The sequence below is a fragment of the Amycolatopsis sp. WQ 127309 genome (assembly GCF_023023025.1).
Classification (GTDB): domain Bacteria; phylum Actinomycetota; class Actinomycetes; order Mycobacteriales; family Pseudonocardiaceae; genus Amycolatopsis.
In genome coordinates this window covers 228528-285049 of the sequence record NZ_CP095481.1, presented here as the reverse complement: position 1 = coordinate 285049, position 56522 = coordinate 228528, and the positions used below count along the sequence as shown (strand labels likewise).

At 70.0% G+C, this 56522-nt stretch carries 50 protein-coding genes (1 of these 50 only partly in view); 34 read left to right on the top strand and 16 right to left on the bottom strand.

The annotated features are described in order from the left end of the window. From MUY22_RS01255 to MUY22_RS01245, 3 genes are all read left to right on the top strand, one after another. Positions 1 to 719, top strand: the 3' portion of a protein-coding gene (locus tag MUY22_RS01255; protein WP_247056098.1) for a DUF4241 domain-containing protein. 391 nt of this gene lie to the left of the window's left edge; the window shows 719 of its 1110 coding nt (coding positions 392-1110); its start codon lies off the left edge, out of view; the stop codon is at positions 717 to 719. Positions 720 to 826: 107 nt separating this feature from the next. Next, complete coding sequence (locus tag MUY22_RS01250) at positions 827 to 1471, top strand: response regulator transcription factor (RefSeq protein ID WP_247056096.1); 645 nt, start codon at positions 827 to 829, stop codon at positions 1469 to 1471. Positions 1472 to 1552: 81 nt separating this feature from the next. Beyond that, positions 1553 to 2176 carry a response regulator transcription factor gene (locus MUY22_RS01245; RefSeq protein WP_247056094.1) on the top strand — a complete coding sequence of 208 codons (624 nt, stop codon included), beginning with the start codon at positions 1553 to 1555 and terminating at the stop codon, positions 2174 to 2176. A gap of 110 nt (positions 2177 to 2286) precedes the next feature. On the opposite strand, the gene MUY22_RS01240 is transcribed toward MUY22_RS01245, so the two are convergent. Both MUY22_RS01240 and MUY22_RS01235 read right to left on the bottom strand, forming a co-directional pair. After that, on the bottom strand, positions 2287 to 4215 hold the full coding sequence (locus tag MUY22_RS01240) for a BTAD domain-containing putative transcriptional regulator (protein WP_247056092.1): 1929 nt from the start codon (positions 4213 to 4215) through the stop codon (positions 2287 to 2289). Beyond that, positions 4212 to 7286 (bottom strand): BTAD domain-containing putative transcriptional regulator, encoded by a 3075-nt coding sequence (locus tag MUY22_RS01235; RefSeq protein ID WP_247056089.1) that lies wholly within the window; start codon positions 7284 to 7286, stop codon positions 4212 to 4214. Before MUY22_RS01235 ends, MUY22_RS01240 begins: the two co-directional genes overlap by 4 nt. A gap of 1314 nt (positions 7287 to 8600) precedes the next feature. On the opposite strand from MUY22_RS01235, the gene MUY22_RS01230 reads away from it, so the two are divergent. Further along, the gene (locus MUY22_RS01230; protein WP_247056087.1) at positions 8601 to 8891 is read left to right on the top strand and encodes a hypothetical protein; all 291 of its coding nucleotides are present in this window, start codon (positions 8601 to 8603) and stop codon (positions 8889 to 8891) included. 92 nt (positions 8892 to 8983) lie between these two features. Beyond that, positions 8984 to 9523, top strand: coding sequence for a hypothetical protein (locus MUY22_RS01225; protein WP_247056085.1), 540 nt, complete (start codon positions 8984 to 8986; stop codon positions 9521 to 9523). Positions 9524 to 9531: 8 nt separating this feature from the next. Here the strand turns inward: MUY22_RS01225 and MUY22_RS01220 are convergent, their stop codons facing one another. From MUY22_RS01220 to MUY22_RS01210, 3 genes are all read right to left on the bottom strand, one after another. After that, entirely contained in the window at positions 9532 to 10356 is an 825-nt protein-coding gene (locus MUY22_RS01220) for a GntR family transcriptional regulator (protein ID WP_247056083.1), read from the bottom strand. Between the two features lie 232 nt (positions 10357 to 10588). Then, a complete protein-coding gene (locus MUY22_RS01215) occupies positions 10589 to 11011 on the bottom strand; it encodes a cold-shock protein (RefSeq protein WP_247056081.1) in 423 nt (140 codons plus the stop codon). Next, on the bottom strand, positions 11011 to 11496 hold the full coding sequence (locus MUY22_RS01210) for a hypothetical protein (RefSeq protein WP_247056079.1): 486 nt from the start codon (positions 11494 to 11496) through the stop codon (positions 11011 to 11013). Before MUY22_RS01210 ends, MUY22_RS01215 begins: the two co-directional genes overlap by 1 nt. A gap of 301 nt (positions 11497 to 11797) precedes the next feature. Here MUY22_RS01210 and MUY22_RS01205 point away from each other — a divergent pair, with 301 nt between their 5' ends. The 4 genes from MUY22_RS01205 to MUY22_RS01190 all read left to right on the top strand — a co-directional run bounded on the left by MUY22_RS01205 (position 11798) and on the right by MUY22_RS01190 (position 15101). Further along, positions 11798 to 12367 carry a hypothetical protein gene (locus MUY22_RS01205; RefSeq protein ID WP_247056076.1) on the top strand — a complete coding sequence of 190 codons (570 nt, stop codon included), beginning with the start codon at positions 11798 to 11800 and terminating at the stop codon, positions 12365 to 12367. Positions 12368 to 12646: 279 nt separating this feature from the next. Continuing rightward, positions 12647 to 13288, top strand: coding sequence for a hypothetical protein (locus MUY22_RS01200; RefSeq protein WP_247056074.1), 642 nt, complete (start codon positions 12647 to 12649; stop codon positions 13286 to 13288). Between the two features lie 102 nt (positions 13289 to 13390). Continuing rightward, complete coding sequence (locus MUY22_RS01195) at positions 13391 to 14797, top strand: amino acid permease (protein ID WP_247056072.1); 1407 nt, start codon at positions 13391 to 13393, stop codon at positions 14795 to 14797. A gap of 109 nt (positions 14798 to 14906) precedes the next feature. Further along, on the top strand, positions 14907 to 15101 hold the full coding sequence (locus tag MUY22_RS01190) for a hypothetical protein (protein WP_247056070.1): 195 nt from the start codon (positions 14907 to 14909) through the stop codon (positions 15099 to 15101). Between the two features lie 33 nt (positions 15102 to 15134). Here MUY22_RS01190 and MUY22_RS01185 read toward each other — a convergent pair whose 3' ends face one another. The 3 genes from MUY22_RS01185 to MUY22_RS01175 form a co-directional block, all read right to left on the bottom strand. Beyond that, a complete protein-coding gene (locus tag MUY22_RS01185; protein ID WP_247056068.1) occupies positions 15135 to 15467 on the bottom strand; it encodes a hypothetical protein in 333 nt (110 codons plus the stop codon). A 23-nt stretch (positions 15468 to 15490) separates the two neighbouring features. After that, positions 15491 to 15838 (bottom strand): hypothetical protein, encoded by a 348-nt coding sequence (locus tag MUY22_RS01180; protein ID WP_247056066.1) that lies wholly within the window; start codon positions 15836 to 15838, stop codon positions 15491 to 15493. A gap of 161 nt (positions 15839 to 15999) precedes the next feature. Next, positions 16000 to 16557: a CAP domain-containing protein gene (locus tag MUY22_RS01175; RefSeq protein ID WP_247056065.1), complete on the bottom strand. Its 558-nt coding sequence runs from the start codon at positions 16555 to 16557 to the stop codon at positions 16000 to 16002. A 204-nt stretch (positions 16558 to 16761) separates the two neighbouring features. Between MUY22_RS01175 and MUY22_RS01170 the strand changes: the two genes are divergently transcribed. The 5 genes from MUY22_RS01170 (at position 16762) to MUY22_RS01150 (ending at position 22763) form a co-directional block, all read left to right on the top strand. After that, complete coding sequence (locus MUY22_RS01170; protein ID WP_247056063.1) at positions 16762 to 17976, top strand: thiolase family protein; 1215 nt, start codon at positions 16762 to 16764, stop codon at positions 17974 to 17976. A gap of 143 nt (positions 17977 to 18119) precedes the next feature. Next, positions 18120 to 18875, top strand: a complete 756-nt coding sequence (locus tag MUY22_RS01165) for a gluconate 2-dehydrogenase subunit 3 family protein (RefSeq protein WP_247056061.1) — start codon at positions 18120 to 18122, stop codon at positions 18873 to 18875. After that, the gene (locus tag MUY22_RS01160) at positions 18868 to 20550 is read left to right on the top strand and encodes a GMC oxidoreductase (protein ID WP_247056059.1); all 1683 of its coding nucleotides are present in this window, start codon (positions 18868 to 18870) and stop codon (positions 20548 to 20550) included. The genes MUY22_RS01165 and MUY22_RS01160 overlap by 8 nt, the downstream gene beginning before the upstream one ends. After that, positions 20547 to 21527, top strand: a complete 981-nt coding sequence (gene egtD / locus MUY22_RS01155; protein ID WP_247056058.1) for an L-histidine N(alpha)-methyltransferase — start codon at positions 20547 to 20549, stop codon at positions 21525 to 21527. Before MUY22_RS01160 ends, egtD begins: the two co-directional genes overlap by 4 nt. Positions 21528 to 21770: 243 nt before the next feature. Continuing rightward, positions 21771 to 22763 (top strand): ROK family protein, encoded by a 993-nt coding sequence (locus tag MUY22_RS01150; protein ID WP_247056055.1) that lies wholly within the window; start codon positions 21771 to 21773, stop codon positions 22761 to 22763. 9 nt (positions 22764 to 22772) lie between these two features. Here MUY22_RS01150 and MUY22_RS01145 read toward each other — a convergent pair whose 3' ends face one another. Then, entirely contained in the window at positions 22773 to 23708 is a 936-nt protein-coding gene (locus MUY22_RS01145; protein WP_371827645.1) for an ABC transporter substrate-binding protein, read from the bottom strand. Between the two features lie 308 nt (positions 23709 to 24016). Between MUY22_RS01145 and MUY22_RS01140 the strand changes: the two genes are divergently transcribed. The 3 genes from MUY22_RS01140 (at position 24017) to MUY22_RS01130 (ending at position 26305) form a co-directional block, all read left to right on the top strand. Continuing rightward, positions 24017 to 24409 (top strand): hypothetical protein, encoded by a 393-nt coding sequence (locus MUY22_RS01140; RefSeq protein WP_247056050.1) that lies wholly within the window; start codon positions 24017 to 24019, stop codon positions 24407 to 24409. After that, the gene (locus tag MUY22_RS01135; protein ID WP_247056048.1) at positions 24406 to 25485 is read left to right on the top strand and encodes a transglycosylase SLT domain-containing protein; all 1080 of its coding nucleotides are present in this window, start codon (positions 24406 to 24408) and stop codon (positions 25483 to 25485) included. Before MUY22_RS01140 ends, MUY22_RS01135 begins: the two co-directional genes overlap by 4 nt. Before the next feature lie 355 nt (positions 25486 to 25840). Continuing rightward, the gene (locus tag MUY22_RS01130; RefSeq protein ID WP_247056046.1) at positions 25841 to 26305 is read left to right on the top strand and encodes a threonyl-tRNA synthetase editing domain-containing protein; all 465 of its coding nucleotides are present in this window, start codon (positions 25841 to 25843) and stop codon (positions 26303 to 26305) included. Positions 26306 to 26322: 17 nt separating this feature from the next. On the opposite strand, the gene MUY22_RS01125 is transcribed toward MUY22_RS01130, so the two are convergent. Then, positions 26323 to 27261 (bottom strand): LysR family transcriptional regulator, encoded by a 939-nt coding sequence (locus MUY22_RS01125; protein WP_247056044.1) that lies wholly within the window; start codon positions 27259 to 27261, stop codon positions 26323 to 26325. Between the two features lie 140 nt (positions 27262 to 27401). Here MUY22_RS01125 and MUY22_RS01120 point away from each other — a divergent pair, with 140 nt between their 5' ends. Together MUY22_RS01120 and MUY22_RS01115 are read left to right on the top strand one after the other, a co-directional pair. Continuing rightward, on the top strand, positions 27402 to 28235 hold the full coding sequence (locus tag MUY22_RS01120) for a fumarylacetoacetate hydrolase family protein (protein ID WP_247056043.1): 834 nt from the start codon (positions 27402 to 27404) through the stop codon (positions 28233 to 28235). 52 nt (positions 28236 to 28287) lie between these two features. After that, positions 28288 to 28647, top strand: coding sequence for an antibiotic biosynthesis monooxygenase (locus tag MUY22_RS01115; RefSeq protein ID WP_247056041.1), 360 nt, complete (start codon positions 28288 to 28290; stop codon positions 28645 to 28647). A gap of 11 nt (positions 28648 to 28658) precedes the next feature. On the opposite strand, the gene MUY22_RS01110 is transcribed toward MUY22_RS01115, so the two are convergent. From MUY22_RS01110 to eccCa, 3 genes are all read right to left on the bottom strand, one after another. Next, complete coding sequence (locus MUY22_RS01110) at positions 28659 to 29828, bottom strand: NADH:flavin oxidoreductase (RefSeq protein WP_247056039.1); 1170 nt, start codon at positions 29826 to 29828, stop codon at positions 28659 to 28661. Then, complete coding sequence (locus MUY22_RS01105; protein ID WP_247056037.1) at positions 29825 to 30739, bottom strand: VOC family protein; 915 nt, start codon at positions 30737 to 30739, stop codon at positions 29825 to 29827. Before MUY22_RS01105 ends, MUY22_RS01110 begins: the two co-directional genes overlap by 4 nt. Before the next feature lie 119 nt (positions 30740 to 30858). Then, positions 30859 to 34839, bottom strand: coding sequence for a type VII secretion protein EccCa (gene eccCa / locus MUY22_RS01100; protein ID WP_247056035.1), 3981 nt, complete (start codon positions 34837 to 34839; stop codon positions 30859 to 30861). A 166-nt stretch (positions 34840 to 35005) separates the two neighbouring features. Between eccCa and eccD the strand changes: the two genes are divergently transcribed. The 10 genes from eccD to MUY22_RS01050 all read left to right on the top strand — a co-directional run bounded on the left by eccD (position 35006) and on the right by MUY22_RS01050 (position 46390). Further along, complete coding sequence (gene eccD / locus MUY22_RS01095; RefSeq protein WP_247056033.1) at positions 35006 to 36367, top strand: type VII secretion integral membrane protein EccD; 1362 nt, start codon at positions 35006 to 35008, stop codon at positions 36365 to 36367. Continuing rightward, positions 36367 to 37764: a type VII secretion protein EccB gene (gene eccB, locus MUY22_RS01090; RefSeq protein WP_247056031.1), complete on the top strand. Its 1398-nt coding sequence runs from the start codon at positions 36367 to 36369 to the stop codon at positions 37762 to 37764. Before eccD ends, eccB begins: the two co-directional genes overlap by 1 nt. A 162-nt stretch (positions 37765 to 37926) precedes the next feature. Beyond that, positions 37927 to 38259 carry a hypothetical protein gene (locus tag MUY22_RS01085; protein ID WP_247056029.1) on the top strand — a complete coding sequence of 111 codons (333 nt, stop codon included), beginning with the start codon at positions 37927 to 37929 and terminating at the stop codon, positions 38257 to 38259. A 51-nt stretch (positions 38260 to 38310) separates the two neighbouring features. Further along, positions 38311 to 38604 carry a WXG100 family type VII secretion target gene (locus tag MUY22_RS01080; protein ID WP_247056027.1) on the top strand — a complete coding sequence of 98 codons (294 nt, stop codon included), beginning with the start codon at positions 38311 to 38313 and terminating at the stop codon, positions 38602 to 38604. Positions 38605 to 38696: 92 nt separating this feature from the next. Next, a complete protein-coding gene (locus MUY22_RS01075; RefSeq protein ID WP_247056025.1) occupies positions 38697 to 39122 on the top strand; it encodes a hypothetical protein in 426 nt (141 codons plus the stop codon). Positions 39123 to 39194: 72 nt separating this feature from the next. Further along, the gene (locus MUY22_RS01070; RefSeq protein ID WP_247056023.1) at positions 39195 to 41489 is read left to right on the top strand and encodes a hypothetical protein; all 2295 of its coding nucleotides are present in this window, start codon (positions 39195 to 39197) and stop codon (positions 41487 to 41489) included. Positions 41490 to 41492: 3 nt separating this feature from the next. Continuing rightward, positions 41493 to 43142 (top strand): WXG100 family type VII secretion target, encoded by a 1650-nt coding sequence (locus tag MUY22_RS01065; RefSeq protein ID WP_247056021.1) that lies wholly within the window; start codon positions 41493 to 41495, stop codon positions 43140 to 43142. Then, positions 43142 to 43894: a type VII secretion system-associated protein gene (locus tag MUY22_RS01060; RefSeq protein ID WP_247056019.1), complete on the top strand. Its 753-nt coding sequence runs from the start codon at positions 43142 to 43144 to the stop codon at positions 43892 to 43894. The genes MUY22_RS01065 and MUY22_RS01060 overlap by 1 nt, the downstream gene beginning before the upstream one ends. Before the next feature lie 68 nt (positions 43895 to 43962). Continuing rightward, positions 43963 to 45273: a cation:dicarboxylate symporter family transporter gene (locus MUY22_RS01055; protein ID WP_247056017.1), complete on the top strand. Its 1311-nt coding sequence runs from the start codon at positions 43963 to 43965 to the stop codon at positions 45271 to 45273. Continuing rightward, positions 45260 to 46390 carry a WXG100 family type VII secretion target gene (locus MUY22_RS01050; protein ID WP_247056015.1) on the top strand — a complete coding sequence of 377 codons (1131 nt, stop codon included), beginning with the start codon at positions 45260 to 45262 and terminating at the stop codon, positions 46388 to 46390. The genes MUY22_RS01055 and MUY22_RS01050 overlap by 14 nt, the downstream gene beginning before the upstream one ends. On the opposite strand, the gene MUY22_RS01045 is transcribed toward MUY22_RS01050, so the two are convergent. From MUY22_RS01045 to MUY22_RS01035, 3 genes are read right to left on the bottom strand one after another with little or no spacing between them, the layout of a single operon-like run. Beyond that, on the bottom strand, positions 46378 to 47631 hold the full coding sequence (locus MUY22_RS01045; protein WP_247056013.1) for a cation:proton antiporter: 1254 nt from the start codon (positions 47629 to 47631) through the stop codon (positions 46378 to 46380). The two genes, MUY22_RS01050 and MUY22_RS01045, sit on opposite strands and share 13 nt — an antisense overlap. After that, positions 47628 to 48998, bottom strand: coding sequence for an MFS transporter (locus tag MUY22_RS01040; protein ID WP_247056011.1), 1371 nt, complete (start codon positions 48996 to 48998; stop codon positions 47628 to 47630). Before MUY22_RS01040 ends, MUY22_RS01045 begins: the two co-directional genes overlap by 4 nt. 41 nt (positions 48999 to 49039) lie before the next feature. Then, a complete protein-coding gene (locus MUY22_RS01035) occupies positions 49040 to 50050 on the bottom strand; it encodes an acetylserotonin O-methyltransferase (protein WP_247063557.1) in 1011 nt (336 codons plus the stop codon). A gap of 289 nt (positions 50051 to 50339) precedes the next feature. Here MUY22_RS01035 and MUY22_RS01030 point away from each other — a divergent pair, with 289 nt between their 5' ends. From MUY22_RS01030 to MUY22_RS01010, 5 genes are read left to right on the top strand one after another with little or no spacing between them, the layout of a single operon-like run. Beyond that, positions 50340 to 51041, top strand: a complete 702-nt coding sequence (locus MUY22_RS01030) for a thioesterase II family protein (protein ID WP_247056009.1) — start codon at positions 50340 to 50342, stop codon at positions 51039 to 51041. Continuing rightward, on the top strand, positions 51017 to 52750 hold the full coding sequence (locus tag MUY22_RS01025; protein ID WP_247056007.1) for a non-ribosomal peptide synthetase: 1734 nt from the start codon (positions 51017 to 51019) through the stop codon (positions 52748 to 52750). Before MUY22_RS01030 ends, MUY22_RS01025 begins: the two co-directional genes overlap by 25 nt. Then, positions 52747 to 54225, top strand: a complete 1479-nt coding sequence (locus MUY22_RS01020; RefSeq protein ID WP_247056005.1) for an FAD-dependent oxidoreductase — start codon at positions 52747 to 52749, stop codon at positions 54223 to 54225. Before MUY22_RS01025 ends, MUY22_RS01020 begins: the two co-directional genes overlap by 4 nt. Next, a complete protein-coding gene (locus MUY22_RS01015; RefSeq protein WP_247056003.1) occupies positions 54225 to 55799 on the top strand; it encodes an aromatic amino acid lyase in 1575 nt (524 codons plus the stop codon). The genes MUY22_RS01020 and MUY22_RS01015 overlap by 1 nt, the downstream gene beginning before the upstream one ends. After that, on the top strand, positions 55796 to 56368 hold the full coding sequence (locus MUY22_RS01010; protein ID WP_247056001.1) for a GNAT family N-acetyltransferase: 573 nt from the start codon (positions 55796 to 55798) through the stop codon (positions 56366 to 56368). Before MUY22_RS01015 ends, MUY22_RS01010 begins: the two co-directional genes overlap by 4 nt. The last annotated feature ends 154 nt before the right edge of the window (positions 56369 to 56522 follow it).

Genomic DNA, 56522 nt, shown 5'->3' with positions numbered 1-56522 from the left:
GTGGGTTCGCCGACGTCGTGAATCTCCCGCCCCCGGACGAAGACCCCGACGAGTTCCAGGACCGGGTCATGAACCTGCTCGACTACACGAAGTCCGACGCTCCGGTGTTCGACACCGTGACCGACGGCCACGGCCGGCCGATCGTCGTCGCGTTCCCGTCCGGCAACGGGGACGGGCGCTACCCGACCTGGGTCGGGCGTGGCGCCGCAGGCGACGTGGTCTGCTTCCTCACCGACTTCTTCGTGCTTACCGGCGAGGATGACGACGAATGGCCGCCGGCCGGCGGCATCGTGCCCGGGCATGAGCTGCGGGCCGGTCAGGTGCTGCGCCGGCAGGCTCTCAGCTCTCCGTCCGGGCGCGCCACGCTGGTCCACCAGGACGACGGCAACCTCGTGCTCTACGACAACGAGGGCCGGGGCACCGTGTGGTCCGCCGGCACGCCGGGGCGCGGCACCGGGTGCTGCGCGCTGCAGCCGGACGGCGACTTCGTCGTGTACGACGACCAAGCCCGTGCCGTGTGGTCGACCGGGACAGCCGGCCACCCCGGTGCCGTCCTGTCCGTCCACGACGACGGGCTCGTCCTGCGCGATCCGGCCGGGAGCGTGGTGTGGAGCACGACGCCGCGGGCGGCCGGAGCATCCGTGATCCGGCCCCTGTTCGTCGCCACGGCGGGCAGCCCGCGTTTCCGCGCCCCGCGGGAGCAGGCGAAACCGACCTGATCCGGCGGCCCGGCCCGGTCCGGGAGCGCGCCCGGCAGATAGAGGTCCTGTGAAGTGTGGCCCCGCAAGCTTGTTTCACCTCGAGGAATGGTCGTGAGGAGGTAACCGTGGAAGCCGTGGAGGTCTTGGTACACGCGTTCGACCCTCTGGGCTTGGCGGGAGTCAAGGCGATTCTGGGCCGGTCCCCGCAGCTGCGTGTCCGGCTGGACGCGGATGAGCCCACGCAGGCACCGGACGTGGTGGTGCTGACCGTCGAAGGCGTCGCGGGCATGGAGACGTTCGCCTACCTCAGGCGCCTGCACACGCGGTTCGCGCCGGGTACCCAGCTGCGCTGCGTCGTCGTCTGCAGCGAGTTCCGCTCCGAGGACATGCTCACCGCGGTCGAGTGCGGTGTCGTGGGCTTCCTGCCCCGGTACGACGTCACGAACGCGGCCCTGGTCACCGCGGTACTGGCCGTGAGCCGCGGTGCGGCGTTCCTGCCGGGGTCGCTGCAGGGCGTGCTGCTCGACCAGCTCGCCCAGCTGCGGGCCCAGGTGCTCGAGCCGGAGGGGTTGACGTTGTCGGGGCTGGAAAACCGGGAACGAGAGGTGCTCAGGTTGATCGCCGACGGCTACCAGACCGAAGAGATCGCCGAGCTGCTGCCCTACTCCGAGGGAACGATCAAGAACGTGCTTTACGGCTTCATGGCGCGGCTGGGGCTGACTTCGCGCGCCCACGCGGTGGCTTACGCCTTCCGCACGGGGGCGATCTGACGTGGGTCCGGAGGCGTCGGTGGCGCGGAGTGCGGCTTCCCGCACTTGTGGGACAGAGGTACACGGGAGCGGGAGGTAGACATGAAGACGACACGGGTCGCGGTGCACGCGTTCGATTCGATCACGAAGGCCGGCCTGACGAGTTATCTGCAGTCGAGGCCGGAGATCACGGTCGTCGACCGCGCGGAACTGACCGAGCGCGACGTCCTGGTGGTGCAGGTCGACCGGATGACGCAGGCCGTGGTGACCGAGCTGAAACGGCAGGCGGCGGAGATGCCGGTGCCCACCGTGCTCCTGGCGGGCGAACTGCAGGAACACGAGGTGATCACCGCGGTCGAGTGCCGCGTGGTGGCCGTGCTGCCCCGGACGCAGGCCTCCGGTGACCGGCTGGTCGAGACGCTGCAGTCGGTGGCGTCCGGCCGCGGTGCGATGCCGCCCGATCTGCTGGGCCAGCTGCTGGACAACGTGCGGCGGTTGCAGCGCGATGTGCTTTCGCCGCGCGGGCTCGGCTCGGCCGGGCTCACCGCGCGTGAGGTCGACATCCTGAGGCTGATCGCCGACGGCCGTGACACCGCCGAGATCGCCGAGGAACTGTGCTATTCGGAGCGCACGGTCAAGAGCGTGATCTATTCGATGACCAGCAGGCTGAACCTTCGCAACCGGCCTCACGCCGTCGCCTACGCGCTGCGAGCCGGCGTGATCTGAGCTGCCGGCGGAACGCCTCTGGCGCGGTCTCACCCCGACTGCCGCACCAGAGGCGTTTCGGCTGCGCGATGGAAGTGTGCCGATGAGACGGACCGCCGGAGGTCCGGCGGTCACCGGCCCGTTCGGCGTTGGCCTTTCCGGGCCGAGCGGCGGTTTTTCACGTCGGCCGGGGCCTTCCGGCCGGGTGCCGGCGGTTCCGCTGCGACCACGCGCTGGGCCGGGACCGGCCGGCTGGTCCCGGCCAGGACTTTCGCGGCCCGCCGGTGCCACTCTTCGCGGTCGCCGTCGTCGAGGGCATCCTGGAACGCTCGCCGCAGCGAGGGACCACGGAACGCGAGCCGCGGACCCGCTTCGACGACGACGTTCGCCGCCATCGCCTCCTCGAGGCCGGGAAGGAGGTCCGAAGGGGACTTCGCCACCAACGCGGCGAGCTGGCTCACGTCGAACTCCACGCCGAGGAGCGCGGCTCGGGCCAGGATCTGCGTGGCCGGTTCGCCGACCAGATCGAGCGCGTCGGACGCCGCGGTGTCCAGCACCGCCGGTTCGGCGGCGCCGTCGGCCACGTCCACTGTTCCGCCCGTGGTGACAAGAGCGTTCCGGTGGAGCAGCGCTTCGACCGCGGCCCGCAGGTGACGCGGGTTGCCGGCGGCCTCGGCCGCGACCTTCCGCAGTCCGGCACCGGGGCGCGCGCCGGTGAGCTCGCGCAGCAGATCGTCGGTTTCGGCGAGTGGGCCCAGCTGGATGTGCAGGCCGCGAGCCGCCGCTGTGTCGCGGAGCGCGGCGAGGTGACCGTGTGGCGGGAGCGCGCGGCTGACCGCGATGACGAGCAGAGGCAGCCGGTGCCCGGCGGCGGCGAGCCGCTGCCACACGTGGACGGATGCGTCGTCGGCCCACTGGAGGTCGTCGATGACGAGGACCACCGGTGCGGTCGTGGTCAGCTCGTCCACTTTGGCCAGCAGGTCGTCCACCGCGGTCGCGAGTGGACGGTCGGCCTGGCTCGCGAAGTGCGGCAGGCCCAGGGACTCCGCCACGACCTCGAGCGGCCGCGGCCGCCCGCCGTCGGCCGCCGCACCCCACATGACGTGGCAGCCGAGGTCGGCGGCCCCGGCGAGCGCGACGCGGAGCAGTTCGGACTTCCCGATCCCGGGCTCGCCTTCGAGCCACACCGTCCCGCCGCGGCCGTCGTGCAGCGCGGTGACCAGCTGCCCCAGCCGCGCCAGTTCGGCACGCCGGCCGAGGAACACCCGGCTCCGGTCCGGCCCGCCGCGCCAGGGGTCGTCGGTGAGGATGCGCTGGTGCGCCTGGACCAGGGCCGGGCCGGGCGCAGCGCCGAGTTCTGCTCGTTGCACTTTCCGGGCCTGCTGGAAGGTTTCCAGCGCTTCGCTGGACCGGCCGCTGCGATGCAGCGCGACCATCAGCGACAGCCACAACGATTCGCGCAGCGGGTGTTCCCGGACCAGCAGCGTCAGTTCCGGGACGAGGTCGGTGTGTGCGCCGGTCTCGAGCGCCGCGGCGGCGCGCTGTTCGACCACCACCAGCCGCCGGTCCGTCAGCCGGGCCCGCTCGGCTTCGAGAGAGGGCCCGGAAAGCCCGGCGAACGCTTCGCCCCGCCACAGGGCCAGTGCTTCGTCGAACTTCGCGACGGCACCCGCCGCGTCGCCGTCCCGGGCCAGCGAACGAGCCGAGTCGGCGAGCCGGTCGAAAACGCACGCGTCGAGGGATTCGGGGGCGATTCGCAGCCGGTACCCCTCGGCGCCGGACATCAGCGGGCCGTCGGTGGACCAGCGGGACCGGTGGGGGTCGACCACCCGCCGCAGCCCTGAGACGTAGGTGTGCACACTTCCGGCCGCACTCGCCGGTGCGGCCGCGCCCCAGACGTCGCGGATCAGTTCTCCGCGGCCGATCGGGCGGCCACGGCCGTGCACGGCCAGGACCGCCAGTACGGCCTGCTGCCGGGCGGGTCCGAGGGCCAGCTCCCGGTCGCCGAGCCAGGCCCGGAGGGGGCCCAGGACGTCGACGCGCAGCCGCTGTTCAGTCACGATGGCTCCCGGTCGTGGTCGGGAAGATTGCGCGTGATCGCCCGGCTGATGTCCCACGAGGCACCCAGGTCCTGGTATTCGCTGAGCGCGGAACGCAGCGCCGCCGCCGCTTCCCGCCACCTGCCCTGGTCGGCGAGGAGCACGGCCCCGTCTTCGAGGGCCCGGGCCCGGCCGAGGTGGTTCCCGGCCGCTTGGTGCCGCCCCGCCGCCGCGAGCGCCGCCTCGGGCTTGCCGGCCAGCAGGGCGCGGCAGTGCAGCCCGGCGGTTTCTTCACCAGGGGTCCGCTCGCAGAGCAAGGTCGCGTTCTTGGCGTGGACTTCCTCGCCCAGCTCTGTCGCCAGGCGGACGAGGAGCGGCATCCAGCGGCACACCACGCCGTTCTGCGTGGCCAGCAGGCTGACCAGCAGGTCCAGCGCGTGTCCGGGCTCCCCGCGGCGTTCCGCGAGCAGGGCTCCGGCCGCGTACAGGAAGTCGCTGCCGTCGGCGTGGGCACCCGCCGGATCGGCGGAGCCCGCCCAGGCCGAGAGCAGGTGGGCGCTCGCTGCCCGCGGCTGGTCGCGGTGGCAGGCGATCAGTGCGGCGGCGCCCTTGAGCCGGCGCAGTTCGCCAGGAGGGCCGAGCAGGTACGCGGCCGTGGTGGGTCCGTTCCTGAGGGCACGGGACAGCTCGCCGAGCGGTTTGGCCCAGTCCCCGGTCAGGTACGCGTCGGCCGGGCTCACGCGGCCCGCGGGCCGCTGACGCGGGATGGTGCCCGTCGGCGTGGCAGCGGGCGGCGGGCAGACGGTGTCGAGCTCGAGGGACCGGGCCAGCAGAGCGGTGTGAAGCTTGTGCCACAACGGCGGCATGCTCACGTCTTCGAACGCGGTGTGTCCCACGGCCGTCGCTTTCGGGACGTCACCACGGCGGTACGCGGAATCGGCGATGATCCACCGCAGTTCGGCGAGCACATCCGGGTCGGTGGCGGTGGCGGCCGCGCGTTCGGCTTCGGCGGCGGCGTCGCGGCCGAGCCAGGTCAGCACCCGGCACCGCACGAGGGTGAGCCGTTCGCGGGTGGTGTCGGTGATCATCCCGGACGCCTTGACCCGCTCGATCAGCCGCAGGGCCGATTCGGGAGACCGCGGCGCGAGGAGAGGTGCCTCACGGAGCACCCAGTCACGCAGCCACGGATCGACCGGGACCGGCGCGGCGAGCAGGTGCGCGGCGACCTGCTCGACCGGCGCGCCGGCGTCGTGGAGCATTTCGGCCAGCTGGCGGTGCAGCGCCAGGCGGATCGCCAGCGGCATCGTGGCGTAGAGCGCCTGCCGGACGACCGGATGCCGGAACCGCAACCAGTCACCGGTGCGGACCAGGACGCCGGCCGCCAGGAGCTCGTCCTGGACCGGCTCGATCTCCGATGCCGAGCGGTCCAGCGCCGCGGCCAGATCGAGCGGGGAGAACTTCGGGCCGAACATGGCAGCCCAGCGCGCCGCCTCGCGCGACCGGGCGGACAGGAAGGCCAGCCGCCGCTTGACGACCGCTCCTACGGACGCCGGGATCGCCGGGCGATCGTCGCCGGCGGACCCGGCCAGCGTCCCGTCGGCACACCAGGCGGTGGCCAGGTCCACGAGGTACTGGGGGTTCCCGCCGGCGGTGGCGGCCAGCTCGGCCGGTGCGGGTTCGGCCCGGTCGTCGAGCAGCGTGGTGAACAGTTCGTCGGCCTCTCGGTCGGACAGGGCGCCGAGTGTGCACACTTCGCCGACCCGGCCGCAAAGGTCGTCGAGGTGGATGTTGGCGGGGGTGCTGCGGTACGAGCCGATGAGCAGTAGCGGCAGTTCACCGCACAGCCGGGCCAGCCGCCGCCAGGCCAGCAGGCTGGTGGAGTCGGCCCAGTGCAGGTCGTCCGCGAAGAGGACGAGCGGCGCCTCTTCGCACAGCTGCCGGACGAAGGCGATGACGGCGTCCACCCCGGCCTCCGGCGTAGCTGCCGTCTTCACCACGGTGGCGAGGGCCGCTCGCCGCAGGTCGGGTGTGGTCGGCCGGGCCGACAGGCAATCGAGGACCATCCGGAGCGGACTGCGGTCACTGAACTCGTCGGCGACCGCGGTTCCCACCGGGCAGGGCGTCTCGGCCAGTGCTTCGGCGACCAGCGCCGACTTGCCGATGCCCGGCTCGCCCTCGACCCAGAGCACGCCACCACAGCCGCTGGCCACCGCGGCCACGGCCGACCGGAGGGAGTTCAGCTCCGCCTCGCGGCCGACGAACGCGGCGGACCGGTCGAGCCGCCGGCTCGAGCTCCCGCCGAGCCGGGCGGCGCCGTGACCCGGCAACCGCAGTGCGGGGTCGTCCGCCTTGATCTGCTCGTAGTGCGCGGTCAGGTCGCGGCCGGGCTCGGTGCCCAGCTCCTGGACGGTGCGGGCCCGGACCGACTCGAAGATCTCGAGGGCTTCCTCCCGGCGCCCGCACCGGTACAGCGCGACGAGCAGCAGATCCTGCAGGTTTTCGTGCATCGGGTATTGGGCGGCCACGTCACTCAGGTCGGTGACGACGCGAGCGTGCTCTCCGAGGTCCAGCAGGGCCTTGGCCCGGCGTTCGACGACGTCGAGCCGCAGCTCACCGAGGCGTTCCCGCTGGGCGGCGACGAACGGACCGGGCAGTTCGGCGAGCGGCTCGCCGCGGTAGAGGCCGAGGGCGTTGTCGAACGCGGCGACCGCCCCGGCCGGGTCGAAGGCGCGGTAACGCCGCCGGCCCTCGTCCCGGAGCGTCTCGAACCGCACGACGTCGATGGACTCCGGCGGTATCCGGAGGCAGTAACCGGACGCGCCCGAGATCAGGACCGCGCCGGCGCTCTGCGGCGCGCGTCCCGGCTCGAGGGCCGAGCGAAGTGCGGACACATACGTGTAGATGCTGCCGGTTGCGCTCGCCGGCGGGTGCTCACCCCACACGGCGTCGATCAGTTCCGAACGGGTGACGGTCCGGTTCGCGCGCAGCGCAAGGACGGTGAGGACCGTGCGGCGGAGCGCCGGACCGAGGCCGACTTCGTCCCCGTCGCGCCACGCGCGGATCTCGCCGAAGAGCTCGAACTGGAGCCTCATCACACCCTCCTTCGTGTCATCCGAGTCCGTCGGATCGCCCGTGCCGGTCGTTCGCGGACGTACGCCTGGAAAGATTTCTACCCGGGATTCCGGCGGGTGGTGGAGTCGCGATGGGGCTCTCGGCGAAACTGTGCGGTTCACCCACAGGGTGCGTCCCGCAGCCGGATGGTAAAGGTGACGTAAAGGCTAAGGGTCGGTCGACTGACAGGTATGCGTCCGGCATCCGGCGGTCATTGCCGATGAGGCGGTGGTGATCGGGTCGTGGGCTCGTTCCGGCGTGGCGAGGCCGGGGACTCCGGAGGGGTCCGCCGGGGTGCCGGACGGCTGCTGCGCGACCGCCCGGCCGGTGAACCGGAGTCGGGTCGTGGCCGGCCAGCGGAGGCCCCAGGGGGCTTTCACCAGCGCGAGAGTGCTTAAGAAGTGATCGGCGCCGGGGTGTCGTGGCAGAACCGTCGGAGGCCGGTGATGGTCGAGGTCGGCGGTCCGGCCGCGGTCGCTGTCCCCCGGGGTGCCGGCCGGTGGCGCGCGGTGTGAGGCCGTCCGTCCTGGCTCGCGGCCGTGGTGCCGGAAAGCTCGTGGCCGCTGCGGCCATCCGGGTGACACTGTTCTCGTAGAAAGCCGATCCGGTCCAGTGTCGCCCAGCGACGCGACGCGCTTTTGATTTCCTTTTGGTTCTTTGGTGAAACGCGAACGGATGCCGGTGATCGACGTTTTGCGGTTACTTTCGCCGCCGGTGGTGGTGAATTCGGCTTCCGCCCGCCGGCTCGGTCGTTGCGGGCACAGCAACGGGGTGTCCCGAGGTGCCGCGCCCCGGTGATCGCGACGGCCGCTCCGGAAGCCGTGTGCCTGAGCGCCTGGCAACGCAGTGTTGCGAACTGGCGGATTTCGGCGCCGGCCGACCGGTTACTTCCTGGCGATCGCGGGGATCAGCCGGGTGATCACTTGGCGCGACAGTGCAGGGCGGCAAGTGTATGCACTTCGGCGAGGCGTACCCCGGTGGGTGCCGAGCCGCGGCGAGCCTGACCGATCACTCCGGGTGATCACTGTAGACCAGTTGGTCGTCGCCTGGTTGGTCGTCCATCCATGATTGCCGTCACCGCGACCGCGTCACCCCGGCGTGGCCGGAAACGCGGTTTTTTCGGAGACCGGATTTTCCCGTTTTTCGATCTGGTACGCCTTTTCTATTCCACTGAACGGCGGTATTGTTTGCGGTGAGTCCTGGCAGACTGGCTTAGTGAACGGCGGCACCTGGGCGGAGCGAGGGGGGACATTGTGGCTCTCGACGGCGATCGGCGACGTGGAGGATCTGGAGAAATGTTGGCGTTTCCGCGGTCCGGGGGTTCCGGCGAGGTTCTCCTGCCGCACCTCGAGCTGGCCGGCCATTTCGACCGGTGCGTCGACGAACTCGCGAGCATGACCGTCCTGCAGCCCGAGGGGCGGGTGCGGGATGCCTACGTCGATCTCCTGGTCGCGCTCACCGATGCTGCGAAGGCGATGCGCTCGTCGGACGCGGGTGACGGGGAAGGGGCCACCGAGCAGCTCCGGTCCGCGGTGGAACTACTGTGCCGGACGAAAACGGACGAATTCGTCTACGTTCGCGACTGACCGTCCACGGGGGCAATTCCGCTGGCTGTTGGTGCGTGACCTGGCTTACTTCGACCCTTCTCGGCGAATTGCCGGGGTATGACAGTGACATCATGTCTTCGAGTGAATCCACAACTGCGCGTTGCGTTACCTTCGACGTGGACGTGCGTACGGACTTGCCGTTCTTTCTCATCAGCGAAGGAATCCGCAGCAGAGGCGCCGATATCACCAGGCCGCGTGGCCTGGTGAGCGGCGGCGGTGGTGGTGAGGTGAAGCTTCTGGTCGACGCCGGTGCGCAGTCGGTGGCGGTGCGTTTCCAGATCGCCGAGGAGAAACCCGTCGATGTCAGCGAGAAGTACGAGGACGTCGTCCAGCGTCGGTACTGGTCGCCCCGCGGCGAGCCGGTGGTGCTCGACTGGGAAGGGAGCCTGGCCGGACTGCTCGGCCGATTACCGGCCGGGCCGGGGGACTACGAGCTTCGCTACCACCTGCGCAGCGGTCGGTCGGAGGGGACGCAGGAGGCTTTGGTGCAGCTCTGGCCGGCCCCCGCCGAAGTCGAGCACGCGATCAAGGTGGACGGACGACTCGGTCAGTTCTGGCACCCGCGTTGCCGGTTGGAAAACATCGCGAAAGAAGAAGCGAACCGTGCGTGATTCGGAGGTCACCGGGAACCGCGTCGCACCCGGGGCGGAGAGTTGACGGCTCGCTGTCCGGTCGCGGCGTCACCGGCCACCGCCGGTTCGGGCCGTCTGTGGGCGGTGATCAGCTCCAGCGCGCTCAGGACAGCGGGCGTCCCGAGGCCCGGGGCTGCGCGCTCGATCACCCGGAAAGCCGTGCCGGCGAGGTGCTGGGCCAGGCGTAGCACGGCGGTGTCGACGTCACCGGCGCGCACGGCCGCCAGGATGTCGACGTGCTCCGCGTGCCGCTGGTCCCAGCCGCCGGGGTTCTTGAGCTGGTCGATCCGCACGTAGCGCTCGCTCATCTCCGCGTAGGTGATGATCGTGCGCAGGACCGTCTCGCCCGCGCGGCACACCAAGAGCCGGTGGAAGCGGCGATGGGCGACCGCCCAGCCGGCCAGGTCGTCGGCTTGCACCGTGCGCTCCATCTCCTGCAGGCAGGAGGTAGCGGCGCGCAGCTCGGACCGGTCAAGGCTGCCGGCGGTCAGCCGCACGCCCAGCGACTCGAGCGTGATGCGCACCGCGTACAGGGAATCGAGCTGCTCCGGGTTGAGGCCGAGGACCCTGCTGCGCCGGTTCGGATCGGCCGAGATGAGCCCTTCCTCCTGGAGCATGCGGAACGCTTCGCGCAGCGGAGTGCGGCTGACCGCGAGGATCCTGGCCAATTCGGCCTGCTTGAGCTCCGTGCCTTCCGGGAAGGTCCCCCCGATGATGAGGTGGCGCAGATAGGCGTGCAGCTCGACGGTCGTTTGCCGCGGGTCGCCGATGCGCAGGCCGGGTTGGCCCGACAGCAGCTCGCGGATCGACACTGGGGTACCGCCTGTTCCTGAGTGATATCCCCAATATAGCAGACATCACGTCGATTCGTGATCGGTCAAGAGGAATTCAGGCGTGTGTGAAACAGAAACGGGAAGGGGATTGCGGGTGGTCGTCAAGCCACCGCGCAACGTGCCCGTTGCCGGTAATGCGCGTTTCCGGGCAGCACGCCGCGTATCGGGGCGTGTGTGGTCCGAAGTGGCTGCGGGGGATGCCGCCGCGAGATCAGGTCTCGACCCAGCCGTGGTTGTGCGCGAGCTGCGCCAGGCGTTGCCGGATCAGGACGATCTGCTCGCCGGTGATCGCGGGTGCGGCGCCCAGGAGCGACTCGGTGACTTCCTCAAGGAACTCCTTGACCGTCAGGACGTCGCACATGCCGTCGTCTTCGGTTTCCTTGGCCGGTTTCGGGCTCGAATTCGCCGGGCGCGAGAGACTGTCGCGCTCGCGGTCGATCAACCCGACGCGGGAGGCTTTCAGCCCGCGATCGCCCTCTTCGACATCGAACTTCACGAATACGCCGGGGCCGAGCAGCCGCTTGTCGAACTGGAGGTCGTTGACATGGAGGAAGACGTCTTCGCCGCCGGCGTTCGGGGCGACGAACCCGTAACCGCGGATCTCGTCGAACCGGACCACTTTGCCTTCGTGCATCATCGACCGCCTTCGGGTGCTGGGTACTCCGCCGTCCACGGCCCGGTGCGTCCCACCACTTCGCGGTCGCCCTCCAGGAGGATGGGCAGGACGTAGCCAGGCGGTTCGGCAGGCGGGTTGGCCGCGGCTTTCGCGTCCCGCCGGTGCAGGAACAGCAGCAGAGCGCCGCCGACGACGCAGACAGCCTCGGTCGCGGCCGCCAGGTATTCCGGCGGTGTGCTGAAGTGGGGCATGTCGGCGAAGACGCCGATGGTCTGTCCCAGCGTGTAGGCGCCTAGCGTGGCGACACCGAAGTCGACGGCGAGCCAGACCATCAGGCGGTGCCGCCAGAAGAGCAGGCCGATCGCGATCAGTGGCCCGGCGATCGCGTTCAGGAGGAACAGCGGGCCGATGATGCCTGAGGCGGGCTGCGTCGACAGGTAGAGGTGCACACCGGCGGAGCCCAGCAATCCGGCCGCGACGGCGATGCGTAACGCTGCTTTCATCGCGATCTCCTCTGCTTTCCCCCGTGCTTCACCTGTTTTGGTACCACAGGATTCTCCAAATCGGTGATCAGTTCGGAAGGTCGCACGCGCGTCAGGCGGGAGCCAGTGGCGTGCGGGTGCGCACCGTGCGATCGGCAGGCAAGTCTGCACCTTCGGGCACCGGATCGTGGCGGCCACATCCGGGCGAACTCGGCCGAACGGGGGAATCTCCCCCGTCCTCGTGCCGCCGGGCAAATCCGGCCGGATCCCCGGTCGCCGGCTCTAAGTTCGGGTTCCGCTCGCATTCACCGAGGAGGTTCCGATGGTATTCGCGAAGAACGGCCGCCGATTCGGCTGCGCGGTGCTGGTCGCAGGCGGCTTGGCCGCCTGCGGCACCACCGCCGCGGCGCCCGGCGGCGCCGAGGCCGGTACGCCGGGCCCGCCGGCGTCCGCTGCGCCGGCACCCAGTTCGGCGACGACGACCGCGCCGGTGGCTGCGGCGTCCCCGGGCGCCGCGGTGGTCCAGTGGGTCACCCTGATCCTGCGAGGCTCCTATGCGGAGGCGTGCCTGTCCGGAGCGCCGGCCGTCGAAGACGGGGTGGATCCGCGGTCCGTGTGCAAGGGAGCGGACGAAGTCGGTAAGCGGCTGCGCGACGCCTGGGCCAAGCCGGGCGTGAAGCTGCCACCGCTGGGTGTCGTGGAAACCGACGACATCACGGCGCCGGGTGACGACGTGAGCGTGCCGGACACGGCGGTCCGCCTGGACGGGCGTTCGCTGCACGAGCTCGAACTGGTGGGCGCGACCGGGGACACGAGTTCGTTCGCGATCTCCTTCGCCACCAAGAAGGTCGACGGCAAGTGGTACGTGGGCGATCTGAAGCTGGACGCCTGAGCACGCTTCGCACGGTATGAATCGCGCATTCTCAAGAAGACATCAAGAAACGTGGTTTTCCGGTTGATTGGTGGGGGTTTCCCCTCCGGGTGACCTGACCGAGCCGCCGCGGTTCCCGGCGCGGGTAGAGTTCCCGATCAGTCCGGGACGTCCCGGCAGGCGAGGTCTCGGCACCGTCGCCGTGAATCGGGTCGATTCGGTCGATCGCATCGGCTCTCCCTCTCGTGAATGGGAAGACCCAGAATGCTCAATTGTGTGGATGTCTTCAGGGTGACCTCATTGACCGACCTGCTTGCCCGGTCGTCGGCGGTCGAGGCACTGGTCGGCACGTCGCCCGGGCTGCGCCGGGTCCGGGTCCCGTCCTGCCGGTTCGACGAGGCCGGTCTGCTCGTGTTTCCGCGAGACGCCGGCGAAGTCGTGTCTTTCTTGCGGCACCGCGGAATCGTCGCCGGCGAGCCGGTCGTGGACGGCGAAGCAACCGCGCGACTCCGGGACCGGTACGGGCTTCGTGACGGCTCGGTGGCGGTGTTTGCGGTGCAGGGCTCGGTCCACGCGGCGGAACACGGCCACCGGTCCATCGCGGTTCTCGCCGCCGTACCGGCGGAAGGCTTCCGGCTGCCGCCGGAGGTACTGACCGTCGAACGAAGGCTGCAGCGGGAGACCTATCTCGGCTTCACGACCGACGAGCCGGTCGGGGAGATGACGACGGTGTGCCGACAGTTCGTTTCCGCTGCCTCCCTCGAACCCGCTGAGGCGGACTACCGTCCCGCGACGGGGGACACGAAGCTGAGTTTCCGGCTTCCGGTGCGTCATCCTGAGCGTTGTGCTCCGGCATTCCTCAGGTTCACCTGCCCGGGCGACCAGCGAGCCGTGCTCGCGCGCAGGCCGAACTGGGGAAAACCGTCTCTTCTGGCCGGCTAGCCGTTCCGGACACGGGTGGCCGTTCTCTGCGCCCGGATCCGGGCAGGCTTCGTCATGCGCGGGCACCGGGCTTTGCTCTGTCCACAACACGAGGGGAAATCAATGGATTCCGCCCAGGTAAAGGGCAGTACCGACACCTATTCCACAGCGCTGGGCAACCGCCACGTCCAGATGATCGCGATCGGTGGCGCGATCGGGGTCGGGCTGTTCCTCGGCGCGGGTGGCCGGCTGCAGCAAGCCGGCCCGGCGCTGATCCTGTCCTACGCGCTCTGTGGCGTGGCGGCCTACTTCGTCATGCGGGCGCTCGGGGAACTGGTGCTGCACGATCCGAGTTCGGGCAGCTTCGTCACCTACGCCCGGAAGTTCGTCGGGCCGTGGGCCGGGTTCGCCGCCGGCTGGCTGTACTGGCTGAACTGGGCGATGACCGGGATCGCCGAAATCACCGCGGTCGCGATCTACGTGCACAAGTGGCTGCCCGGGCTGCCCCGGTGGATCACCGCATTGGCCGCGCTGGCCGTGCTGCTCGCGGTGAACCTGGTTTCGGTGCGGATGTTCGGGGAACTCGAGTTCTGGTTCTCCGTCGTCAAGGTGCTGGCGATCGTGGTGTTCCTGGTGACCGGCCTGGGCTTGGTGCTCACCGCCGCGCACGTCGGCGGGAGCACGGCGGGGGTGCACAACCTCACCGGTCACGGCGGGTTCTTCCCGGCGGGGCTGGGGGTCACGTTCATGACGTTGCAGGCGGTCGTCTTCGCTTACGCCGCCATCGAGGTCGTCGGCATCACGGCCGGCGAGACGAAGAACCCGCGCAAGGTCCTGCCGAAGGCGATCAACGGCGTGATCTGGCGGATCGCGTTCTTCTACGTGGGATCGGTGGTCCTGCTGGCGATGCTGCTGCCGTGGTCGTCCTACCACAGCGGGGAAAGCCCGTTCGTGACCGTCTTCGGCCTGCTCGGCATCCCCGGCATCGGTGACGTGATGAACGCCGTGGTGCTGACCGCCGCACTGTCGAGCTGCAATTCCGGGCTCTACTCCACAGGACGCATTCTGCGTGCACTGGCGGAGAAGGGTGAGGCTCCTGCATTCACCGGCCGCTTGAACCGGAAGCAGGTGCCGTTCGGTGGCATCTTGTTCACGTCCGCCGCCTACGTCCTCGGCGTGGTGCTGAACTACCTGGTGCCGTCCGAAGCGTTCGACATCGCGGTCGCGATTTCGTCGATCGGTGTCGTCAGCACCTGGGCCACGCTCGTGATCTGCCAGATGCGGCTGCGGAAAGCAGCGCTGCGCGGTGAACTGGAACGGCCGTCGTACCGGATGCCGGGCGCGCCCTACACGGGGTGGGCCACGCTGGGGTTCCTGGTACTGGTCCTGGTGTTGATGGGGTTCTCCGACGGCCCGGAAAGAATAGCCTTCTACTCGATTCCGGTGCTGGCCGTGCTGCTCGCCATCGGCTGGCGGTTCGTGTCGCGCAACCGGGTGGCCGGCGAACGGAATCGCGTCGGCTCTCGCTGAATCAGGGTCCGGACGGCCGCGGCCGTCCGGACCCTATTTGCGGCTTGTGACACCTGTGACACCGATGAGTGATCGACAGCGGTGTCACTTTTTCCGTAATGTGAAACGCATGGCGAAGTTTGATGTGGACTACGAATTCGTGCTGACTCCGGAACGCTTCTGGTCGTCCTGGTTCGACCGCGCGGCCGGTCAGCGGTTGCGCGAAGAGGTCCGCGGCGGCGACCGAGCAACCCCGGAATCCGCAGAGAAAACGGCGAACTCGGGCTTCCGTCTGGTGCGGGAAATCCGGGGGCCTGCCGAGTGAGGCGGGAGTGGTCACCAGGTCGGCGGGTGGTGTTCAGGCCGCTCGGTCCGGATTGCCGCCGACCATCTTCCCGGCGTTCTCTTCGTCGGTCCGGTCGTAGGTGACGGCGAGGTTCCGGACGTCGTCCACCAAGGCGGACAGGTCGTCCGCCAGGTCTCGCAGGTGGCCGCTGAGCCCGTGCATTGCGAGACGGCAGGGACCGCCGAGGACTTGGCCCACGAAGACGCCGAAGGCGTTGATGTTGCCGCCGCTGAGCCGCTCCACCCCGTCGGCGATGCCGGCCAGTTCGGGCACGGTCGCCGTCGACAGGTATCCGGCGTACCGGTCGAGTTCGGCCACGTCCACGACGAGAGCGCGATCGGTCATGGAACAAGCATGACGAAAAGCTGTTAACGCACTCCGATAGGGGGATTACCGGAAGCTGAACATCGAATTTCGGTGATTCGGGCCGGTGTCACCGGACGGCCGGACCGTTCCCATTCGGCGAAGGTGGTCAGTATCCGCTCCCACAGGTATGGGTCGCTCGTTTCCGTCAGCTCCATCCGGGCGCGGCCCAGGTGCGAGTCCCAGTGGGCCAGTACCCGCACGCCGGCCATCGTTTCGTCGTCGAGGAAGAGGTGCTCTTCGAGCAACCAGTGGATGCGGTGCCGTTCGTGGCGCACGGCGGGCAATGCTGCCCGCACGATGGCTGCCGCGGATTGGTGTTCGATTCCGGAGACGAACAGCGCGGGCAGCAAGGGCGCTCGGCGAAGTCTGCCGATCAGGGCCGCATGATCACCGGTGGGGCGTATTGCCCGGCGGCACGATAACGCCGCCGGTGTTCCCGATCTGCGTGAATTTTCATGTACCGAGTGTCTCATTTTTCTGGTTGCGTCAACCAGTGACAAAAGGGCACGCGTCAGTAGCCGAAATTCTGCGTCCAGTAGGGACCCTTGCCGGAAAGGAAGTGGACGCCGACGCCGATGGTGGTGAACTCGGCGTTCAGCAGATTGGCGCGGTGCCCCGGGCTGTCGAGCCACGCCTGCACCACGGTGCGAGGATCCTCTTGCCCGCGCGCGACGTTTTCCCCGCCCGGCCGTGGATGTCCGGCGGCGCGCATCCGATCGGCCGGTGCTCGCCCGTCCGGGTCGACGTGCGCGCAGAAATCGCGGCGCGCCATGTCCTTGCTGTGCCCCCGCGCAGCCGCTCGCAGCCGCTCGTCCGTGCGCAAGGGCGGAAGGCCGGATTTCGTGCGGATCGCGTTGACCAACCGGGTCACCGCGTCTTCGTGCCGCGCCTGGTGTGCGGAGCTGCCGACGATCGATGCGAACGACGAGTCGGCCGGAGCCGTGTCGCGCGGTGTGGCCGAGGCACCCAGAACCGATTCGACAGCGGGCGCGGAGATCCGGCGCAGCGGCTTCGCCTCGCGGGACCGGGCCAGAGCGCCGGTGCGCTTCCTGCGGCGGCCGTGGGGCATGAGGCTCCTCCCAGGCTCTCGAGGCGGACACCTTCGCCCCACACTAACACCGCCCCCACGGGTGGTCGGTCAAGTCCATTGTGGCTAGTGCCGGAAGAAACCGGCCCACGAGGGTTTCTCCTACGAACGTGCCACATCGTGGGGTGCGCCCACCGGTGGTGCTTAGCCTGCCGCCATGACTTCTGCCTACCCCGGGGGGCATTCGTGGCCGCACCAGCAACGCCGCTTGCGCCGAACGCGCGAGGGGTACGCAACGTCGCCTTCGTCGAGGGGGTACGGACCCCCTTCGGCAAGGCCGGCGACAAGGGCATCTACGCCGGGACCCGCGCAGACGACCTGGTCGTCAACGCCATCCGGGAGCTGCTGCGGCGGCACCCGGAGCTGCCGCCCGAGCGCGTCGACGAGGTGGCCATCGCCGCCACCACGCAGATCGGCGACCAGGGCCTGACCATCGGCCGCACCGCCGCGCTGCTGGCCGGGCTGCCGAAGTCGGTGCCCGGTTTCGCCCTCGACCGGATGTGCGCCGGCGCCATGACGGCCGTCACGACCACCGCGTCCGGCATCGGCTTCGGCGCCTACGACATCGCGATCGCCGGCGGCGTCGAGCACATGGGCCGCCACCCGATGGGCGAAGGCGTCGACCTCAACCCGCGGTTTCTCGAAGAGAAGCTGCTGGATCCGACTGCTCTGGTCATGGGCCAGACCGCTGAGAACCTGCACGACCGGTTCCCGGACATCACCAGGTTGCGCACCGATGCCTACGCCGTACGCAGCCAGGAGCGCTACGCCGAAGCAGCGAAGGCGGGCAAGATCGGGCCCGACCTGGTTCCCGTCGACATCGGCGCCGCCGAACCGGCCACGGAGGACGAGCCGCCGCGGCCCGGCACCACGCTTGAGACACTGTCCGGGTTGAAGACGCCGTTCCGGCCGGACGGCCGGATCACCGCCGGCAACGCGTCGGGGCTCAACGACGGTGCGACGGCGTCGCTGCTGGCCGATGAGGACACCGCCCGCGAGCTGGGCCTGCCGGTCGCGATGCGGCTGGTCGGTTACTCCTTCGCCGGCGTCGAGCCGGAACTCATGGGCACCGGCACCGTCGCGGCCACCGAGAAGCTGTTCAAGCGCACCGGCCTGGGCATCGACGACATCGGCCTGTTCGAGATCAACGAGGCCTTCGCGGTGCAGGTGCTGGTCTTCCTCGACCACTTCGGCCTCCCTGACGACGATCCGCGCGTGAATCCCTGGGGTGGCTCGATCGCCTGCGGATACCCGCTGGCCTCGTCCGGTGTCCGGCTGATGGCGCAGCTCGCGCGCCAGTTCGCCGAGCGGCCCGACGTGCGGTACGGCATCACCACGATGTGCATCGGCATCGGCATGGGCGGCACCGTGATCTGGGAGAACCCGGCGGCGGCCGCCTGAGGCCGGTTCGCCGGGACCCGTGCCGGCACCCGGCGTTCCACCAGAAGGAACGTTCCTCGACGAGCGCCGGGGCGGGGCATAGCGTCCGCTCCGAGAGCCAGTCGTGGTGCGAGGAGGTGGCCATGTTCCCGGAAGGACCCGGATTGAGCCGGCGGCGTGTGCTGGGCGTGGCCAGCCTGCTCCCGCTCGCCGCCCTCGTGCCCGGCCTGGTCGCGGAGGCGATGGCGTCCCCCGCGCTCCGGTACTTCACCACGCACCAAGCGTCCGTGCTGGACGCGGCGACCCGGCGGCTCGTGCCCGGTCCTCAGGACGATCCGCTCGAGGCCGGACATCCCGGTGCCGCGGAGCTCGGGGTGGTGTCCTATCTGGACACGATGCTGGGCCTGTTCACTTTCGACCCACCCCGGATCTTCACCGGCGGCCCGTGGAGCGACCGCCCGGCCGGCGGGCCGGATCACATGGCCACCTTTACCCACCCCGGCGCCGCGAGCGCGCAGGCGTGGCGAGCGCGGATCGCCGATCTGCAGGCCCGGTACACCGCGGGAATCGCGGACCTCGACAAGAGCGCCGGGGGTGACTTCGCCGCGGCGGGACCGCTGCGCCAGGACGCGGTGCTCGCCTCGGCGGCCTTCACCGCGACGCTGTTCCAGCACACCATCGAGGGGATGTACGCGAACCCCGAATACGGCGGGAACATCGAGGGACGCGGCTGGCTCGAGATCGGCTACCCGGGGGACAGCCAGCCGGTCGGCTACACGGCCGAGCAGCTGGCTCGGCAGGAACTGTCCCTCGTGGACCCGACCGGTGTCGTCGCGGCCCTCCTCACCCTCCTGCGGGGAAGCGACGCCGTCGCCGGCCGGGCCCACCAGGCGGTCGTCTCCGGAGGCAAGCATGCGTAAGGCCGTTGTGGTCGGCAGCGGCGCGGGCGGTGCGGCGACCGCGATGGTGCTCGCCGAGGCTGGTTGGCACGTCGTCGTCCTGGAGAAGGGTCCGAACTACTTCGGGGACATCGCCACGACGTGGCCGCCCGTCACGGAGTTCTCGAACGACGAGCTGAAGAACCTCCGGCACTTCGAAGACCCCGACCCGCTCGCGTACCCGCGCACGTTCCGCGCGAAGGACGCCGAAACGGCCGTGACCGGGCCGGTGAACGAGCTGCCAGTGACGGTCGGCGGCGGCATGACCCACTACGGCGGGGCGACGCCGAGGTTCTGGGACATCGACTTCGCGGAACTTTCGGCCCTCGGCCCGCAACCCGGCGCCGACGTGGCCGACTGGCCGTTCTCCTACGCCGACCTCGCGCCGTGGTACGACGAGGCCGAGGCCCTCATCGGCGTCCAGGGCGACGTCGCGCAGATCACCGGCCCGGCGGCGAAGCACGCGCCCCGCACGAAGCCGTTCCCCATGCCACCCGGGCCGCAGCAACGGGCGTCGGCCCTCTGCGCCTCGGCGGCGAAGAAGCTCGGCTGGCACCCGTTCGCGTTCCCGCAGGGCATCAACTCCCGGCCCTACAACGGGCGTCCCGCGTGCACCAACTGCGGCTTCTGCAACGCACAGGGCTGCGTGACCGGAGCCCGCGGCAGTGCCCTCGACCCGCTGCGCCGGGCGCTGCTGACCGGCCGGACCGAGCTGCGTGCCGAGACCCAGGCGGTCCGGATCGAGCTGAGCGGCGCCCGCGCGACCGGGGTGCGGTGGATCGCCTCCGACGGCCGCAGTGGCGTCGAGACCGCGGACGTCGTCGTGCTCGCGGCCTCGGCGATCGAGACGGCGCGCCTCGCGCTGCTGTCCGGCCTGCCCGACCGCAGCGGCCGGACCGGCCGGCGCCTGATGTTCCACTCGTTCACCGACGGCTTCGGCATCTTCCTGACCGAGCGGCTGCACACCTACCGCAACCGCGGCTCGGAGACGCAGTGCCTGGAGGACTTCAACGACCCGGACTTCCCGGGCGCTCGGGCCTTCGCCGCGCTGAACGGGCTTCCCTGGCTGCGCGGCGGGCTCTGCGAACTGGGTGGTGGCCAGGGTGTCATCGCCGAAGCCCTGATCTACCAGTCGCTGCTGTCCGTGCTTCAGCCACTGAAGCCGTTCGGGCGGACCTTCAAACAGCTCATGCGGGCCTCGCTGCTCCGCGACCGCCTGATCGGGGTGTCGCAGGTGGGGCACGACCTGCCGTACCTGACGAACCGAATCGACCTCGACCCGTCGGTCCGCGACGTCCAAGGTGTACCGGTACCCCGGATCACCTGGGCGCCTGGCCGCCACGAGCAGGTCGCACAGGCCTTCGTGATCCCGCTGCTGACCTTGCTGCTGGAAACCGCGGGCGCCTCGGTCGCGGCCGCCGTTCCGGTGACGGTGCCCGGCGCGGTCCCGGACACCAAGCACGTCCTCGGTGGCATGCAGACCGGGACCGACGCGGCGACGTCGGTGACCGACCCGTGGGGCCGGGTGCACGGGACCGACAACGTGCAGGTGGCCGATGGTTCGGTGTTCGCCACGTCGGGCGGGGCGAACCCGACGCTGACCCTGCTGGCCGTGGCGCTGCGCAACGCCCACCACCTGGCGGGAGCCGGCAGATGACCGAAATCGACCTCGACCACCGCCGTCAGAGCAAGGCCGCTACCGCGGAGTTGCGTGCGGACGTCGTCGCCGGGTTGACCGCGGCCCGGAAGTGGCTGCCGGTGAAGTGGTTCTACGACGACGTGGGCAGTGAGCTGTTCGAGAAGATCACGCAGTTGCCGGAGTACTACCCGACACGCTGCGAGCGTGAGGTGCTGGCCACGCACGCCGGCGAGGTGGCGGCGCTGACCGGCGCGCGGACGCTCATCGAACTGGGCTCGGGCTCGAGCGAGAAGACCCGGCTGCTGCTCGACGCGCTCTCCGGCCACGGGACCCTGACGGAGTTCGTCCCGCTCGACGTGTCGGAATCGGCGCTGGCGGCCGCCGCGGGGGCCATTTCGGGGGACTATCCGGGACTGACGGTCCGCGGGGTCATCGGTGACTTCACCCAGCCCTTGGACCGGCTTCCCGGCGACGGTCCGCGGTTGGTGGCCTTCCTCGGCGGCACCTTCGGCAACTTCCTGCCGGAGGAACGCGCGGCGTTGCTCCGCTCGTTGCGCGGTGTGCTCGCCCCGGGCGGATGGCTCCTGCTGGGGACCGATCTGGTGAAAGCGCCGGACGTCCTGGAACGCGCCTACGACGACGCGGCGGGGGTGACCGCGGCGTTCGACAAGAACGTGCTGCGGGTGATCAACGACCGGCTCGGCGCGGACTTCGACCTTGACGAGTTCGAGCACGTGTCCTGCTGGGACGCCGAGCACGAGTGGATCGAGATGCGATTGCGCGCGAGCCGGGCGCTGACCATCGAAATCCCCGGTGCCGGCCTGACCGTGCGGTTCGCCGCCGGAGAGCACATCCGTACGGAGATCTCCGCGAAGTTCCGCCAGGGTGGCGTCGACGCCGAGCTGTCGGCGGCCGGGTTCGCCCTCGATCGTTGGTGGACCGACTCGCGGCAGCGTTACGGCGTGAGCCTGGCCCAAGCCGTCCTCCCTCGGTAGAAAGGGCGGACCCGTTGCCCGGGGCCGCCGTTCGCCTTGCCTCACCGTCGTCGTGCGTGGTCGGATCATCCGCCGGAGCACGGGAACATCGTCGACGTGAGGGAGTGTTCAGCTCAGATGAGGGGCGGAGCCGGGCAGAAGATCCGGCGGGACAACCGGTCCTGGATCCTGTCCAAGCTGTACCACGAGGGTCCGCTGAGCCGGGTCGAGCTGAGTGCGGCGACTGGTCTGAGTAGCGCGGCCGTGACCCGGGTGATCGCCGATTCCCTACCTGAACGACTGGTCCGGCCGGCGGGTAAGGCCCGCGCGAGCGTCGGACGCCCGCGGATCATGCTCGAAGTGAATCCGGGTTACGGCTGGGTCGTCGGCGTCGACGTGTGCGGTACGGAGATCCGGGTGGGCCTGTTCGATCTGAATCTCCGGCAGCTCGCCAAGTCGAACCGGCGGGTGGCGGGCGCCTTCCTGGATCCCCGCGACACCGCGGACAAGGTCGCCGCGGTGACGCGGGATGTGCTGCGGATCGCCGAAAACCGCCAGGTCGACGTCATCGGCGTGGGGGTCGGGATATCCGCGCGGCCGGAGTCGGGCGAGGCGGATGCAGATCTGGGCACGTTGCTGGAGCGCAGGATCGGCGGGATCCCGGTGTCCGTCGGCGACCGCGTGGAAAACCTGGGCCGGGCCGAGAGCTGGCGCGGACCGGCCCGCGGAGTGCGGCGGGCGGTCGTCGTGGTGATCGAGTCCGGTGTGCAGCTCGCCTTGGTGGTCGACGGTACCGTCGACCTGGCCGGCGACTGGGGGCGCACGACGTTCGTCCACAACGGACGGACGTGTCGTTGCGGCGCGAAAGGTTGCGTCGAGGCGTACTTCGGGGCGGACGGGATTCTCGATCAGTACGGCGAACTGGACGGCGTGGAGCCGTTGCACGGACACAACGAGCGAAGCCGGCTGTCCGGGTTGCTCGCCGCCGCGACGTGGTCGGCGCCGGCCGCGGAGCTGATGCGGGAGACCGTGGCCTGCCTCGGCGCCGGCATCGGCAGTCTCGCCACCTTGTTCCGCCCCGACCGGATCGTGCTCGGCGGCTGGGCGGGGATGGCGCTGGGAGACCGCTACCTCCACGAGATCGAACGGGCGGCGGACGGATACACGGTGCGGGGCACCACGCTGGTGCTCGGCCGGCCCGGCGCCGCGGTACTGGGCGCCGCCACGCTGCCGGTCCTTTCGTTGCTGGAGCAATGAAGAACAGTGTCATTCCGACGGCTGCGGAACGGTCAACCGGCGAGCGTCGACCGCGGTGGGCGTCACGAGCATCGTCCGGAGCAGGTCCGGAACCCGTTGCAGCCGCCTGCTGTCCAACTTGGCCTCGAAACTGGGGAGGGTCAGCAGTGCCGCCGTGCCCGCGTCCACCTTGAGGTCCCGGGACAGCAACGGCTCGACCCGGCCGCGATCGGCCGAGTCGTGGACGGCCCGCTGCAGCGCCCGCTGGAAAGCGGCCAGGGTCTTCGGGTACTTGCCCACCCACTCGGCGGTCGCGGCGTACCCGGTCAAGGGAAAGTCTTGAGTCGAGCCGCTGGAAGTGTCGGCCAGCCGGTAAGCCCCGGCGGTAACCGCGGCCTGGGTGAGGAACGGTTCCGGCAGGTAGGCCGCGTCGACCTGGCCGTCGCGCAACGCCGCTGCCGTGGCGGCCAACGGCATCTCCACCCAGGTGACCCGTCCTTCGGCGACACCGTGGTCGTTCATCACCGATCGGATGAGCAGCTGCGACGCGGTGTCGGTCCCGACGATCGCGATGCGTTTCCCGGCCAGATCGCCGATCGTCTTCACAGGTGAGTCGGGCACCGTCGCGATGACGCTGCTGCCCGGCCGGGAGTACGAACCACCGGCGACCACCTTGAGGTCCGCGCGGTGCGCGCTCACGGCGGTGAAGAACGGGACATAGCTGGAAAAGGCGATGTCGATGTCCCCGCCGACCATCCGGTCGAGCGGCGGCTGCCCGTCCGGCATGACCACGGATTCGACGGTGATGCCTTCGTCCCGGAAGTAGCCGTCCTGCTGGGCCAGCCACAGCGGAACGAGATCGATCGTCGGTAGGACGGACACCCGGACGACGGTCTTCTCGGGTTTCCCCTCGGCCGCGACAGAAGAACCGCTGGAATGACCGCATCCGGCGATCACCGGCAGCATGAGTGCGAGCACGGCCACGGCATAGCCGTTCCGGTGTTTGCTGAATAAATCGATCATGTCCGCTCCCCGGCCTGGCGCGTTCTCGTGCCAGGCACGAGCCGAATTCAGCATCGGCGCGGCCCACACCGCCAGAAGGGTGAACACGCTGCTCGCTGCTGATCGGAGGGCTATCCCTCGTGGACGGTGAAAGCCCAGTCCACGGGGGTTTCCCCCCCTCTTGGTGTCACGGGGAAGGAGACACAGAGCCGGACTTGGAGTCGTCCGGCATGCTCGATTCACGGAATCGAATCTCGGAGGCGACGGCCGTGGTGCACTATGACGTTGGGGCGATGCAGGCCGCGGGCAAGCGATTGAGTGCCCTACGAGAGCAGTTCGACCAGGCTCGCGCTCTCCTCGGCGACGGCAAGGGCGCGGCCACCCCCTTCGGGTCGGTCGATTCCGACGGCGCCGCCCACCAGGCCCTGACCGGCTTCCACGCCCAGGTGCACGGTGAGTTCGAGCACGCGATGACGCACCTCGACCAGTCGGCGGCGGCCCTGCACCAGGTGGCCGGCGGCGTCGAGGAACTGGACGCGGACAACGCGCACACCGTCCACCATGCGGCCGGGAAGATCGAGCCGGCCGGCGTGCCGCCGGTGAGTGCCCCCACGGAACCGGACGCGACCGAGCGGGGCAACGCCTGGCTGGATGACGTCCGATGACCGCGCCGATGCCGCCGGAATGGGCCGCCGTCGCGGAAAAAGCCGGACGGCTGGACGATCTGCGCCCCGACCTCATCGAGGACACCGCCCGGACGTTCCGGACCGCCGCCGGACAGGTCGGCGACCACACCGCGGAACTGGATTCGGCCACCGAAGGCCTGCGTGACGGGGCCTGGACCGGGCACACCGCGGACGAATTCTTCGGCTACGTCGGCGAACTGGGCACCGCGGGACAGAAGCTGGGTGACCGCCTGGGTTCGGTGGCCGACGAGCTTTCCTCGCTGGGTGAGCAGCTGACCGGCGTGCGCACCTCCGTCGGCGACCGGGTCGAAGGCGCGAAACGGGAGATCCAGCGGATCAACTCCGATGCCGCAGCCGCCGCGGCCAAGGCGGTCGCCCGGCAGGATGCGGTGAACCGGCAGGTACTCGGGGCGGTGCCGCCGGAAAAGCCGCCGGAGGCCATCCTCGCCGAGGCCGCCGAGCGCACTTCGGCGTCCGCGCGAGCGGCCGGCTCGGACGTCGATGCGCTGATGTCGAAGGCCGACGACATGATCGGCCGCACCCGGGAGCTGATGAACCAGGACACCGGTGGCGCGTATTCCGCGGTGCCGTCGCGCCAGGCACCGCAGCCGGCGGCGCGTCGTCAGTCCGGCGGCGGGGCGGCCGCCCCGGGCGCGCCGGTGGTCACGAGCGGGGGGCCGCCCGCCACCGCGCCGCCGGGGAACGTCGACGAGTGGATCAAGGAAGCGATCAAGGCGCTCCAGGCCGCCGGCGTCCCCGTCACCGACGCCGACATCCCCAACATCTGGGCGATCATCCAGCACGAGTCCGGCGGGAACCCGAACGCCATCAACAACTGGGATTCCAACGCGGCCGCCGGGCACCCGTCCAAGGGGCTCATGCAGTGCATCGACTCGACGTTCAACGCGCACAAGCTGCCCGGGCACGACAACATCTACAACCCGGTCGACAACATCATCGCCGGGGTGCAGTACTCGATCGACCGGTACGGCTCGGTGGGGAACGTCCCGGGGATCCAGGCGATGGCCCACGGCGGTGCCTACCGCGGTTACTGAGCGACCGCGGAGAGTGGACCTCCCGGGCGGTCGCGCGCGTTACCGCCGAGTTGTCGTTCCGTGGGGTGGAACGTATCTCGGGAACGTGGCCGCGGCAGGCTAACGTGCGATTCGTGGGTTGATCCGGCCGGCCGCACCCGGCGTGCGCCCACCACCCGCGTCCTCGACTCCGCGGAGGTACCCCGTGTTCCCGTCACCGTTCCGGTCGTCCGACCGTCGCGTCGTCCTCACCCGTACCGCCCGGCACCCTGAACGTTCTGGCTGATCGATGTCGATTCCAGGGTTATCCACGAACTCGGGAACGACGGACGCGAACCTCCAGAGCAACGGCGCCCCAGCGGACGAAAGAACTCCGATGCAGATCCTCACCTTGCACTGCACGACCTTCACCTACACGCCGACCACCCCCACCACGCCATCCGCCGCGTTGCTGCCCGACGGAGACATCGGGACACCCGTCGCGCTCGGGGAGTGCCTCTACGCACTGGTGACGGTGCAGCCCGGCGATCGGCCGACCACCGTAAGCCAGGCGGCGAGGGGCTTGCGGCGCATCGCACGCAGCACCCGCGCGAAGAAGGTCGTCGTCAACGCCTTCGCACACCTCGCCGCCGATCTGGCCGACCCGGCGACCACTCAGAGCCTCGTGCACCGGCTGGCCGAGCGTCTCGACGAGAGTCCCGAATGGGATGTGGTGGAGCTGCCCTTCGGCTGGCGCAAGCACTGGCAGCTGGAGGTCAGCCCGCACGAGTGGGCCGAGCGCGCGATCCACGTCAGCCCGTACGCGTCGCGGCCGGCCGAGCAGGACCAGCTGGTCTGCTGAGGCCACCCGCGGGCCGCTCAGCGGTCGTCGGCCGGCAGCCACCAGGGTCGTGCCGGCGGCGCCAGCCAGCCGAGTTCGTGCGCGATCTCCCGGATCGCCCGGACCGCTCGCGCGGGAGCGCCGTTGGCCCGGTCCGAGCGCCACACGACCGAAAACGGGTAGACCGGTACCGGGTCCACGACCGGCCGTACCACCACGCCGTCGGGAACCGGTGCTTCCAGCGGTGCCAGCGCCGGCATGTCGTAGGCCAGCACGGCCGCGTTCGCGGCGCTGCGGCCGTGACCGTGCAGGCGCCGGGCGAGATCGAGGCGGAACTCCGCCGCGAGCCGCTCGTTCCAGTCTTGCCACTCCCGGGCTTCCTCCGCGGTGTGCAGCAGGAGCGGGTGGCTCGCGAGGTCGCTCATCCGCACCTCGGTCCCGGCGGTGAGCGGGTGGGCGGCGGGCAGGACGACACCCATCGGTTCCAGCCGCACGAGTTCGTGGCGGACCGTCTTCGGCAGTGTGGCACCCGGCCAGTGGACGCGGCCGAACGCCAGATCGATGCGGGCCTGCACCAGGCCGGTGAGCGTGGCGGCGAGTCCGTGGCCCTGCAGCACTTCCAGCGAAAGCCCGGGCAGCCGCTCACGCAGCAGGCGGGCGACGACGTTGGTCACCAGGCCTTCGGTGATCACGTCGACGCGCAGGGGCGGTGTGGTCCGGTCGAGTGCGGCGACCAGGTCCTGGGCTTCGGTGAGCAGCCGCCGCCCGCCTTCGACGAACACCGCGCCCGCCTCGGTCAGTTCCACGTGCCGCCGGTCGCGGACGAACAAGGCCACACCCAAGCGGTTTTCCAGCTGGCCGATCTGTGCGGAGAGCGTTTGCTGCGCGATGTGCAGGCGCCCCGCCGCGCGTCCGAAATGCAATTCTTCCGCCAGCGCCACGGCGTAGCGCACCAGCCGTAGGTCGAGGTCGGTCACCGGTTGACAGTAGCTTGCTGTCAGAGGCCGCTTCAAGGTGTTGGACGAACCGGTACTTCACCCGGTCGAATGAGATCATGACGGTACTCCTGTGGTCCCTGGTGACCATCGCGTCGGCGGGGGAGACCTCCTGCGCGGCGATGGCCGGCGACCGGATATATGCGTTGCCGTTGCCGTACAAGGGAGTTTTCGAGCTGCTGCAGGACTGGGCGGAAGCAGGTCCGGCGCTCCGCGGCTACGATCCCCGCACGGCACAGGTGATTGACGGGGCCGAAGTCCTCGCACCGCTGCGCTATCCGCGTACCGTCCTGTGTTCTGGCTCGAACTACCGCGACCACCTGGCCGAGATGACCGGGCGTACCGATGTCGCCGTGACGCCGTTCTTCTTCCTCAAACCGCCGACGACGACCGTGATCGGGCCGGGGGCGGCGATCCGGATCTCTCCCGGCCCGGCCGCACAGGTGGATTGGGAAGCCGAGCTCGGGGTGGTCATCGGCGCGGGCGGCCGCGACATCCCGGTGGACGAGGCGCTCGCGCACGTCGCCGGTTACACGATCGTCAACGACGTTTCCGCGCGCGGCCCGCATCACCGGGCCGACGCGTTCGCCGAACCGTTCGAGTGGGACTGGCTGGCGTCCAAGGGCCGGGACACGTTCTGCCCCACCGGCCCGGGTGTGGTGCCGCACTGGTTCGTCCCGGACCCGCACGCGCTGCCGATCCGCCTCGCGGTGAACGGCCGGGTCGAGCAGGACAGCAGTACCGCGGAGATGCTCATCCGGGTGCCGGAGCTGATCGCCGCGGCCAGTGCGCTGGTGACCCTGCAACCGGGCGACCTGATCGCCACGGGTACCCCGGCCGGTGTGGGGCAACCCCGGCAACGCTTTCTGCACCCGGGTGACCTGGTGGAGGTCACCATCGGCGACCTCGGCGTCCTTCGCAACCCGGTCGAAGCAGCTACCGGCCCGGGCGAATGACCGCAACGACCTTCCCGCCGGGGCGCGGGTCCAGCACGACCAAGGGAGAACTGTGGGTGCCACGCTGATCAACGTCTTCATCGTGCCGCGGGAGCGGGAAACCGAATTCCTCGAGCAGTGGCGGAAGACGGCCGCGCACTTCGCCGACGGCAAGGGACTGCTCGAGACCCACCTGCACCGAAACACGGGCATGGGCAACGAATCCTTCAGTTTCGTCAACATCGCGCGGTGGACCAGCGCTGAGGCCTGGCACAGTTCGCACGATGCCTTTCCGCCCGGCGAATACCGGATTCCCGGAGTGAAGGGGCATCCCGCGATCTTCGAAACCTGTGTCAACGTGTATTCGGGTGAAGCCGACCGATCGACGGCCGATGGCCATTGGATCGCGTCGGTCACCACGTCGGCGGCCTGACCGGTGCGCGGTCAGCTCACCGGTTCGTAGCCGAGGAAGCCGCGCTCTCGCGTGGTCGCCGGCCAGTGCCCGCACGTCGCGCCGGTGAGCTGGGTCCGCACGCACTGGGCGGGGTCGCACGGACAGCCCCGGATGGCCTCCGGGGTCCCGGCGGCGACCTTCGCCGGCCAGTCCGGATCCGCGAACAACGACCGCGCCAGGCCGACGGCGTCCGCGTCACCGCGTTCGAGGACGGCACAGGCGTCCAGCGGATCACCCAGGCCGCCGATCGCCACCACCGGGACGTCGGCGACCCGGCTTATCGCCGCGGCGCCGGTGACCCCGAAACCGCGGCGGCCGTTCAAGCCACGGTTGGCTTCCGCTCGCAGCGACTCGAACGTCGCGGTGACGGGGAAGAGGATTTGCGCACCTTCGGCGGTGAGCAGGGGCGCGAGGCGGACGGCGTCGGCCAGGGACCAGCCACCCGGCAGCAGCTCGTCGCTCAGCAGGTGGACGCCGATCAGGAAGTCCGGGCCGGTGCGCCGCCGCGCTTCGCGCACGACCTCGAGCAGGAACCGGGTCCGGCCCGCGAAGCCGCCGCCCCACGCGTCGGTCCGCCGGTTCATCCGCGGCGAAAGGAACGACGCGATCAGGAAACCCTGGGCCGCGTGCAGGTCCACGCCGTCGAACCCGGCCCGCTCGCACAGCGCGGCGGCCTCCCCGAACTCGATGATCACGGCGGTGATCTCGTCCGGGGTCATCTCCTGCGGCCGGACCGTCCGGCCCGGGGTCAGCTCGAAGGGCACCGCCGACGGCGCCAGGCGCCGGTCCTGCTCGTAGCGCTCCCACGGGCCGGCGTACCGCCCGGCGTGCACGAGCTGGACCATCGCCAGCGCGCCGTGCCGGGTGATCTCACCCGCCAGCGCCCGCAGCCCGGGCAGGTGTTCCTCGCCGAAGACCGACGTCTGGCGCGGCAGCTGCCGTCCGGCCGTGCTGACCGCGAAGTTCTCGGTCACGACCAGTCCCGCGCCGCCCTGGGCCCGCCGTCCGTAGTGTTCGATCTGCTCACGGGTGACAAAACCGCCGGAATCGCCGTAGCAGACGGACATCGGCGCCTGCACGAGCCGGTTGCGCAGCAGCCGGCGCCCCACCGGCAGCGGCTCGAACAACGCCGCGAACGTCGTGGCGGGTGCCGCGGTCAATGGTCGAGTTCCTGTTCGTTGACGATGCCCCACTGGTTCACCGTCGCTATGTCGACTTCCCAGGTTCGGGGGCCCATCGGGTAGGTCTCGTGCCAGGGGCGCGGTTCCCAGTACCCCTTCGCCTCGTCGACGACCTGGTCGATCTGCGTGAACAGCTCGATCGTGTTGCCGTCGGGGTCCTTGTGGTAGGTGAACAGGTTGTGCCCCGGGCCGTGCCGGCCGGGACCCCAGTGCAGCCGGTAGCCGTGCTTCGCCAGGTGGTCGAGAACGGTGATGAGGTGGTTCGGGTCCCGCATCTCGTAGGCCACGTGGTGCATCCCGGTCCGCTTGCGGCTGGCCATGAAGTTCGCCGCGTGGTGATCGGCGTTGCAGCGCAGGAAGACGAAGAAGTCGCCCACGGTGTCGGACCACTTGAACCCCAGCACGTCCTGGTAGAACGCCTGCGTCGGTGCCAGGTCCGGGGTGAACGCGGCGACGTGGCCCAGCTTCGTCGGCCGCAGCGGCGCGGTGCCCTCTGCCCCGCTCGGGTCCTGCGACGTCATCAGGTGCAGTTCGACGCCGGTCTCCGGTTCGGTCAGCACCAGCACGTCCGGGGTGCCCGGGCCGATGTCGGTCCGCCGCTGCACCGGGTAGCCGAGGTCGCTCAGGCGGCGCTGCGCGTCCGCGAGGTCCTCGAAGACCTCGTAGCCGACGACGCTGCGGGCGTGTGCCTCGCCCGGGGTGAGCACGACGCAGTGGTGGTCGGTCCCCGTGGTGACGAACGCGCCCTGCGGCGAGAAGTCCACCAGGCTGAAGCCGAGCACCTGTGTGTAGTACTCGACCAGCCGGTCGAGGTCGGGGGTGACGAACCCGACGTAGCCCAGCTTGGACACACGGACCGCCGGTGCCGCGGCACCGTCCTGATTCACCATGCCCCCATTCGACCTTCGCGGCCTGAGCACGTCCAACACCGGTCGGGAGGCCTGTGACAGCCAAGTGCTGTCATCGCCGCGGTGGGGGAGGACTCCGGCGTGGCCTCCCCCACCGAGGTTCAGTTCGCCGGCTCCTCCACGAGTGGTGTCTGCACGAGGCGGACGGCCCGCCTGCGGTTGACGAACTGCGCCCGGCCCGGCGGGAGCACCCGCGGCTTCAGGTTGCCCAGGAAACTGCCCTCCGTCTTCGGGCAGGAAAGCAGCAACGCGGGTGTGCCGAGCTCCCACATCCGCCGGATCGCCGGGTTCGACATCGACCGGCTGGCGCCCGCGGTGCTGCGCGCGATGATGATGTGCACGCCGACGTCGGCACCCTGCGCCAGCACCGGCAGCAGCGGCTGGAGCGGGCCCGAACTGCCGGCCGACTCCGCGAGCTCGAAGTCGTCGATGATGATGTAGAGCCTGCCCCCCTTCCACCAGTCCCGCAGGGGCAGCCTGCTCGGGCTGATCTCCGGGCCGGGGATCCGCTTTTCGAGCAGCGACGCCGCCCCGGCGATGGACTTCGTGAGCGCTTCGGCACCGACGGCGTACTCCAGCTGGTTCGCCTCCGGGATGCAGTCGCGCAGCTCGCGGCGGAAGTCGCCGAACATCACCCGGGCTTCGTCCGGCGAGTGGTGAGCCACCACCGTGCGGGCGATGTGCTTGAGCAGGTTCGTTTTCCCGGTCTCCGCGTCGCCGTAGACGAGCAGGTGCGGGCTGGCGTCGAAGTCGTGCCACTCCGGGCCGAGCTGGACGTCCTCGAGGCCGAGCGCCATCCGCATCTCCGCGGACGGCCGTGGCGAGGTGGGCGCGGGCAGCTCGGTGACGCTCAGCTTGCTCGGCAGGAGCCGGACCTTGGGCGCCTTCGGTGCTCGTGGCGTGGTCACGGCCTCGGCCAGCTCCACGGTGGCTTCGGCCAGGTCGTCGGTCCGGGAGAGGCCGTCGATCCGCGGCAGGGCGGCCAGGAAGTGCAGCCGGTCCGGGGTGATGCCGCGGCCCGGGATGGCCGGGACGGTCGCGGCGAACCGGCTGTTGACCTCGGAGTCGACCGGATCGCCGAGCTTCAGCTCGAACCGGGTCCCCATCACGTCGCGCAGCCAGGGCCGCATCTCCGACCAGCGGTTGGTCCCGACGACCAGGTGGATGCCGAAACTGAGGCCGCGAGCCGCCAGCTCGCTGAAGCGCTCTTCGATCTCGTCGAAGTCCTGCCGGATGGTGTACCACCCGTCGACCACCAGGAACACGTCACCGTACGGGTCGATGTCGCGGTACCGCCCGGCTTGGCGGGCGCGCCGGTAACTGGTCATCGAGTCGATGTTGTGCTCGGCGAAGATCGCCTCCCGCCGGGCCATCAGGTTCGTCACCTCGAGTACGGTCCGGGTGACCCGGTCGCGGTCGAGGCGGTTCGCCACGCTGCCGACGTGCGGCAGCCCCGCCAGCGCTGTCAAGGTGCCGCCGAAGTCGAGGCAGTAGAACTGGACCTCGGCCGCGGTGTGGGTCAGCGCCAGTGAGCAGATCAGGGTGCGCAGCAGCGTGCTCTTGCCGCTTTGCGGGCCGCCGACGACGGCCACGTTCCCCTTGCTGCCGGCCAGGTTGGCGGTCAGCAGCTCACGGCGCTGCTGGGCGGGCAGGTCGATCAGGCCGACCGGGACGTTCAGGTTCGCGGTCTGCAGGTCGCCGATCGGGCGGCTGCCGAGATCGGGGTGGTCCACCAGCGGCGGGAGCAGCTGGTCGAGCGTCGCCGCGCGCTTCAACGGCGGCAGCCAGACCTGGTGGGCCCGGGGGCCTACGCCTTTGAGCCGTTCGAGCAGCACGTCCAGCATCGTTTCCAGCGAATCCTCCTGCTCCGTGCTCTCTTCGGGGGCCGGCTCCGGCGCGGTGGGAGGTTCGACGTAGCGGGTGCCGAACGGCACCACGTTCTGCTCGACGGCCGCGGCGTCGACGCGGCGTCGTTTGACCCGGTAGGGCGCGGACGAGTAGGCGCCCTTGAACCGGACCAGGGTCTGGGTGTCCGGGCGCAGGTAGCCGTTGCCCGGGCTGTTCGGCAGCTCGTAGGCGTCGGGCACGCCGATCACGCTGCGGCTCTCCATCGCGGAGAAGGTCCGCAGGCCGATCCGGTACGACAGGTGCGTCTCGACCTTGTGGATCCGGCCCTCGTCGAGCCGTTGCGACGCGAGCAGCAGGTGCACCCCGAGGCTGCGGCCCAGCCGGCCGATCATGGCGAAGACGTCGATGAACTCGGGCTTGCTGGTGAGCATCTCGCTGAACTCGTCGACCACGATGAACAGCGCGGGCATCGGCTCCAAGGACACGCCCTGGGCCCTGGCCGCCTCGTAGTCGCGCCGGGACGCGTAGTTGCCCGCGGCGCGCAGGTGTTCCTGACGGCGGTTCATCTCACCGGTCAGCGCGTCCTGCATCCGGTCGACCAGCTCGATCTCGTCGACCAGGTTGGTGATCACCGCCGAGGTGTGCGGTAGCTGGTCGAACCCGAGGAAGGCCGCGCCGCCCTTGAAGTCGACCAGGACGAAGTTGAGGTCCTCCGACGAATGCGTGGTGGCCATCGCCAGGACCAGCGTGCGCAGCAGTTCGCTCTTGCCGGACCCGGTCGCGCCGACGCACAGCCCGTGCGGGCCCATCCCGTCCTCGGCGGCTTCCTTGATGTCCAGCTCCAGCGGGCCGCCGCCGCCGGCGATGCCGATCGGCACGCGCAGCCGCCGCTTGCTGCTCATCCGCTCGCGGCGGTACTTCACCGGGTCGAACGTGGCGACGTCACCGAGGCCGAGCAACGCGGCGAGGTCGTAGTCGACGGCCAGCGGCTCGTCGTCCTCGTCGGTGGCCTCGCCGATGCGAAACCGGGCCATGGTCCGGGCCAGGGCGTTGGCGGAGATCGCGCTGAGCCGGTCGGGCCGGCACAGCGGAGCGGATTGGGGCTTGCCGACGCGGTCGAACGACACCGTCCGGATCTCGTCCGCGTCGACCTCGAGGAAGAGCACGTCGGGACGTTGCTGCCAGGGCAGCGCGCCGCCGACGTCCAGCACCACGGCGTTGCGGTACCCCTCGTCGGCGATCCGGTGGTCCGACGGCACGGTGACGCCGTCGACCACGAGCACCACCAGCGGTTCCGACGCGGTGATCGGGGTGTCCGCCTCGAACCGCGGGCGCCCGCTGAACGCGGGCCCGCCGAGCAGCACCTCGACCTCGGCCAGGTCCGTGGTGACCAGCCGCCGGGCGCCGGCGGCGTCGTGGCTGTCCTGGTCCTGGTTGTGCGGCAGCCACTTCAGCCAGTCCCACCGCTCCAGCCGCTCGTCGGCGGCGCACAGGGCGATCCGGACGTCGGCCGGCGCGTGCGCGGCCACGAGCTGGCCGAGCATCGCCCGCAGCACGTCCAGTACCGCCGCGTCGTCCCCGCTGAACTGGATCTGCCCGAAACCGCGGAGGTAGACCGCGATGGGCGAATCCGGCAGGGTCGAGTAGGCGCGCATGAACCGGCGCAGAGCATGCGCGGTGAGCGGTTCGAGGTCTTCGATCGGCTTGCTGTCCGGCGGTGCGAGCGTGAGCGAAGAGCGCTGGGTGCCGAGGCCGATGCGGATCTCCGCGAAGTCGTCGTGCGCGGGACGGCGTTCCCAGAGCCGGTAGCCGAGGGCCATCGACCACAGGGCGTGTGGATCGGGGTGGATCCAGCGCGACGCCCGCTGCTGGTCGCCCAGTGCCTTGCGGACGCGGCCGCGCAGCTGGGCGAGGTAACGGACGTAGTCGCGCCGGTGGCCGTTGAGCTTTTGCTTGTGGGTGACCGAACTGCGCAGCAGCTGGGTGACCAGCATGCCGATCGTCGACAGCACCATCAGGCCGCCGCCGAGGTAGGCGAAGATCCCCGAACCCGGCCGGACGAACATCATCACCATGGCCAGTGAGCCGAGACCCATCGGGGCGTACATCAGCACCGAGCTGACTCCGCCGCCGGCGTCTTCGGGCACGCTCGGTGGCGCTTGCAGCTCGATCTCGGCCCCGGTGGACGGTGGTTTCGGCCGCCGGGCCCGCCTCGCGAACAGTGTGGTTGTCATGCAGCTCTCCACTCGGTGAGTGAACTTCCCCTATTTGGCGGTCCGCGGTCCCGGCGGGACGGGACGCAAGTCACGTCGCACTAGGTTCCGGGACTGAGGTCTAGCCCTGGCAGGAAGGACCTGAAACCTGATGGAAGAGCTGACACAGCATCGCACAACCACCGCGGTGAGGCTACGGTTCGTACTCGGGGACCGGGTGACGGAACTGGCGTTGCCCGCCGAGGTGCCGCTGGCCGATCTGCTGCCCGCGATCCTGACCCAGTTCGGCGCCGAGACCGTCGAAGAGGGTGCGGAACACGAGGGCTGGGTCGTGCAACGGCTCGGTGAGGCGCCGCTCGACGAAGACCGGTCGCCGGCCCAGCTGAACGTGTTCGACGGCGAAAGCCTGTACCTGCGCCCGAGAGCCGACCAGCTCGCCGCCATCGACTACGACGACCTCGTCGACGGTGTCGGCGACCGGGTGCGCGAGCACCCGGGCAAGCTGACGCCGGCCCGGGTCCGGTGGATGTTCGAGCTCGGCGCCGTCGCCGTGCTGCTGTCCGGGCTGTACCTGCTGCCCGGGCCCGGCGCCGGCGCGGTCCAGGCGCAGCTGTCCGGGGTGTGCGCGATCGTGTTCGTCCTGGCCGCCGCCCTGGTCGCGCGCGGCACGGCGAACTCCCGGGTCGCGGTCGTGCTGGCCGGCGCCGGAGCGGCGTATGCCGTGCTGGCAGCCACCTTGGTGGTCGACGTCGTCGCGCCGGGCGCGGTCCCGATGGTCCGGTTCACCGCGGCGGGTGCCGGCGCGCTGCTCGCGCTCACGGCCGGGCTGGTCGCCGTCGCCGACGCGGCCTTGTTGTTCACGGGCGCGATCGTGGTGGCGATCGTGACGGTGCTCACCGGGCTGGTCGGGTCCCTCAGCCCGGCGAGCACACCGGAAGCCGCCGCGGTGGGCCTGGTCGTCGCCTTCGTCATGGGCATTTTCGTGAGCCCCACGGCCTTCCGGCTTTCGGGGCTCAGCCTGCCGATGTTGCCGACCGGGGCCGACGAGCTGGCGGAGGACATCGAGCCGATCCCGCACGAGACGGTGCTGGACCGCGGAACCGCGGTCGTGGGCTACTCCATCGCGCTGCACGTCGGGCTCGGCCTGGCGCAGGCGGTGCTCCTGCCGATGATCGTCGCGGGCGGCGGCACGTGGGGGCTGGTGCTCGCCCTGGTGTCTTCGGCGCTGCTTCTGTTGCGTTCCCGGCATCCCAGCGGCGTGGTGGAGCGGTGGTCGATGCTCGTTCCGGCCGCGGCCGGGGTGGGGGCGAGCCTGGTCCAGGTCGCGGCCGGGGTTTCCCAGGCCGAGCGGCTGCTGATCGTCGTCCCGTTCGTCGTCGTGGGCAGTGGCCTGCTGCTGTTCGGCGGGGAAAAGCTGCCCGGCAAGCGCTTGCGGCCGTACTGGGGCCGGACGGTCGAGATCCTCGAAACGGTCACCGCCATCGCGGTCCTGCCGATCCTGCTGCAGGTCCTGCACGTCTACTCCTTCATGCGGAACCTGGTGAGCTGATGAAGTCGCGCAAGGACCAGGTTCAGGCCTACTTCTTCGTGGTGGGCCGGCTCGCCGCGGCCGTGACGCACGGCAATCCGGAAGCACTGCAGGCACCCGGGCGGCGGATGGTCACCGGCACGATCTTCGGCTTCCTGATCGCCGTGCTGCTGGCGGCGGTCTTCGGGATCCTCGGCCTGTTCGTGCCCGGCACGGACACTTCGTGGCGGCAGGCCGGGAACCTCGTGATGGACAAGGACACCGGCGCGCGGTACGTCTACCTCGACGACCAGCTGCGGCCGGTCCTCAACTACTCATCCGCGCGGCTGCTGGCGCCCCGGTCCGGGGGCAAGATGTCGTCCGTCTCCGCGTCGTCGCTGAGCGGTACCCCGGTCGGCCAGCCGGTCGGCATCGCGAGTGCGCCGGACGCCTTGCCCGCGGCCGCCGATCTCGACGCCGGTGCGTGGACCGTCTGCGTCCAGCCCGCCGGCGACGGGAACAGCGCGCCCGTCGTCTCCCTGCTGATCGGCCGGCCGGCGGAGGGGACGATGACCGATCGGCAGGCGTTCCTGGTGTCCGGTCCGGACGGCACGGGTTACCTCGTCTGGAACGGAACCCGGTTGCGCGTCCCGGATCCGGTCGTGCTGGCGTCGCTGGGGTACGGCGGAATCCGGCCGGCGCCGGTGTCCACGGCCTGGCTCAACCCGATTCCCCAGGGGCCGGACCTCACGGTGCCCTCGATCGACGGCATCGGCCGCCCCGGTCCGGTCATCGGCGGCCGGCAGAGCATCGTCGGCCAGATCTACGAAGTGAAGAACGCGGCGCTGGGCACCAGCCAGATGTACCTGGTCCGGGAAGACGGCGTGGTGGCGCTCGACCGCACGGTCGCCGCGCTGCTGCTGTCCGCACCCGCGACCGCTCGGGCGTACCCGGGCGCAGCGGTGGAACCGGTCGAAGTCGGCGTCGCCGCGACGGCCGGTATTCCTTCGCCGGCCACGAACCTCGGCGCCGGCCTGCCCGCCGAACCCCCCGAAATCGTCAGCGGCCGCGACGACGTCCAGCCGTGCGTCCGGTTCGGGACCTCGGGCGAACCGGAGGAAGAACTGGTGCCGTCGGCGACGGTCCAGCGGATTTCGGTACCGGCCGCACCGCACCAGGCCGGCACTGCCGCCGATCGGGTTTCGGTCCCGGCGGGCAAGGGCGCACTGGTGGCGCCCAAGTCCGCGCCCGGGGCCGTACCCGGCCCCACTTCCCTCGTGACCGACGTCGGCATGCGTTACCCGATAGCGGGCCCCGACGTGCTCGACGCGTTCGGCTACGGGAACGTGGCAGTCACGACCGTGTCCCCGGAGCTGCTGGCCTTATTCCCCGCGGGACCGCTCTTGAGCACCGCCGCCGCTTCGGGGACCGGGGCGTGATGGTGCTCGTAAGGGGTCTCCCCCCGTGTGCGGCGGCGTGGTTCCTTCTTCGCTGGCCGCGAGTCGGAGTGTTTTACTCTTGAATTGTCGCCGGATACCGGTGAATTCATCCGCCCGGGGGCGACCCGCTGTCGGATTTCATTGCACAGGAGGATCTCGAAGATGGTTGATTCGACGAAGTTCAGCCCGGAACAAATCGGCAGGGTTTCGACCAAGCACAAGCAGACGTCTGACGACATCAGTCAGCAGCTGAACTCCCTCAAGGCGGAGATCGACTCCACCCTGGCGTCCAGCCCCAGTTCGATGACCAGGGCCCTGAGCACGACCTTCGACAACTGGGTGGAGTCGGTCCGCGGTCAGGTTCTGGGGCGCATCGACGCGATGTCGGACCTGATCGTCAAGGTGTCGGGGAACCAGGCGGCCGCGGACGAGGAGCACGGGAGCAAGCTCGCGAAGTTCTCGCCCGAAGTCGGCGGCTTCCTCGGCGGAAACTGACGATTACTCGCGGCTGACCGGCGGTCCATTAATTCTTGAAACGGAGTGGCAATGTCTGACGAGATCACATACGACTATCCGACCATCGACCTTTGTGTCAACAACATGAAGTCGAAGGCCGAATCCATCATCGCGCAGGCCGACCAGATGAAGGCGGACGTCCACGGCATCCTGCAGGGCTGGACGGGCACGTCGGCGGGTGCCTACGACGAGCAGGCCAACCAGCTGACCAACGACCTGCACACGCACGAGCAGATTCTGACGGACCTGCAGAAGTCGCTGGGGGAGGGCGCGGAGAACATGCGTCTCCAGGATCAGAAGGGCGCCGCTCAGCTGAACGGTTGACGTTGGTGCGGGCCGGGTGGGGCACCGCCCGCCGGGCGGTGCCCCACCGCCGGCCTGCTTACTGTGTCTTTTCTTCGATGTGAGGAGTTGTCGTGTCGACGAACTTCAACCCGGACGCGATCAAGGCGTCGGCGAACAACCTGGGCAAGATCATGGACGACATGAGCGCGTTCGACGCGCTGAAGCCGCAGTGGCCGAACGCGGGCAAGTTCGCGACGGCCCAGTGGCTGGAGCGGATCGTGGACGACCGCCGCAACGGCGTCGTGGCCCATGGAGAACACCTGAAGACCACTTTGGACGATCTGAAGTCGACGCTGGTGTCGATAGCGGACAACTTCCAGAACACCGACGGCGACAACGCCGCGAAGATCAAACAGAGCATCACCGGGCTGGACGCGAAGGTCTCGGGTGAGATCGCCGCCTTCGACAAGAACACCGAAGCCACCCAGCACAACTTCTCCGGCACGGCCACCCCGGACGACGGGGACGGCTACAACGACGCCGCCACCCCGGCCTGACCCGCTGGGACAGCAGCGACTGCCTTGAACAGAACTGGTCAGCCGCCACCGTTTCGCTAAGGAAGTCCTGTCATGACAGATCCGTCCGGCTCCGGCTCCTTCCTCGTCGGCGCGCACGATGAATCGTCCCCCGGCTTTGACGCTTCTCAGTACCAGAACCTCGATGACATCGAGAAAGCGACGAACGACCTCGTCTACAACAGTGATGGGGCCAAGGCCGGTCTGTCCCACTCGAGCGTCGCCGAGGCCTGGTACGACCTGCAAAGTGACCTCGACGCCGCGGTCAAGCGGATCGGCGAGGCCAACGACGCCATGGCGACTGAGGTCAAAGCGCTGCGGGACTCACTGAGCGGCGAAGCGGGCGACGCGTTCCAGGACTACGCGACGGGTGTGCTCAAGCAGAGCGAGGAACTCTACGACTCCCTGAACGGGAAGTACCCGACGGCGATCGGCAACGTCGGGCACGCCATCCAGGCGTTCGCGGCCGGCTGGTGGGACATCTTCGACGCGGCGGACAAGAAGTGGCAGGACGCCAACCAAAAGCTGTGGGACGCGGGCAAGGCCCAAGCCGACGCCGCTACGACCACTCAGGCCGCAGACGCCGCCGCGACCGACTACCAGAAGGCCTTGGACAAGCTGAACAAGGACTCCGAGGCGGAACTGCTCAAGGAGCTCCAGGGTGCTCTCAACGCGCTCTCCGGGCAGATCCAGAACCGCGGTCACGACCTGGCCCCGATCCACATCATCGACGGGCACGCCCAGCCCGGCACCGGCGTCACCTCCACTTCGTCGTACGCCGGGTCCGACCGGTTGCCGGGCGACGAGTACACACCGGCGATCCCCGGCGAGCCGGCGACGGCCGGTGCCGGGGATGTCCCGCGCACCGACGAGGAGGCGGGCCAGGCAAAGCAGACCGCCGACGATGCGGCGGCCGACCTCGACGCAGCCGCCGGCGACGGGACGGCAGACCCCGCCTCCGATACGGCCGCGGACCCGGCTTCCGGTAGCACCGACCCAGCCTCCGGCAGCACCGACCCGGCTTCCGGGAGCGCGGATCCCCAGTCCGGCAGCGAGGGCACCGATTCCGGTGCCGCGGACTCCGGTCAAGACGACCAGCAGGCCCTGGACGACGCCAAGCAGGCCGCGAACGACGCGATCGACGATCTGTCCGGTTCGGACGGCAGTGGCACGGGCAGCGACGGCAGCGGCTCCGGCGGCAGTGGCTCCGATGGCAGCGGGACGGGCGCCGACGGTAGCGGTACGGGCAGTGACGGCAGTGGAGCCGGTGGCGGGGTGCCCACGACGAGTGGTGGCGGGTCGGGCTCCGGCTCGGGTTCCGGCGACGACGCCAAGCGCAAGAAAGCTCTCGACGACGCGAAGCAGGCCGCGGACGACGCGATCGACGGCCTTTCCACCGGCCAGCCGGCCACCGAGTCGAGCGGCCCGGACGGTGAGGCGTCCGGCGACCCGGCCGCGGCGGCGAAGGACGCCGCGGGTCAGGCGATCGACGGCGTCGCGAAGCCGTCCGATTCCCCCGCTCAGCAGCAGGCGCTCGACCAGGCCAAGCAAGCCGCGCAGAAAGCGATCGACGACGCCGCGGCCGACGGCGTGACCGATCCGCAGCAGCTCGGCGACGCGGCCGGCAAGGCGATCGACGACCTGGCCGGTCAGACCGACGACCCGGCCGCGAAACAGAGCCTCGAGGACGCGAAGCAAGCGGCGATGGACGCGATCAACTCGGGTGCCGACACCCCGCGGCAGCACGCGCTGGACGACGCCAAGGCCGCCGCCGACCAGGCCATCGACGCGCTCGGTCAGCCCGGTGACTCCCCGGCGGAGACCCAGGCCCTGGCCGATGCCAAGACGGCCGTGGACAACGCCATCGACGGGCTCGGCAGCGGGGACTCCCTGCAGCAGTTCCTCGGCGCCGGAGACCAGAGCGCGGACGCCGGTGCGGCGGCCGCGGGCTCGGCGGGCCTGGACAGCTCGGGAGCGTCGTTCGACCCCGGCAGCGGGAGCTCGGGCGGCGGGAGCGTCACCACCGGCGGGGGCGGCTCCCTCACCCCGGCGGCGTCCGAGGTACCGCTGGGCCAGTTCGACACCCAGCCGGGGCAGGGCGGCGTGCCGGCCCCGGTCGCCGCGGCTACGGCCACCCCGGCGTCCGGCGTGCCCGACGCGAACGCGCTCGCCCAGCAGGCCGGCGGCATGCCGATGGGCGGCATGGGCGGCGGCATGGGCGGCATGGGTGGTGCCCAAGGGGAGAACAAGGAACGGGAGCCGCAGATCTGGCTGCAGGCCGAGCAGGGCGCCTGGGGCGATCAGGACCACGACGGCCCGCCGCACCACTCCGTGCTGGGCCGGGACTGACCCATGACCGAACCCGCACCGGCGATCGACGACCCCGCACTCGCCGGCCTCACCTTCGACCAGCTCGCCCAGCTGGTCGAGGAGGTGAGCCCGGACGTGTTCCACGACCGCGCGCCGGCCTTCGACACCGCGCTGTCGCGCATGCTGGACGTGCAAGCCGGGTTGCAGCGGGAGTCCCGGCGCCTCGGCGAACTGTGGGAGGGCGAGATCGCCGACGCCTTCGACGAGGTCTCCGGCAAGCTGAACGGCAGCATCGAGCAGACCCTGCAGTCGATGGAGAGCCCGGGCTACGGCGCGTTGCTGCACCGGGCCGGCGACGCCCTCGCCGCCGCGCAGCAGCGCTTCCGCGACCTTCGGGCGCAACCGGACCACGACCAGGACAACCAGCCCGCTTTGCAGGTCATCCGCGACCTGATGACCGCGTACCAGGAACTCGGCGGCAGCATGCCGTCCCTGCCGGAGTCGGTCCGGGCGTTACCGGGCGCGGCGGCCGGCGCGTCCGTCGGCACGGCCGGGCCGGTGAGTACGGCGGCGGACCAGTCCACCACTCCCGGGATGCCTGCCGGGCATCCGATGCGGACCGGCGCCGGGTTCGCGGCCTCGTCGACGCAGTCCACTGTGGATACCGGAGGGCCCGGCTCGCCGGACGGCGTCCTCGGTGGCCGGGGGAGCACGGCTGCCGCGTTCGGCGGCGGTCCGGGGGCGGCGGGCACCCCGAACGGTGCGCTGTTCCGGGGCGTCCCCGCGGTCCTGGGCCGAGGCACGGCGCGAGCGGCGCCCCAAGCCGTACCGTCGGCCCTGGACGCCACGGCGGCCGGGGGTGAAGAAGGCTTCGCGGGCTTCGGCATGCTGGGGAGGCCGGCGAAGGACCGGAAACGGACCAGGGACTCGCGGTCGCTCGTCGGCACCCAGGCCGCCGAAGCTGCGGCTCCCGAAGCCGCCGGCTCGGCGTCGACGGTGTCGCAGGGGTTCGAGACCGTGAGCGTTTCGCAGCCGGCCACGGTGGCGGAGCCGGCTCCGGCCGTGGCTGCGGTACCCACGACCGCGACAGCCGACGCCGTGGCGACCACGGCGACGACCGGCGCGGCGACCACGTCAGGTGCCGCGACGTCGGCCGCCGGTGCGCCGGCGACGGTGGCCACCGCGGCGCTACCGGTGATCGGTGGCGGTGCGGCGGGTGCCGCCTTCGTGAGCGTTCCCGCGGCCGCCGCGAGCAGTTCGCCGTCGGTCACGGCGGCTGTGCCGCTGTCCAGCACAGCGCCGGCGACCGGCGGCACCGCCCACACGGCGGTGCCACCCGTGAGCCCGCTCGACACGACGTCCCGCCCGGCCCCGGCTTCCGCGCCGGCCGGGGGCCAGCAGCCGGCCGGCGGCCCGGCCGGTTCCGGCGCCGCGCCACCGGCGGGCCTGGGGGGCGCGGGCATGGGCGGCATGGGCGGGATGAACCAGCCGACGCCGGGCCCACGGCAGCCGGACACGCCGTTCGGTCCCGGTCGTGATGTCTGGGACTCAGGTCAGGGTTCCGCCGTGGTGGGCCGGCGGCCGCGCACCGAAGACGTGCTGCCCGCGGAGCGGGCCGATCCCGGCTTCGACGACGAAGTGCCGGCCTGGGCGGCACTGGCCAGGTCCGATGAGCGAAGGAAGGAGAGCTGATGAGCACGGAAACCGAAGAGATCGTGGACGTCGAGGCCCCGGAGGAAAACTGGCTGCTCCTGCTGGACCCGTCCTGGGAACCCTCGGCGGAGGACGAAGAACCGCCGCTCGAGGCCGTCGTCGGGCTGTGGCCGGTGGAAGACGACGGCCAAGTCGGCAAGTTCCGCGGGAATCCCGACTACGTTCCGTCCGACGAGAACTCGCCGTCGGACCCGCTGGACGCGGTGCTGCGGCTCATGGTCCGCGGCGAAGCCGGCACCGAGCAGCTGCAGGCGATGCTGTCCGGCACCCTGCTCGACGTGGCGATGAACGGCGACGGCAGGCCGCTGGTGACGAAGTCGCCGGACAACCTCCTGTGCGCCGTGGTGACGACCGGCGAACCGCACCGGGCCCGGCTCATGTCGCCGGAATGGCACCGGACCGACCTCGCCGGCCTGGTCGAGCTGATCGGCACCGACCTCGACGTGCTGTTCAACCCGGGTGGCCCGGCCTCGGTCCGGCTGACCGGCGACTTCCTCCGGCTGACGGCCGAGCTGACCGAAGACGAGCTGGCCGCGATCCACCAGAGCTTCTCGTCGGCCGCCGAGTTCAAGACGGCCACCTGGGAACCGGCACCGGACCAGGAGGAAGAAGAGGAGGAGCCGCTGGACGAGGCCGCGCTCTGGGACGGCTCGCCGGATTCGCCGGCGTACGACCTGGAACCACCGGTGAGCGGCAAGGAACCGGACGACCGGCGGGGCGCCACGGCCTGACGGCTTTCCGCCGCGGAGACCGATCCGTCGCCGCTACTCCCCGAACCACCCCTGAGCTGGAGGCAACGGTGCCGACCCCACCGACAACCGAGGAGACCCCGCGCAAGCGGGACAAGACCCACTACCTGTACCTGGCCGTGATCGTCGCGGTGGCCCTCGGGATCCTGGTGGGTTTCCTCTTCCCCGGCTTCGCCAAGGGCCTCAAGCCCCTCGGTGACGGCTTCGTCAACCTGATCAAGATGATGATCACGCCGATCATCTTCTGCACCATCGTCATCGGCGTCGGCTCCGTCGCGAAAGCGGCCAAGGTCGGCAAAGTCGGACTGATGGCGCTGTTCTACTTCATCATCATGTCGACCTTCGCCCTGGCGATCGGCCTGGTCGTCGGCAACATCCTGCACCCGGGCACCGGCCTGCACCTCAACCCCGCCGACGTGAAGAGCGTCCAGAAGTCCGCCACCGGCGCCGAAGGCCCGGTCGACTTCCTGCTCGGCATCATCCCCAAGACCTTCGTCTCCGCCTTCACCGACGGCGAAGTCCTGCAGGCGCTGCTGGTCGCGCTGTTCGTCGGGTTCGCGCTGCAGAAGCTGGGCCCCAAGGGCGCCCCGATCCTGCGCGGCATCGAGCACATCCAGCGTCTGGTCTTCCGCGTCCTGTCCATGATCATGTGGGCCGCCCCGATCGGCGCGTTCGGCGCCATCGCCGCGGTGGTCGGCGCGACCGGCTGGGCCGCGCTGAAGAGCCTCGCCGTGATCATGATCGGCTTCTACGCCACCTGCCTGATCTTCGTGTTCGTGATCCTCGGGATCGTGCTGTGGCTCGGCGCCCGGGTGTTCATCTGGAACCTGCTGCGCTACCTCGGCCGCGAGTTCCTGCTGATCCTCTCGACGTCGTCCTCGGAGTCGGCGCTGCCGCGGCTGATCGCGAAGATGGAACACCTGGGCGTTGGCAAGTCCGTCGTCGGCATCACGGTGCCCACGGGCTATTCGTTCAACCTGGACGGCACGGCGATCTACCTGACCATGGCGACGCTGTTCATCGCGTCGGCGCAGGACGAACCCTTGTCACTCGGTTCGCAGATCGGTTTGCTGGCGTTCATGATTCTCGCCGCGAAGGGTGCGGCGGGGGTCAGTGGATCCGGGATCGCGACGCTGGCTTCCGGTCTGCAGTCGCACCGGCCGGAGCTGGTCAACGGCGTCGGGTTCATCCTCGGCATCGACCGGTTCATGTCGGAGGCCCGCGCGCTGACGAACTTCGCCGGCAACGCCGTCGCGACCGTCCTCATCGGAAACTGGACCAAGGAGTTCGACCGGGAGAAGGCAGAGCGGGTCTTCGCCGGGCAAGAACCCTTCGAGGAATACGCGCATGAGCCAGCTTGACCTCGATGAGTCCAACTGGGCGACGGGCGCCGGGATCATCGACACCGGCAACTTCCTCGCGAGCAGCATCCGGAACGAGCAGGACCACGACCGGACGGTGGTCGCCGCCCAGATCGGCATCGCCGCGGGCACGCTCGTCCTGGACGTCGCGTCGGTGGCGCTCGATCCGCTGGGCAAGCTGTTCGCCGCGGGCGTGGGCTGGCTGATCGAGCACGTCCACTTCCTGCGGATTCCGTTGGACATGCTCGCCGGCAACCCACCCGAAATCCGGCTGATGGCCGAACAACTGCACAAGCAGGCCGAGAACGTGCGCAACGCCGCGGCCGACCTGACCGCCCGAACCCGGCGGGTCACCGACGAGTGGCAGGGGGAAGCGGCGGAATCCTTCACCCACACCACGGACAGCCTGCTCGACCGCATGGGCAAATCCGGTGAAGCGCTCGACACGGCCGGGTACGTGGTCGAGACGACGATGGCGGTCATCGCCGCGCTGCGCGCCCTCATCCGCGACATCATCGCCTCGGTGATCGGCGAGATCCTGGCGATCATGGTCGTCGCGCTGGCCACGGCGTCCCTGACGTTCGGCGCGTCGATCGTCGTCGGGACCATCCGCTGCATCGCGTGCGCGGTCACGGCGACGGTCCGGATGCTGTCGAAGGTCACCAAGGCCCGCGGCCTGAGCGAGCGCGCGGCCCACCGCTTGGAGAGGCTGACCGCGTCCGGCGCGCGTCGCGACGACGCTGTGGTCTACCGCGATTGGCTCCAGGAGTACCAGCACTACGACAGCGTGCCGGTCCCGGCGGTGCCCCCGGTCGTCTCGCCGTTGCGCAAGTTCGAGGTGCCGGTGCTGAAGACCCATGAGCGCTGGCTCAACGGCCACGGTTTCGCCGACGCGCGGACGAAGTCGAGGTTCGTCGAGAACTGGCTCCGGGAACACCACCCGGAGTACTTCCGGATCGCCAAGACCATGAGCGACGCCAAGAGCAGCCTGAACTACGTCGGTCTCGCGGACAAGGCGGCCATCACGCTCGGCCGCCAGCTGACCGACATCCGCGAGCAGGCGGAAGCCGCCTGGGCGGAGTCGGACGAGCAGGCCGGCGACGGTCAGTCACCCTGACCGGCCTTGTGGAGTTCGCCGGCGATCCGCGGCCGGCGGACCTCCGTGCGATCCAGCAGTGCCAGCAGTGGCCCGGTCAGCGCGGTGGTGGCCAGTGCCATCAGCAGCAGCGCCAGGAACAGGCCCGTGGTGAGGATGCCCGCCTGGTGACCGGCCTGCAGGATGATCATCTCCGTGAGGCCCCTGGTGTTCATCATGGCCCCGATCCGCGCGGAGTCGGACCGTGACTGCCCGCCGGCCCGGCCGCCGAGGTACCCGCCGCCGAACTTGCCCAGCACGCCCAATCCCACCGCGGCGGCCGTGATCCCCCAGGGCACCGTCCCGATCCCGGTGGCGAAAACGGTCAGACCGGTGCTGATGAAGAACAGGGGCAGCAACGGTTTCGCGAGCTTCGTGGTCGACTCGATCGCGCCGTCCCACGCCGACGCCCCGCGTGGAGGCAGTGCCAGTCCGACGAGGGTGGCGCCGAAGATGACGGTCAGCCCCAGGTGCTCGGAAGTGAACCCGACGGCGAGAGCGGCCACGATCACCGACGCCGTCGCGAGCCGCGGGTGCCGGCCACTCCACGACGACCACCGCGCGGTGGCGGACCTGCCGCCCCAGGCCAGGACCGCGCCGCCGGCGGCGGTCGCCGCGGCGACGAGGAAACCGCCGGGCCGGCCGCTGTTCAGCCCGAGGGCCACGGCGAGCAGGAGCCAGGCGAGGGCGTCGGTGACGATCGCGGCCGTGAGGGACAGGCTGCCGACCTTGGTGCCGGTCATCCCGCGTTCGGTGATGATCCGGGCCAGCACCGGTACCGCGGTCACGCCCATCGCGATCGCCAGGTAGAGCGTGAAGGCGCCGGAGGGGGCGGTCCCGCGCAGCGCCGGCGAGCCGTCGAGGACCACGATCCCCGCCAGCGCGATCCCGGTGGCGAACGAGACCAGCACCGAGGCCGTCGTCACCCGCGCCGTCTCGGCCCGGTGCTTCGAGCTCAACGAGGCGCGCAAGTCCTGCACCAGGCAGGTGAGGTAGAGGATGACCGCGCCCTTGCCCGCCAGCGTGAGCACGGTGCGGATCCCGTCCATCGGGGTGCCGCTCCCGCGCCACCCGGTCAGCGCGATCACCGCCGGGCCGAGGACGAGGCCGACGCAGATTTCGCCGATCACCGAAGGAAGTCTCAGCCACCGTGCGGCCTTGCGGCCGGCCCAGCCGGCGAGGAGAGCGACGACGATCGCGAGGACGATCCAGAAAGCGGTCATGATGATCCTTTCCGGGGAAAGAAGAAGACGGTCACGAGCGCGCCCGCCGAAGCCGCACCCGCCGCGATCCACATGGCCGTGCGGAATTCTCCGAGCACCGCGACGTCGGCCCCGCCGGCGAACGAGCAGAGGGTGCCGAGCAGCGCGACGCTGATCGCCGAACTGGTCGTCCTGACCAAAGTGGTGCTGCCCGCCGCGGTGCCGGCCCGGTCCGGGGCCACCGACGACATGGCCAGGGGGGTGCTGACGGCGCTGACCAGCCCGAGCCCGATCCCCATGAGCGCGAACCAGCACCACGCCCACGGGGCCGGCGTGGTTTCCCCCATGACCGCGAAACCGGCCAGCCCGGCCAGGATGGCGAGCATTCCCGACGTGCCGGTCACGCGCCGGCCGGCCACCGCCTGGACGGCCCCGGCGGCCGCCGATGCGGCCATGGATCCGACGGCGAGCGAGACCATCGTCAGCCCGGCGTCCAGTGCGGTCTCGCCGCGCAGGACCTGCAGGTAGGTGGGGATGAGGAAGATCGCTCCCGAGAGGGCGAAGAAGATGAGCGAGATGGCGGCCGTGCCCGCAGCGAACGCCCGGTCGCGAAAGAGGGGTAAGTCGAGCACGGGGCTCTGGTGTTTCGCCGAAGTCCTGATGAGCCAGGCCGCGAGCGCGGCACTCGTGCCGAGAAAGCCGGCGACGGCGGGATCCGACCAGCCTTCCGGACCACCCGCCCGGCTCATCCCGAGCAGCAGAGTGCCGCAGCAACCGATCACCAGCAGTACTCCGTGCCAGTCGAGCCGGGTGGTCCGGGCTCGCACGGGGTCCGTCCCGCGCCAGGCGACGATCAGCGCGCAGCCGAGTGCGACGGGGATGTTGACCAGGAACGGTGCCCACCAGGCTCCCGAACCGGCGAGCGCGCCGCCGAGCACGGGACCCAGCGCGAACGACGCCCCGGGCATCGCCGCCCAGACGCCGATCGTCCGGCCGGTCCGGGCCGTCGAAGGACCGTTCTTGACGAGGGCCAATGTCGTGGCCGGGATGGCCGCACCACCGATCCCCATCACGGCGCGCCAGGCGATCAGGTCCCCGATGCCGCGGCTCAGCGCGATGCCGGCGGACGCCAGCGCGAAGAGCAGCAGACCGCCCAGCAGGACACGCCGGTGTCCGTAGCGGTCGGCCAGGAAGCCCGCGGGCAGGATCAGCGTCCCGAAAAGGATTTCGTAGGCGTTGACCGTCCACTGCAGCCCGGCCGTGGTTACGCCGAACCGCAACTGGATGGTGTGGAGGGAGACGTTGATGACGGAGTAGTCCATCATCACGAGCAGGTACGCCCCGCACGCCGCGACCAGCAGGAGCTGATCCCCGAGCGGAACCCGCACCCGGTGCCTGGCCCGGCGATGGGTCACGGTCGGCGCGGCCGTCAAGGCGTGCTCTCGCCGGTTCCGATGGCCGGGCGGGCCTCCAGCACTCCCATGCCGCTATCGAGCGTGCGGTGCCCGGTGAGGGTGAAACCCGCGCCTTCGAGCAGCCGGGTGAACTCGGCGAGCGTACGTTCGCGCCCGCCGTCGGCGCCGAAGAGGGACATCATGTACAGATCCATGATCGCGCCCATCCGCTCGGCGCCGTCGCCGAGGACGTAGTCGACGATCATCAACGTCGCGTCACCGCCCATGGCCGCGCGGCAGGTGCCCAGGATCCGGGTGACGTCTTCGTCGCTCCAGTCGTGGACCACCCGGGACAGCAGGTACAGGTCCCCGCCCGCGGGCACCTGGTCGAAGAAGTCGCCGCCCTGGGCGTTACACCTCCCGGTCAGCTGGGCCCGTGCGATCGTCGAAGCCGCTTGCGCGGCGACCGCGGGGGCGTCGAACACGATCCCGCCGGCGGACTCCGACCGGGCCAGGATGGCGCAGAGGACCGTTCCGTCACCGCCCCCGACGTCGACGAGCCGGCGATACCCACCCTGCGTGACGTGCTCGGCGAGCCCGGCCAGTTCCGCCGTGACCGCCGCGGCCTGTGACCGGTGGAAGATCGCCCGGATCTCTTCTCCGTCAGTGAGGTGGTCGAAGAAAGGTTCGCCGAACACCTCCGCGAACGCCGATTTTCCCGTGCGCACGGCCGAGGTGAGCTCGGCCCAGGCCTGACCGACGCCCAGGCCGAGCAGCAGCGCGGTCGGCGCCGCGGTCCCGGGTGTGTCGGCGCACAGCGCGGTACCGAGGCCGGTGAGGCCGTAGGCGTCGTCACCGGTGCTTTCGAAAACGCCGAAGGTGGTGAGGCCTTCGAGCAGGCGACGTGTTGCCTGCTCATGGGTCCCGAGTTCGCCCGCGATGTCCCGCACGGTTCGCGGTCCCGGCGCGAGCAATTCCGCGATGCCCAGTTCGGCGACGGCCACGAGACCACGGGAAATCAGCTGGCCGTAGAGCATCGTGCGCATCTCGAGCACGGCGGTCGATCCGAGTGGTTCAGTGCTTCGGTCGAGCAATGGACACCTCCGCGACTGTTTTGTTTGACAACCAGCGGAATAACAACCTCGAGTGGCACGTGTCAACGGTGTTCTCGCAGCTCAGGAAGCATGCTGCCCGATCGGGCATCGCATGCTCGACGGATTCACCGGCTGTTGTACGAAAAGGACCGCCAGGGTCGGCGAGTACCTAGTTTGGACACACGCCAGCCACACGAGATTTCGGGAGGTGCCCGTGCGACTTCGAGGCACAAGACAGGACTTGCTGCTCGCTTTCCCGCCCGCGGGCGGATCCGAAGCCGTCTTCAGCGAGATCTTCGGCTTGTCCGGCGATTGCGAACCCCGCCTGCTGAGGTACCCCCTCGACCAGCAGTCGATCCTGAACTGCGTTGAGGCGCCGGAGAATCGCGCGTCCGGGCGCGCGGTCGTTCTCGTCGGTGCCAGCCTGGGCGCTGTGGCCGCGATCGAAACCGCGCAGTTCCTCGAAAAACGGGGAATCACCGTGACGTGCACGGTCGTGCTGTCGGCTGTGGCACCGCATCGCCGGGTCGTGTCTCCGGTGCGGCAGTGGACCGACGGAGATCTGCTGGACTTGGTCCGCGACGCGAGTGGCGGAGTCCCGCCTTCGTTTTCCTCACCTGAAATACGGTCTTACGCCTTCGGGCTTCTGCGCCGTGACCTCGAATGGGGCCAGTCTCATCCCGGCTTGCCGCGGATCCCCTTGCGATCACCGTTGGTCGCGATCCGGGGTGAACGGGACACCCTGGTGCCCGAGCAGGCCGGCACCTCCGACTGGGCACAATGGACGGTCTCGGACTTCTCGTCCTGGACCGTCTCCGGCGGAAAACACTTCTTCTTCGGCGATCCGGACGGGGCGCGCTCGGTGGCGCGAGCAATGCGTTCGTTCCGGGTGCCGGCCGACGTAGCCGAGGAGGCGTCATGGTCGTACGCGAGTCGATCGTAGAAAGCTGGCAACGGCAGGTCCGCGAGCGACCGTCCGACCCCGCCTTGCACTGGCGTTCGGAGACTCTCACCTTCGAAGACCTCGCGGTGTCGGCCGGCGTCTTCGCGGGCTGGCTGCGAGACCAGGGCGTACGCCGTGGCGACGTGGTGGCCAATCTGCTGCCGCGCTCCGCGGCGGCGATCGCGGTGCAGCTGGGCACGCTGCTGGCCGGGGCCGCGCACCTGGCCATCGACCCGAAGGGCCCGGTGGAGCGGCGGAGCACGATGCTCGCCGACGCCCGGCCGAAAGTGGTCGTCGACCCGGCCGGGTGGGATCGGGTGTTTTCCACCGGATCCCCGGGATTCGTCGCGCCGGAAGTCTGCGGTGACGACGTCGCCTACGTCGTCTACACCTCGGGTTCTTCGGGGAAGCCGAAGGGCGTGGTCGTCGAACACCGGAGTCTCGCGAACCTCTTAGCTGAACACGAGAGTGCGATCTTCCCGCTGGCCCGGCGGGGGAAGGACCGGCCGTTGCGTGTTTCCCACGGCATCTCGCTGTCCTTCGACGCGGCGTGGGATCCCTTGTTGTGGCTCGTCGCCGGGCACGAGGTCCACCTGCTGGACGACGAAGTGCGCGCGGACGCGGCCCTGCTGGACCGGGCGATCGCGGACGCCGGACTGGACGTGGTCGAGGTGACTCCCGCGCTGGCCGAGCAGCTGGTTCGCCGTGGCCTGCTGCGAGCACCGCACGCGCCGTCGTTGCTGTTGATGGGCGGGGAAGCGGTGAGCCAGGGGCTGTGGACCGAACTCGCCTCGGCGCCGGCGACCGTGGCCGTCAACCTGTACGGACCGAGCGAGTGCACCGTCTTCACCACCTGGGCGCGGATGGACCGGTTCGCGGGCCCGGTCATCGGGCACCCCGTCACCGGGACGACGTGTTCCGTGCTCGACGCGGCCGGAACCGAAGTGACCGACGGGATTGCGGGGGAACTCGTCGTGCGCGGCGCATCGGTGGCACGCGGGTATCACGACCGTCCGGAGGAGACCGCGGCCCGGTTCGGCACCGACGCGTCCGGGGCGAGGACCTACCGGACCGGAGACATCGTGCGGCGTGCCGCGGGCGGTGCGCTGGAGTTCCTCGGCCGGGCCGACACCCAGGTCAAGATTCGCGGCCACCGGATCGAGCTGGGCGAAGTCGAAGCCGCGTTGCTGGCCCACCCCGGGGTGCTCCACGCCGTCGTCAAGACCCGTGACGAAGACGACCGCCGTGACCTGGTCGGTTTCGTCGTCGTCGGCAGTCACCACGCGCCCGGTCCGGCGGAACTGCTCACCCACATCGCGAGCAGGCTCCCGGCGGTGATGGTGCCGGCGGTGATCGCCGTGGTGGACGAGTTCCCGCTCACCTCGCACGGAAAAGTCGATCGCGCCGCTCTCGGCGTCCCCCGGCGTGCCGCGTCCGCGGAATCCTTCGAGGAGCCGGACGGCCCGCTCGAGCGCACGATCGCCGATCAGTTCCGGCTGGTTCTCGGGAGCCCGCCGGTGGGGCGGACCGACAGCTTCTTCGAACTGGGCGGACACAGCTTGCTCGCCACGGTGGTGGCGGAGAACCTGCGGCGAGCGGGGATCGCCTGCCGGTTGCACACGATCATGGAAAACCCACGCGTGTGCGACCTCGCCGCGGCACTCGCATCGGATAGCCACACCAACGAAAACGTGAAGGAGGCGGTATGACCGCACTTACGGAGCACGCCGACGTCGTCGTCGTGGGCGGCGGACCGGCCGGCTCGACGGCCGCGGCCCTGATCGCCCGCCGCGGGCATCGCGTCGTGCTGCTGGAGCGCGAATCCTTTCCGCGCTACCAGATCGGGGAATCGCTGCTACCCGCGACCGTGCACGGCGTTTGCCGCCTGCTCGGTGTCGAGGAGGAACTCGAACGGGCCGGCTTCATGGTCAAGCACGGCGGGACCTTCCGCTGGGGGAAGAACCCCGAGCCGTGGACCTTCCACTTCGCGTCGTCGGCCCGGATGAGTGGCCCCACGTCGTACGCCTACCAGGTGGAACGAATGAAGTTCGACGCGATCCTGCTGCGCAACGCCGCTCGAAGCGGAGTCGACGTGCGCGAGCTCGCCGAGGTCGTCACCGTGAACCCGGATGGCGACCGCGTCGGCGGGGTCACCTACCGCGACGCGGAAGGCCGGACCCGCACGATCGAGGCGCGGTACGTCCTGGACGCTTCCGGCAACACCAGCGGACTGCACAAGAACGTGGGCGGGCAGCGAGTCTACTCGCCGTACTTCCGCAACATCGCGCTCTTCGGCTACTTCGAGGGTGGCAAACGCCTGCCCGCGCCGAGGTCCGGAAACATCCTTTCGGCGGCGTTTTCCGACGGCTGGTTCTGGTACATCCCGCTGAGCGAGACGCTCACGAGCGTCGGAGCCGTCGTCCGCCGGGAATCGGCCGACCTCGTCCGAGGCGACCACCGGGAGGCGCTGAACTCGCTGGTGGCCGGCTGCCCGCTGATCGCGGACATGCTCTCCGACGCGACGATGTGCACCACCGCGCCGTACGACCGGATCCGCACCCGCAAGGACTATTCCTACTGCGACACGCAGTTCTGGCGGCCGGGCATGGCCCTCATCGGCGACGCGGCGTGTTTCGTCGACCCGGTCTTCTCGTCCGGCGTCCACCTGGCGACCTACAGCGCTCTGCTCGCCGCACGCTCCGTCAACTCGGTACTCGCCGGAGACATCGGCGAAGAAGACGCCTTCACCGAATTCGAGTCCCGGTATCGCCGGGAGTACAAGCTCTTCTACGAGTTCCTCCTGTCCTTCTACGAAATGCACCAGCAGGAGGACTCTTACTTTTGGAACGCGAAGCGGGTCACCGGATCCGATTCGTCCGAGCTGGAGGCCTTCGTCGAGCTCGTCGGCGGTGTCGCGTCCGAGGAGCCGGTGCTCGCGCGGTCCGCCGCGGAGATCGCCGATCGCGCGATGGAGAACGCGGACCGGCTGGCCCGCGCGGTCGGTGACGACCCGGCCGGCAGTTCCACCGGCTCGCTCCTGGGTACCGGGTCGTTCGACGAAGTCATGGGCGAAGGATCGCGGCTGCAAGTCCAGTCGTTGCTGGGGGACGCTTTCGCCGACTCGCCGTTGTTCGAAGGTGGCCTCGCCGGTTCCCGTGACGGCCTCAGCTGGGTGAAGGCGTGATGAGTCCCGGCGACCTCGTCCTCACCGGATCCGCGCTGACTCCGGGGACGCTGCGGGCGGCCGTGGATTCCGGTTCTCCGGTGAAAACCGGCCCCGGGGTTCGCGAGGCCGTCATCGCCTCCCGGGACCGGCTCGACCGGCTGCTGGAGAGCGGCCGGACCATCTACGGTGTGAACACCAGCATGGGCGGCTTCGTCAACTACCTCGTGCCGACCAGCCAGGCCCGCACCCTGCAGGAGAACCTCCTGGAGACGGTGGCGACGAACGTCGGACCCGACTTCGGGGCCCGCGAAGTGCGGGCGATGATGATCGCCCGCCTGAACTCCCTGGCCCGCGGGATGTCGGGCCTGTCCGACGAGAACTTCGGTATCTACCTGGAGATGATCAACCGCGGCGTCGTGCCGCGGATCCCGTCGAAGGGGTCGCTCGGGGCGAGCGGCGATCTGGGTCCGCTGGGCTACATCGCGCTGGTGGGCATCGGGCGCTGGCACGCGACGGTCGGCGGGCGCACGCTTCCCGGTGCGGAAGCGCTGAAGGTCGCGGGGATCGAACCCATGCACCTCGACTACAAAGAAGGCCTGGCGCTGATCAACGGCACTTCGGCCATGACCGGTCTCGGTGCCCTGGTGGTCGAGGACACCGTGTCCCTGCTGCGGGCCTACGAGATGGTTTCCTGTCTCTCCTTGGAGACGCTGGGTGCGACCCGCAACCCGTTCGATCCGCGGGTCCACCGGCAGAAGCCGCACCCCGATCAAGAAGGGGTCGCCACCAGGATCTACGACGCGCTGGCGAGCAGTGAGCTGATCCGCGACGAGGCCCGGGTTTCGGCCGAGCTCGGCAGCCGGCGCGGCGAGACCGCGACGGCGATGGACCAGGCGATCGAGGACGCGTACTCGTTGCGGTGCACGCCGCAGATCCTCGGCCCGGTGTGGGAGTCGGTCCGGCACGCGCGGGACATCGTCGGGCGGGAGCTCAATTCGAGCAACGACAACCCGCTGATCCTCGCCGAGCCGGTCGACGCCTTCCACAACGGGCATTTCCACGGCCAGTACATCTCGATGGCCATGGACCACGTGTCGATCGCGCTGACCACCGTCACCAACCTCGCCGACCGTCGTATCGACCGGTTCCTCGACGCGAGCAGTTCACTGATCCTGCCGCCGTTCCTGTGCGCCGGCGACGCGGGACTGCGGTTCGGTTTCATGGGCGGTCAGTTCATGAGTACGTCGCTGGCCGCGGAAAACCGTTCGCTCTGCGTTCCGCTCTCGATTCAGACCCTCACCTGCACGGGTGATTTCCAGGACATCGTCTCGATGGGCCTGATCGCCGCGCGACGCGCTCAGGAGATCCTGGGGAACCTCTACTTCATCGTGGCGTTCGAACTGCTCGCGGGATGCCAAGCGGCCGACATCCGCGGCGTGGAGGGGCTCAGCGACCAGAGCCGGCGGGTGCACGAGCTGGTCCGCGAACGGGTCCCCTACCTCGACACCGATCACGAGCTGACCTCTTACCTGACCGCGCTGGCGGACCTGCTCCGCGGTCGCGGCCTCGAAGCGGCCGAGGCGTCCCGATGAGCGCCGTGCGGGCGGCCGATCCGGCCGAACTGGAGGTGGTCGTGGACATCCTGGTGGCGGCTTTCCAGGACGATCCACTCGGCCGCTGGCTTTTCCCGGACGACGAGCGCCGCCGCACCACAGCGCATCCGGCGTATTTCCGCGCCATGGCCGAGACCGGCTTCGCGGACGGCTGGGTCGACGTGGCCACGGACCTCAGCGCGACCATGATCTGGACCGCCGCCGGCGCGGACATCAGGCACGCCGGTCCGATCCCCGGTCTCGACCGGGCCGAGCAGACCCGGCTGGACGTCGTCCTGGACCTGCTGGCCGAGCGGGAACCGTCCGACAAGCACGCGTACGCCCAATACCTCGGCGTCGTGCCCGGCAACCAGCGGACCGGCGCCGGCGGCCGCGTGTTCCGGTACGGCCTGGACCGGTGCGACGCCGAGGTGGTGCCGGCCTACCTCGAGGCCAGCTCGGCCGACAGCGCCCGGTTGTACCGGCGGCTCGGGTTCCGTGACCACGGCCCCGCGTTCGCGCCGGTGTCCGGACCACCGGTGTTCCCGATGTGGCGCGCGGCCGGCTGAGCCGCCGCCGGCGAGCCCGGGGTCCATTCGGGCACAACCGTTGACCATTGACCATGTGTCATCCCGGCAGCGCGTGATCTTCACGAATACCTCGGTATTCTCGAATTCGATCGAACATTCCGATGACTCGCGGGAATAGTGTTCGCGTTTCTCG

What these genes read in the sequence shown, in the direction of transcription:
- MUY22_RS01065 (WP_247056021.1), top strand. Translation starts at nt 41,493, where the DNA reads ATGACCGAACCCGCACCGGCGATCGACGACCCCGCACTCGCCGGCCTC.
- MUY22_RS01105 (WP_247056037.1), bottom strand. Translation starts at nt 30,739, where the DNA reads ATGGTGAATCAGGACGGTGCCGCGGCACCGGCGGTCCGTGTGTCCAAG.
- MUY22_RS01035 (WP_247063557.1), bottom strand. Translation starts at nt 50,050, where the DNA reads ATGCGCACGATGCTCTACGGCCAGCTGATTTCCCGTGGTCTCGTGGCC.
- MUY22_RS01080 (WP_247056027.1), top strand. Translation starts at nt 38,311, where the DNA reads ATGTCTGACGAGATCACATACGACTATCCGACCATCGACCTTTGTGTC.
- MUY22_RS01175 (WP_247056065.1), bottom strand. Translation starts at nt 16,557, where the DNA reads ATGCCCCACGGCCGCCGCAGGAAGCGCACCGGCGCTCTGGCCCGGTCC.
- MUY22_RS01010 (WP_247056001.1), top strand. Translation starts at nt 55,796, where the DNA reads ATGAGCGCCGTGCGGGCGGCCGATCCGGCCGAACTGGAGGTGGTCGTG.
- eccB (WP_247056031.1), top strand. Translation starts at nt 36,367, where the DNA reads ATGAAGTCGCGCAAGGACCAGGTTCAGGCCTACTTCTTCGTGGTGGGC.
- MUY22_RS01245 (WP_247056094.1), top strand. Translation starts at nt 1,553, where the DNA reads ATGAAGACGACACGGGTCGCGGTGCACGCGTTCGATTCGATCACGAAG.
- MUY22_RS01145 (WP_371827645.1), bottom strand. Translation starts at nt 23,708, where the DNA reads ATGCTGCCGGTGATCGCCGGATGCGGTCATTCCAGCGGTTCTTCTGTC.
- MUY22_RS01120 (WP_247056043.1), top strand. Translation starts at nt 27,402, where the DNA reads ATGGCCGGCGACCGGATATATGCGTTGCCGTTGCCGTACAAGGGAGTT.
- MUY22_RS01210 (WP_247056079.1), bottom strand. Translation starts at nt 11,496, where the DNA reads ATGAAAGCAGCGTTACGCATCGCCGTCGCGGCCGGATTGCTGGGCTCC.
- MUY22_RS01015 (WP_247056003.1), top strand. Translation starts at nt 54,225, where the DNA reads ATGAGTCCCGGCGACCTCGTCCTCACCGGATCCGCGCTGACTCCGGGG.
- MUY22_RS01045 (WP_247056013.1), bottom strand. Translation starts at nt 47,631, where the DNA reads ATGACCGCTTTCTGGATCGTCCTCGCGATCGTCGTCGCTCTCCTCGCC.
- MUY22_RS01160 (WP_247056059.1), top strand. Translation starts at nt 18,868, where the DNA reads ATGCGTAAGGCCGTTGTGGTCGGCAGCGGCGCGGGCGGTGCGGCGACC.
- MUY22_RS01215 (WP_247056081.1), bottom strand. Translation starts at nt 11,011, where the DNA reads ATGCACGAAGGCAAAGTGGTCCGGTTCGACGAGATCCGCGGTTACGGG.
- MUY22_RS01070 (WP_247056023.1), top strand. Translation starts at nt 39,195, where the DNA reads ATGACAGATCCGTCCGGCTCCGGCTCCTTCCTCGTCGGCGCGCACGAT.
- MUY22_RS01085 (WP_247056029.1), top strand. Translation starts at nt 37,927, where the DNA reads ATGGTTGATTCGACGAAGTTCAGCCCGGAACAAATCGGCAGGGTTTCG.
- MUY22_RS01195 (WP_247056072.1), top strand. Translation starts at nt 13,391, where the DNA reads ATGGATTCCGCCCAGGTAAAGGGCAGTACCGACACCTATTCCACAGCG.
- MUY22_RS01050 (WP_247056015.1), top strand. Translation starts at nt 45,260, where the DNA reads ATGAGCCAGCTTGACCTCGATGAGTCCAACTGGGCGACGGGCGCCGGG.
- MUY22_RS01190 (WP_247056070.1), top strand. Translation starts at nt 14,907, where the DNA reads ATGGCGAAGTTTGATGTGGACTACGAATTCGTGCTGACTCCGGAACGC.
- MUY22_RS01135 (WP_247056048.1), top strand. Translation starts at nt 24,406, where the DNA reads ATGACCGCGCCGATGCCGCCGGAATGGGCCGCCGTCGCGGAAAAAGCC.
- MUY22_RS01020 (WP_247056005.1), top strand. Translation starts at nt 52,747, where the DNA reads ATGACCGCACTTACGGAGCACGCCGACGTCGTCGTCGTGGGCGGCGGA.
- MUY22_RS01025 (WP_247056007.1), top strand. Translation starts at nt 51,017, where the DNA reads ATGGTCGTACGCGAGTCGATCGTAGAAAGCTGGCAACGGCAGGTCCGC.
- MUY22_RS01060 (WP_247056019.1), top strand. Translation starts at nt 43,142, where the DNA reads ATGAGCACGGAAACCGAAGAGATCGTGGACGTCGAGGCCCCGGAGGAA.
- egtD (WP_247056058.1), top strand. Translation starts at nt 20,547, where the DNA reads ATGACCGAAATCGACCTCGACCACCGCCGTCAGAGCAAGGCCGCTACC.
- eccCa (WP_247056035.1), bottom strand. Translation starts at nt 34,839, where the DNA reads ATGACAACCACACTGTTCGCGAGGCGGGCCCGGCGGCCGAAACCACCG.
- MUY22_RS01130 (WP_247056046.1), top strand. Translation starts at nt 25,841, where the DNA reads ATGCAGATCCTCACCTTGCACTGCACGACCTTCACCTACACGCCGACC.
- MUY22_RS01235 (WP_247056089.1), bottom strand. Translation starts at nt 7,286, where the DNA reads ATGAGGCTCCAGTTCGAGCTCTTCGGCGAGATCCGCGCGTGGCGCGAC.
- MUY22_RS01230 (WP_247056087.1), top strand. Translation starts at nt 8,601, where the DNA reads ATGTTGGCGTTTCCGCGGTCCGGGGGTTCCGGCGAGGTTCTCCTGCCG.
- MUY22_RS01185 (WP_247056068.1), bottom strand. Translation starts at nt 15,467, where the DNA reads ATGACCGATCGCGCTCTCGTCGTGGACGTGGCCGAACTCGACCGGTAC.
- MUY22_RS01205 (WP_247056076.1), top strand. Translation starts at nt 11,798, where the DNA reads ATGGTATTCGCGAAGAACGGCCGCCGATTCGGCTGCGCGGTGCTGGTC.
- MUY22_RS01225 (WP_247056085.1), top strand. Translation starts at nt 8,984, where the DNA reads ATGTCTTCGAGTGAATCCACAACTGCGCGTTGCGTTACCTTCGACGTG.